This window comes from Cypionkella sp., from assembly GCF_030652235.1.
Lineage (GTDB): Bacteria > Pseudomonadota > Alphaproteobacteria > Rhodobacterales > Rhodobacteraceae > Cypionkella.
In genome coordinates this window covers 1-48,504 of the sequence record NZ_JAUSBA010000074.1, presented here as the reverse complement: position 1 = coordinate 48,504, position 48,504 = coordinate 1, and the positions used below count along the sequence as shown (strand labels likewise).

General features: G+C 59.5%; 45 protein-coding genes, 1 tRNA gene and 2 pseudogenes. 26 read left to right on the top strand and 22 right to left on the bottom strand.

The window, feature by feature from the left end; translation table 11 throughout:
* From Q7V03_RS23660 to Q7V03_RS23655, 3 genes and pseudogenes are all read right to left on the bottom strand, one after another.
* Positions 1-255: pseudogene (locus Q7V03_RS23660) on the bottom strand (transposase); the annotation flags it as partial.
* A 238-nt stretch (positions 256-493) separates the two neighbouring features.
* Positions 494-616 (bottom strand): annotated as a pseudogene (locus Q7V03_RS23985) (IS3 family transposase); the annotation flags it as partial.
* Positions 617-901: 285 nt separating this feature from the next.
* Positions 902-1,543 carry a pyrimidine 5'-nucleotidase gene (locus Q7V03_RS23655; protein ID WP_304928022.1) on the bottom strand — a complete coding sequence of 214 codons (642 nt, stop codon included), beginning with the start codon at positions 1,541-1,543 and terminating at the stop codon, positions 902-904.
* A gap of 92 nt (positions 1,544-1,635) precedes the next feature.
* Here Q7V03_RS23655 and Q7V03_RS23650 point away from each other — a divergent pair, with 92 nt between their 5' ends.
* On the top strand, positions 1,636-2,271 hold the full coding sequence (locus tag Q7V03_RS23650) for a GntR family transcriptional regulator (protein WP_304928021.1): 636 nt from the start codon (positions 1,636-1,638) through the stop codon (positions 2,269-2,271).
* 18 nt (positions 2,272-2,289) lie between these two features.
* On the opposite strand, the gene Q7V03_RS23645 is transcribed toward Q7V03_RS23650, so the two are convergent.
* The gene (locus tag Q7V03_RS23645; RefSeq protein ID WP_304928020.1) at positions 2,290-4,164 is read right to left on the bottom strand and encodes a glycosyltransferase family 2 protein; all 1,875 of its coding nucleotides are present in this window, start codon (positions 4,162-4,164) and stop codon (positions 2,290-2,292) included.
* Positions 4,165-4,240: 76 nt separating this feature from the next.
* Complete coding sequence (gene carA / locus Q7V03_RS23640; RefSeq protein WP_304928019.1) at positions 4,241-5,413, bottom strand: glutamine-hydrolyzing carbamoyl-phosphate synthase small subunit; 1,173 nt, start codon at positions 5,411-5,413, stop codon at positions 4,241-4,243.
* A gap of 173 nt (positions 5,414-5,586) precedes the next feature.
* Here carA and Q7V03_RS23635 point away from each other — a divergent pair, with 173 nt between their 5' ends.
* Entirely contained in the window at positions 5,587-6,039 is a 453-nt protein-coding gene (locus tag Q7V03_RS23635) for a GatB/YqeY domain-containing protein (protein ID WP_304928018.1), read from the top strand.
* A 7-nt stretch (positions 6,040-6,046) separates the two neighbouring features.
* On the opposite strand, the gene Q7V03_RS23630 is transcribed toward Q7V03_RS23635, so the two are convergent.
* From Q7V03_RS23630 to lipB, 5 genes are all read right to left on the bottom strand, one after another.
* The gene (locus Q7V03_RS23630; protein WP_304928017.1) at positions 6,047-6,427 is read right to left on the bottom strand and encodes a VOC family protein; all 381 of its coding nucleotides are present in this window, start codon (positions 6,425-6,427) and stop codon (positions 6,047-6,049) included.
* A 39-nt stretch (positions 6,428-6,466) separates the two neighbouring features.
* Complete coding sequence (locus Q7V03_RS23625; protein ID WP_304928016.1) at positions 6,467-6,955, bottom strand: DUF2244 domain-containing protein; 489 nt, start codon at positions 6,953-6,955, stop codon at positions 6,467-6,469.
* 18 nt (positions 6,956-6,973) lie between these two features.
* The gene (locus tag Q7V03_RS23620) at positions 6,974-7,417 is read right to left on the bottom strand and encodes a hypothetical protein (protein WP_304928015.1); all 444 of its coding nucleotides are present in this window, start codon (positions 7,415-7,417) and stop codon (positions 6,974-6,976) included.
* Between the two features lie 13 nt (positions 7,418-7,430).
* The gene (ctaD, locus tag Q7V03_RS23615; protein ID WP_304928014.1) at positions 7,431-9,101 is read right to left on the bottom strand and encodes a cytochrome c oxidase subunit I; all 1,671 of its coding nucleotides are present in this window, start codon (positions 9,099-9,101) and stop codon (positions 7,431-7,433) included.
* A 230-nt stretch (positions 9,102-9,331) separates the two neighbouring features.
* On the bottom strand, positions 9,332-10,033 hold the full coding sequence (lipB, locus tag Q7V03_RS23610; protein WP_304928023.1) for a lipoyl(octanoyl) transferase LipB: 702 nt from the start codon (positions 10,031-10,033) through the stop codon (positions 9,332-9,334).
* 99 nt (positions 10,034-10,132) lie between these two features.
* On the opposite strand from lipB, the gene Q7V03_RS23605 reads away from it, so the two are divergent.
* The 6 genes from Q7V03_RS23605 (at position 10,133) to speB (ending at position 16,801) form a co-directional block, all read left to right on the top strand.
* Positions 10,133-10,219 (top strand) — tRNA-Leu (locus tag Q7V03_RS23605).
* Between the two features lie 1,024 nt (positions 10,220-11,243).
* Positions 11,244-12,347, top strand: coding sequence for an ABC transporter ATP-binding protein (locus tag Q7V03_RS23600; protein ID WP_304928013.1), 1,104 nt, complete (start codon positions 11,244-11,246; stop codon positions 12,345-12,347).
* Positions 12,348-12,419: 72 nt separating this feature from the next.
* The gene (locus tag Q7V03_RS23595) at positions 12,420-13,490 is read left to right on the top strand and encodes an ABC transporter substrate-binding protein (RefSeq protein WP_304928012.1); all 1,071 of its coding nucleotides are present in this window, start codon (positions 12,420-12,422) and stop codon (positions 13,488-13,490) included.
* 104 nt (positions 13,491-13,594) lie between these two features.
* Entirely contained in the window at positions 13,595-14,851 is a 1,257-nt protein-coding gene (locus Q7V03_RS23590; RefSeq protein ID WP_304928011.1) for an ABC transporter permease, read from the top strand.
* Between the two features lie 10 nt (positions 14,852-14,861).
* Positions 14,862-15,836: an ABC transporter permease gene (locus Q7V03_RS23585; RefSeq protein WP_304928010.1), complete on the top strand. Its 975-nt coding sequence runs from the start codon at positions 14,862-14,864 to the stop codon at positions 15,834-15,836.
* 8 nt (positions 15,837-15,844) lie between these two features.
* Positions 15,845-16,801 (top strand): agmatinase, encoded by a 957-nt coding sequence (gene speB / locus Q7V03_RS23580; protein ID WP_304928009.1) that lies wholly within the window; start codon positions 15,845-15,847, stop codon positions 16,799-16,801.
* A gap of 26 nt (positions 16,802-16,827) precedes the next feature.
* On the opposite strand, the gene Q7V03_RS23575 is transcribed toward speB, so the two are convergent.
* The 8 genes from Q7V03_RS23575 to Q7V03_RS23540 form a co-directional block, all read right to left on the bottom strand.
* Complete coding sequence (locus Q7V03_RS23575) at positions 16,828-17,769, bottom strand: AEC family transporter (RefSeq protein ID WP_304928008.1); 942 nt, start codon at positions 17,767-17,769, stop codon at positions 16,828-16,830.
* Entirely contained in the window at positions 17,766-18,572 is an 807-nt protein-coding gene (locus Q7V03_RS23570) for an MBL fold metallo-hydrolase (protein ID WP_304928007.1), read from the bottom strand. Before Q7V03_RS23570 ends, Q7V03_RS23575 begins: the two co-directional genes overlap by 4 nt.
* Entirely contained in the window at positions 18,572-19,372 is an 801-nt protein-coding gene (locus Q7V03_RS23565; protein ID WP_304928006.1) for a TatD family hydrolase, read from the bottom strand. The genes Q7V03_RS23570 and Q7V03_RS23565 overlap by 1 nt, the downstream gene beginning before the upstream one ends.
* 9 nt (positions 19,373-19,381) lie before the next feature.
* Positions 19,382-20,500, bottom strand: coding sequence for a DNA polymerase III subunit delta' (locus tag Q7V03_RS23560; RefSeq protein ID WP_304928005.1), 1,119 nt, complete (start codon positions 20,498-20,500; stop codon positions 19,382-19,384).
* Positions 20,497-21,114 (bottom strand): dTMP kinase, encoded by a 618-nt coding sequence (gene tmk, locus Q7V03_RS23555; protein WP_304928004.1) that lies wholly within the window; start codon positions 21,112-21,114, stop codon positions 20,497-20,499. The genes Q7V03_RS23560 and tmk overlap by 4 nt, the downstream gene beginning before the upstream one ends.
* Entirely contained in the window at positions 21,115-22,272 is a 1,158-nt protein-coding gene (locus Q7V03_RS23550) for a D-alanyl-D-alanine carboxypeptidase family protein (protein WP_304928003.1), read from the bottom strand. It lies immediately after the preceding gene.
* Positions 22,273-22,276: 4 nt separating this feature from the next.
* Entirely contained in the window at positions 22,277-23,149 is an 873-nt protein-coding gene (locus Q7V03_RS23545) for an SPOR domain-containing protein (RefSeq protein WP_304928002.1), read from the bottom strand.
* 166 nt (positions 23,150-23,315) lie between these two features.
* The gene (locus tag Q7V03_RS23540) at positions 23,316-24,425 is read right to left on the bottom strand and encodes a class II histone deacetylase (RefSeq protein ID WP_304928001.1); all 1,110 of its coding nucleotides are present in this window, start codon (positions 24,423-24,425) and stop codon (positions 23,316-23,318) included.
* A 174-nt stretch (positions 24,426-24,599) separates the two neighbouring features.
* Here Q7V03_RS23540 and Q7V03_RS23535 point away from each other — a divergent pair, with 174 nt between their 5' ends.
* The 8 genes from Q7V03_RS23535 (at position 24,600) to Q7V03_RS23500 (ending at position 32,603) form a co-directional block, all read left to right on the top strand.
* A complete protein-coding gene (locus tag Q7V03_RS23535; protein ID WP_304928000.1) occupies positions 24,600-25,514 on the top strand; it encodes a lipid A-modifier LpxR family protein in 915 nt (304 codons plus the stop codon).
* Between the two features lie 224 nt (positions 25,515-25,738).
* Positions 25,739-26,737 (top strand): Hint domain-containing protein, encoded by a 999-nt coding sequence (locus Q7V03_RS23530; RefSeq protein WP_370651191.1) that lies wholly within the window; start codon positions 25,739-25,741, stop codon positions 26,735-26,737.
* A gap of 223 nt (positions 26,738-26,960) precedes the next feature.
* The gene (gene rpsD, locus Q7V03_RS23525; RefSeq protein ID WP_304927998.1) at positions 26,961-27,581 is read left to right on the top strand and encodes a 30S ribosomal protein S4; all 621 of its coding nucleotides are present in this window, start codon (positions 26,961-26,963) and stop codon (positions 27,579-27,581) included.
* A 67-nt stretch (positions 27,582-27,648) separates the two neighbouring features.
* The gene (locus Q7V03_RS23520; protein ID WP_304927997.1) at positions 27,649-28,182 is read left to right on the top strand and encodes a TIGR00645 family protein; all 534 of its coding nucleotides are present in this window, start codon (positions 27,649-27,651) and stop codon (positions 28,180-28,182) included.
* Between the two features lie 7 nt (positions 28,183-28,189).
* Complete coding sequence (locus Q7V03_RS23515; protein WP_304927996.1) at positions 28,190-29,605, top strand: homospermidine synthase; 1,416 nt, start codon at positions 28,190-28,192, stop codon at positions 29,603-29,605.
* A 120-nt stretch (positions 29,606-29,725) separates the two neighbouring features.
* The gene (gene hisC / locus Q7V03_RS23510; protein WP_304927995.1) at positions 29,726-30,811 is read left to right on the top strand and encodes a histidinol-phosphate transaminase; all 1,086 of its coding nucleotides are present in this window, start codon (positions 29,726-29,728) and stop codon (positions 30,809-30,811) included.
* Positions 30,808-31,746: a prephenate/arogenate dehydrogenase family protein gene (locus Q7V03_RS23505; RefSeq protein WP_304927994.1), complete on the top strand. Its 939-nt coding sequence runs from the start codon at positions 30,808-30,810 to the stop codon at positions 31,744-31,746. The genes hisC and Q7V03_RS23505 overlap by 4 nt, the downstream gene beginning before the upstream one ends.
* Before the next feature lie 2 nt (positions 31,747-31,748).
* The gene (locus Q7V03_RS23500) at positions 31,749-32,603 is read left to right on the top strand and encodes an extensin family protein (protein WP_304927993.1); all 855 of its coding nucleotides are present in this window, start codon (positions 31,749-31,751) and stop codon (positions 32,601-32,603) included.
* Position 32,604: 1 nt separating this feature from the next.
* On the opposite strand, the gene Q7V03_RS23495 is transcribed toward Q7V03_RS23500, so the two are convergent.
* The gene (locus Q7V03_RS23495; RefSeq protein WP_304927992.1) at positions 32,605-33,603 is read right to left on the bottom strand and encodes a DUF2125 domain-containing protein; all 999 of its coding nucleotides are present in this window, start codon (positions 33,601-33,603) and stop codon (positions 32,605-32,607) included.
* A 161-nt stretch (positions 33,604-33,764) separates the two neighbouring features.
* Here Q7V03_RS23495 and Q7V03_RS23490 point away from each other — a divergent pair, with 161 nt between their 5' ends.
* From Q7V03_RS23490 to Q7V03_RS23480, 3 genes are all read left to right on the top strand, one after another.
* Positions 33,765-34,313: a gamma-glutamylcyclotransferase gene (locus Q7V03_RS23490; RefSeq protein WP_304927991.1), complete on the top strand. Its 549-nt coding sequence runs from the start codon at positions 33,765-33,767 to the stop codon at positions 34,311-34,313.
* A gap of 72 nt (positions 34,314-34,385) precedes the next feature.
* Positions 34,386-35,600 carry a biopolymer transporter ExbB gene (locus Q7V03_RS23485; RefSeq protein WP_304927990.1) on the top strand — a complete coding sequence of 405 codons (1,215 nt, stop codon included), beginning with the start codon at positions 34,386-34,388 and terminating at the stop codon, positions 35,598-35,600.
* A 3-nt stretch (positions 35,601-35,603) separates the two neighbouring features.
* On the top strand, positions 35,604-37,217 hold the full coding sequence (locus Q7V03_RS23480; RefSeq protein ID WP_304927989.1) for a peptidoglycan -binding protein: 1,614 nt from the start codon (positions 35,604-35,606) through the stop codon (positions 37,215-37,217).
* A 73-nt stretch (positions 37,218-37,290) separates the two neighbouring features.
* Here the strand turns inward: Q7V03_RS23480 and Q7V03_RS23475 are convergent, their stop codons facing one another.
* The 3 genes from Q7V03_RS23475 to gloB form a co-directional block, all read right to left on the bottom strand.
* Positions 37,291-38,226: a M23 family metallopeptidase gene (locus tag Q7V03_RS23475; protein WP_304927988.1), complete on the bottom strand. Its 936-nt coding sequence runs from the start codon at positions 38,224-38,226 to the stop codon at positions 37,291-37,293.
* On the bottom strand, positions 38,223-40,544 hold the full coding sequence (clpA, locus tag Q7V03_RS23470; RefSeq protein ID WP_304927987.1) for an ATP-dependent Clp protease ATP-binding subunit ClpA: 2,322 nt from the start codon (positions 40,542-40,544) through the stop codon (positions 38,223-38,225). Before clpA ends, Q7V03_RS23475 begins: the two co-directional genes overlap by 4 nt.
* A 170-nt stretch (positions 40,545-40,714) precedes the next feature.
* Entirely contained in the window at positions 40,715-41,482 is a 768-nt protein-coding gene (gloB, locus tag Q7V03_RS23465) for a hydroxyacylglutathione hydrolase (protein ID WP_304927986.1), read from the bottom strand.
* A gap of 225 nt (positions 41,483-41,707) precedes the next feature.
* Here gloB and Q7V03_RS23460 point away from each other — a divergent pair, with 225 nt between their 5' ends.
* From Q7V03_RS23460 to Q7V03_RS23430, 7 genes are all read left to right on the top strand, one after another.
* Positions 41,708-42,454: a methyltransferase domain-containing protein gene (locus Q7V03_RS23460; protein ID WP_304927985.1), complete on the top strand. Its 747-nt coding sequence runs from the start codon at positions 41,708-41,710 to the stop codon at positions 42,452-42,454.
* A gap of 439 nt (positions 42,455-42,893) precedes the next feature.
* On the top strand, positions 42,894-43,454 hold the full coding sequence (locus tag Q7V03_RS23455) for a F0F1 ATP synthase subunit delta (protein WP_304927984.1): 561 nt from the start codon (positions 42,894-42,896) through the stop codon (positions 43,452-43,454).
* Complete coding sequence (gene atpA / locus Q7V03_RS23450) at positions 43,454-44,992, top strand: F0F1 ATP synthase subunit alpha (protein ID WP_304927983.1); 1,539 nt, start codon at positions 43,454-43,456, stop codon at positions 44,990-44,992. Before Q7V03_RS23455 ends, atpA begins: the two co-directional genes overlap by 1 nt.
* A gap of 17 nt (positions 44,993-45,009) precedes the next feature.
* Positions 45,010-45,876: a F0F1 ATP synthase subunit gamma gene (locus Q7V03_RS23445; protein WP_304927982.1), complete on the top strand. Its 867-nt coding sequence runs from the start codon at positions 45,010-45,012 to the stop codon at positions 45,874-45,876.
* Between the two features lie 17 nt (positions 45,877-45,893).
* Positions 45,894-47,336, top strand: coding sequence for a F0F1 ATP synthase subunit beta (gene atpD, locus Q7V03_RS23440; RefSeq protein WP_304927981.1), 1,443 nt, complete (start codon positions 45,894-45,896; stop codon positions 47,334-47,336).
* Positions 47,337-47,345: 9 nt separating this feature from the next.
* Positions 47,346-47,738: a F0F1 ATP synthase subunit epsilon gene (locus Q7V03_RS23435; protein WP_304927980.1), complete on the top strand. Its 393-nt coding sequence runs from the start codon at positions 47,346-47,348 to the stop codon at positions 47,736-47,738.
* A gap of 214 nt (positions 47,739-47,952) precedes the next feature.
* Entirely contained in the window at positions 47,953-48,303 is a 351-nt protein-coding gene (locus Q7V03_RS23430) for an H-type lectin domain-containing protein (protein ID WP_304927979.1), read from the top strand.
* Positions 48,304-48,504 lie beyond the last annotated feature (201 nt).

The following is a 48,504-nucleotide window of genomic DNA, read 5'->3' as shown; positions in this document are numbered from 1 at the left end:
TCAGCTTCGGTGTCAGGCCGCGCCTTGTGCCGCTGATCAGAACGCGGGTCCTGGTCTCGGCATGGCCGCGATAGCCGCGGTCGACGACGGCCAGATCGGGGCGCTGGTCGGTCAGGATTTCCACCTGTTCCAGGGCTTGCCGCAGGGTGTGGCCATCGTAGGGGTTGCCCGGAAAGCTGCGCATGCCGACCACGAAGCCCTCATCCAGCAGGTGTCGGCGCTGACCTTGCAGCCGAATTCATAGCGCGCCATTGCAAGGCACCGCACGCAAGCTTAGTATGCCAGACCATAGCGATCTCGCGGCTAACGGCAATAACGTGTAACTCACTTCATCCGATGCCGATCCCATAGGCGAGGGCTTCGGGCAGGGCTTTGGTTTGCATGCTTTCTCTCCTTCTATTTGACGATGCCACAAGAGCATACGCTGGGCTGCAGGGCGGACCATCCCATTAGTCGCAGCGCTTCTGGACGTGATCGACCGGGCCAGCCGCCGCCTTGCGGCGATTGCGCGCAATCGCCTACCGGCCGATGGATAGCCGAACCGCCTGCGTTCATTGGCAAGATCGCGTAGCCGCACTCGCAGCACTGTGTCGGGCAAGGCCGACGTCGTGATCCTGGACAACCTCGCCACCCATAATGGCCCGAAGACCGCCGCAATCCTCAAAGGCATCGGCGCATGGTTCCTGTTTCGGCCAACGGATTGAAGTGGCATTCTCCAAGCTCAAAGCCCTGATCCGAAAGGCCGCAGCCTGCACAGACAAGCAAATGTGGCAAGCCGTCAGACACGTCTGCGGCCACCTCAAGGACGAGAAATGTTACAACTTCTTCAAGGCCGCAGGCTATGAAACCGAATGAACGCTCCCCGCTAAACTCAATCCATCAAAGTCCGAGACTGACCACCTTAGACCAGAGTGCCGAGAAAACCTGCCAGATCATTGGTGTGGTGTTGAATATGTAGCGCTTTCAAGGCTTTGGGCGCGACATGCACGGTTTTCATTCCCATCTGATGCGGGGCCATCAGGTTGCGCGGATCATCTTCAAACATCACGGCTGTTGCGGGATCAAGGCCGTCTTGCATAAAGATCGATTCAAAAGCTGCGCGTTCAGGTTTGGGGCGAAAACCCGCGTGTTCGACACCGTAAACTGCGTCAAACAGGCCCGACAGCCCGCGCGCTTCCAGCACGCGATGGGCATAGGGCGCGCAGGCATTGGTGTAAACGATGCGACGGCCTGGCAGGGCGCGAATGCGGGCGGCAAGATCTGGATCGGCAGGAAGCACCGTGAAATCAATATCATGCACATCTTGCAGGTATGGCGCGGGGTCGATGTCATGCTCTCGCATCAACCCTGCAAGCGTCGTGCCGTAACTGTCCCAATAGTGCTGACGCAAGCGGTCCGCTTCGGTCTTGCCGACACCAAGCGCGTTCATCACCCAAACCGTCATCCGCCGCTCAATCTGATCGAACAGCCGGAACTGCGGCGGATACAGCGTGTTGTCCAGATCGAAGACCCAAGACGTGACATGTTGAAACTGTTTTTTCATCCAACAGGAATAGCCTGAAGCTTTCTGTGCAGCAATCACTTGATCCTGCGGCGTGGGCGTTTAGTGTCGCCCGACAAGGAGGAGCTCACGCCGTGCAGAAGGACGCTTACACATTAATTCTCGACTCGATTGAGGCCGGGATCCACAAACCGGGGGATCGGTTGGTCGAATCGGAACTGGCCGAGCGGCTGGGGGTGTCGCGCACCCCGGTGCGTGAGGCGCTGCAACGGCTGGAAACACAAGGTATGCTGACGCGGGACGGCCGCAGTTTGATCGTGGCCTCATTGGATCACAACCAACTGGCGGAATTGTACGTCGTGCGCACCGAGTTGGAGGGGCTGGCGGCGCGATTGGCAGCCCGTCATGCATCGGATGAGGAAATCCGGGTGCTGCGCGGCATGGTCGACGATGATCGCGCGCTGCTGGGCGGTGATCCCCGTGCGCTCAGCCGGGCCAACAAGCGGTTTCACCGGCTGATTCACCTCGCCAGCCACAATCGTTTTCTAGTGCAGCAGTTGGATTTGGTGCACCGCTCGATGGCGCTGATGGCGACGACAACTTTTGCGGCTGCCGGGCGTGATGAAGTGGCTTTGGCCGAGCATGATCAGATCGTGCGTGCCATCGAAGCCCATGATGGTGAGGCAGCCTATTTGGCGCTGAAATCGCATATATCAAAAGCATTTGAGACCCGATTGCGGGTCGATTCAGGCGAGTTGAAGACGCGGTAATCCTTCAAAACCATGTGGTTATAGATCAAAATGACCATGGCTGGTTTTATCCCAATAGAAGGGCTTCGTCATCAGTTCCCATAAAGCCTTATAGGCGGCAAGTGTTGCCAACGGGTGATACAACGTCAAGGTTAGCGCCCAAAGCGGGTTGAGCCGATGCTTGGTGCGACGCATCCCGGCAACGTCAAAAATGATGGTCAGTGCGATCGTCGCCATCATGGCAAAGTAGATCACCCCAAAAGCGGTGGCCCCGATTGCGGCAGGCAGTGGGTGCTGAAACCCGAGCGGGATCAGCCACAGCGACCACAGCAAAGGCGCCAGAAGGGTTTGCAGGATCGAGCCCAAGAATTGCACCTGAAAACCGATGAAGCAACGGGCCCCGAGTTGCTGCCACAACAGGTGCGGGTCGCGCATGTGGGTGATCCAAGTCATCATATAGCCCTTGATCCAGCGCGAGCGTTGCTTGATCCAAGGGAAAGAGCGGCAGTTGGCCTCTTCAAACGTCGTGGTGTCGATCAATTCGGTGCGGTAGCCGTGGCGGAACAGGCGCAAGCCCAAATCGGCGTCTTCGGTCACATTTTGCGCGTCCCAGCCGCCGAGGTCTTCTAAGGCGTTGCGGCGAAAGAACAATGTGGTGCCGCCTAAAGGAATCGCCAGCCCCATCCGCTCAATCCCCGGCAGGAACATGCGAAACCACGAGGCGTATTCGATGGTGAAACAGCGCGCCAGCCAGTTGCTGCGCGGATTGTAGTAGTCCAGCTGACCCTGCAGGCAGACCACTTCCGGCCCGCGTTGGTGAAACCTGTCAACGATTTTGCGGATTTGATCCGGTTCGGGCGCATCTTCGGCGTCATAAATCCCGACGATGGAGCCGCGACAATGATCCAGTGCGTAGTTCAGCGCCCTCGGCTTGGTTTTCACGCTGCCGTCTGGCACCACGATCACCCGCATCCAGGCCGGCAGATCGCCAGTGCTCAGTGCATTGCGGGTCATCTGGTCTTCTTGTTCGACCACCAGCAGGATATCCAGCAATTCGCGTGGATATTCCAGCCGATCCAGCCTTGCGGTCAGTTTTGCGGCGATGTTGCTTTCGCGGTAAAGCGCCACCATCACCGAAACCACGGGCAGATGCGCGATCACTGTGGTGTTGCCCGACTCTGATGCGGGCCGGTGCATCAGGATCAGAGCGATCAACTTCATAATATTGGCAGAAAACAGAGCAGTCAGCGCGATGCCAAACACCACGACCAGTGTCGCAGCAGGTTGAAATAGCGATAAAACTGCAATGATGCTGGCAAGCATGGCCGCAGGGCGCTGCAAAGTCGTGCTGTGATAGCCGCGGCAGCTTTCTAAAGCGGGCACGCGGGTTTCCGAGGCATGGGCAAGGCGTGCACCATGCGCCGCCAGTAGCGCGGATTCAATCTGCATCATGGGGGCGACGGCCATAGCCACAGGGCCAAAACTGTCTTCCAACCAAGCGCGGTGGTGGGCGAAAAGATCGGGATAGGCGGTGACGATCACCGTGGCCTGACCAACCTTGCGCCACGGTAGTAGGCCTGACCGCAGAGCGGTAACATGGTTAAGTTGCGCCGTCAGGCGCGGGTCGGGCGGCAGGGCCATCAAATCGACGTGGCCCACGCCCCAAAGCTGCGCAATGGCTTCATACAGCACCCCGGGCGGCATTGCGCGACGCGCCAGCAGCATGTCGGCCAGATGCCTGCGGCGGTGACTATGCTGGGCGAGCATTTGCAGCATGACATGCGGCTGCACCAGCCGGTCTTGCATCAACTTCGCCGCCAGCTTCTGCACCGTTGGCCGGGGCAAAACCACTGGGTTCGGCGCAGCGATGCCGGGCAGGAAACGATGGATCTGGCGCAGTGGGGTGACGGACATCATTCCTCCGGACAACCCGCAAAGATTGCACCGGAAGGATTAATGCTTGATTAACGGCGTCGGGAAACTTGCGACTTTAAGCCGTGCGACGGGCGCGGATCGCTTCGGCAAACCGCTCAAACAAATAATAGCTGTCTTGCGGGCCGGGTGAGGCCTCGGGATGGTATTGCACCGAAAAGATCGGCTTGCCATCCACCGCGATGCCGCAGTTCGAGCCATCAAACAACGACACATGGGTTTCCGACACGCCTTTCGGCAGGGTTTGGCTGTCCACCGTGAAGCCGTGATTCATCGAGGTGATCTCAACCTTGCCCGTGGTCAGGTCTTTCACCGGATGGTTGGCACCGTGATGACCGTGGTTCATCTTGACGGTGATAGCGCCCAAAGCAAGTGCAAGCATTTGATGGCCCAAGCAGATCCCGAACAGCGGCAGATCTTTTGCCAACACACCCTGGATCATCGGCACGGCATATTTGCCCGTCGCCGCCGGATCGCCAGGACCGTTGGACAGGAACACCCCTTCGGGGTTCAGCGCCAGCACGTCTTCAGCCGTTGCAGTCGCAGGCAACACGGTGACTTCGCAACCTGCCGAGGCGAGACAGCGCAGGATGTTGCGCTTGGCACCGTAGTCGATGGCAACCACGCGCAGGCCCGCGCCTTCCCGTTTGGTATAGCCCGCAGGCCAAGCCCACAACTGTTCGTCCCAGCGGTAAGATTGGGTGCAAGACACGTCTTTGGCCAGATCAAGCCCAACCAGACCTTTCCAAGCCCGGGCCTTCGCAACCAGCGCGCCAATGTCGAACTTACCGTCGGGGTCATGCGCTAAGGTCACATGCGGCGCGCCCTGTTGGCGGATCGCGCGGGTCAAGCGGCGGGTGTCGATGCCGCCGATGCCGATACGGCCCTTCTGCGCCAGCCATACTTGCAGATCGGCGGTGGAGCGCCAGTTTGACGGTTCGGTCGGATCCCACTTCACCACCATGCCAGCGGCAACCGGGGTGGCCGTCTCGTCATCCTCGACGTTCACGCCAGTGTTGCCGATATGCGGGAAGGTGAAGGTGACAACCTGACTGGCATAAGACGGGTCGGTCATGATTTCCTGATAGCCGGTCATCGCGGTGTTGAACACCAGCTCTGCCACCGTCTCGCCCACCGCGCCAAAGCCGTGGCCATAGAACACCGAGCCATCCGAAAGCGCGATACAGGCGGTCGGACGCGATGCTTGGTGAGATTCGGAGGCGGTGGACATGGGCAGGCTCCTGTCGGCAAAATCTGGCGGACACTAGTGGCAGGGGCAGGCAGCGTCAAGGGTTTGGCGTAAAAGGATTCTGCCGCCAGATCAATGGCTTGTGGTTTTGACCTGCGGTTGCGCCAGGTCAGGTGGGGGTGTATGGTCTGTCAAGGTTTTAAGGAGTGTGGAAGATGGAGTTGCGTGAGCGTCTGCAAGCGGCAGTCAAAGAGGCGATGAAGGCGAAAGCAGCCGAGCGGCTTTCGACGCTGCGCATGGTGTCTTCAGCCATCAAAGACCGCGAAATTGCCGCACGTGGTGAGGGTGCAGAGGTCGGCGAGAACGACATTCTGACCCTGCTGGGCAAGATGGTGAAGCAACGCCAAGAATCGGCCAAGGCCTATGCGGCTGGCGGACGCCCCGAGCTGGAAGCCAAAGAGCTGAACGAAATCAAAGTGCTGAATGAGTTCCTGCCGCAACAAGTGACGGGTGCTGATCTGGATGCCGCGATTGCGGCGGCTGTGGCAGAGGTGGGGGCCACCAGTATCAAGGATATGGGCCGGGTGATGGCCGTTCTGAAGGCCAAGTATACCGGCATGATGGATTTCGGCGCGGTCGGCGCGTTGATCAAGGCGCAACTGGGCTGAGGCAGACTCAGCCGACAGGGGTGCAAATCTCAATCAGCGTGCCTTCGGGCGCGCGGACATAGGCGATTGTTTGGCCCCAAGGCATCTCGGTGATCGGCTTGACCAGCACAGCCCCGGCAGCGGTCGCGTGGGCAAGGCCTGCGCTGACATCCTCGGTCTCGAACGCCAGTTCGTAAGACGGTGTGGCGGGCGGCTCGGTGGCCACGTCTTTGCCGATGCTGGCCATAAGCGCGTGCGACGAGAACGCAAGTTTGGTGGCACCAGTGATCAACTCACCATAATCGCTGCCTTCGTGCAGGAAGCCGATCTTGAATCCAAAGGCGGCATGGTAAAACTTCAGCGTCTCGGGCACCGAAGCGACGTAGAGAATGGTGTAACGGTAGATCATGGCCCGGCCTTTCTGTGCGTGGCCTTGAGTGTGGCGCGCTTAGCGTAAAGCGGCAAGGCGTTTGCGCAGATCGACTTCCAGCGCCACGCGGTCTTCGGGTGGCAGAAACGCCCCAACTTCCACCTCGCGCCCATTGCCTGTCAGGGTCAGATAATCCGGGACCGGACCTTTGGTTTTGTGCAAAGTGACACGGACCCAATGCGGGTTGGCTTGCCAATCTTGACGTTTCCCGCGCGGGCCGTGGCGGGAGAGGCTGATCTGGGTAGCAGTAAGGGTAAGGTATTCGAGGATCTCACCGTCTTTGTAGCTGCGATTGAGAGCCCACCAGATGCCTGCGATGGTGGCGATCAGGAAGGGCAGCAAGCCCCACAACACGGGTGAGCCGATCAGCACCACCAAAGGCAGGGCGATCAACGCTGCCGTCCCGCCAATAAACCATACCATACCGCGCCGGGGCAGCGAGCGGTAGGGCCACAGATGCAGGTGTTGTGTATCATCGCCGGAAGGGGGAAGCCATTCGTAGGGCATTTAAGTAGAAAGCCCGATCTATGAAAAAATGTGGAGTAACTTAAAGTCGAAGCCAAAAGACGATTGCAGCTCACAGAAGGCCGTCAGGCCTTTCACGGCAAAAAAGTTGCTGCACTTCGGGCCAGACAAGCAATGTTTCGAGTCCCTTGTCGGCGTTGCGTTGCTTGAAATGACGATCATGAAGCGCGCTCCTAACGCAGTATTTGTACTTGCTATAAAAATTAGGATTCCAAGACTGAATGGCAATAGAGAAATCACCTCAAATCCGGTGACACAAAACAGCGCCTTGGCGATAGGGAGGCCAACGAGCCCAACTGCCAAATGAGTTCGTACAAAAAACAACAAGATAAGCGATGCGCCATGCATCCGCATGGCTATTTGCCATCGTTTTTTGGTCATCGGATCGCTGTACCTGAGTTTACCTATGAAAAAAGCCCCGCATCGCTGCGGGGCTTTTTTCATTTCTAACCGAAGCTTAATGGCCGCGGTTGTGGTCCCAATCGCTCTGCTTGGGCAGCTGCTCGAAGGTGTGTTCGGGCGGCGGGCAGGGCAGGGTCCATTCCAGAGTGTCGGCGTATTCGTTCCAGTAGTTGTTCTGGGTGATCTTCTTGCCCCAGAGCAGCGAGTAAACCATCACGCCGATGAAGAATACGAAAGACGCGAAAGACAGGAACGCCCCCATCGACGAGATATAGTTCCAGAAGGCGTAAGCCTCGGGATAATCGATGTAGCGGCGCGGCATGCCTTGGCGTCCTAGGAAGTGCTGCGGGAAGAAGGTGACGTTTGAGCCGATGAACATCATCGCAAAGTGCAGCTTGCCTGCCCATTCTGGATATTCACGCCCCGACATCTTGCCGAACCAGAAGTAAATACCGGCGAAGATGCCGAACACGGCACCCAAAGACATCACATAATGGAAGTGCGCGATGACATAGTAGGTGTCGTGATAGGCACGGTCGACCGGGGCCTGTGACAGAACGATGCCGGTCACACCGCCAACGGTGAACAGAAACAAGAATCCAAATGCCCAGAGCATCGGGGTTTTCAGCTCGATCGAGCCGCCCCACATCGTGGCGATCCATGAGAAGATCTTGATGCCCGTCGGCACCGCGATCACCATCGTCGCCAGCATGAAGTAGCTTTGCTGGTTCAGCGACATACCCACGGTATACATGTGGTGCGCCCAAACCACGAAACCCAGCACGCCAATCGCAACCATGGCGTAAACCATCGGCAGATAGCCAAAGATCGGTTTGCGCGAGAAGGTCGAGATAACCTGACTGACGATGCCGAAGGCTGGGATCACGATGATATAGACTTCCGGGTGGCCAAAGAACCACAGGATGTGCTGATAGAGGATCGGATCGCCGCCACCCGCTGGATCAAAGAAGGTGGTGCCAAAGTTGCGGTCGGTTAGCAACATGGTGATCGCACCCGCCAGAACCGGCAGCGCCAACAGGATCAGCCATGCGGTCACGAAGATCGACCAGCCAAACAACGGCACTTTGTGCAGGGTCATCCCCGGCGTGCGCATGTTCAGGAAGGTAGTGATCATGTTGATCGCGCCCAAGATCGACGAGGCACCCGACAAGTGGACAGCGAAAATCGCAAGGTCCATCGAATAGCCGCTTTCCCGCGTTGAGAGCGGCGGATAAAGCACCCAGCCAACGCCAGCGCCCAACTGATCTTCGCCGCCCGGTGCGAACAATGACGCCACGGCCAGCGAAGTGCCCGCCACATACATCCAGTAAGACAGGTTGTTCATCCGCGGGAACGCCATGTCTGGCGCACCGATTTGCAGCGGCATGAAGTAGTTGCCAAAGCCGCCAAACAGCGCCGGGATCACCACAAAGAACATCATCAAGATGCCGTGCGCGGTGACGGTGGCGTTCCAGACATGGCCGTTTGGCGTACATTCACGGGCGGCATCCGCAACAAAGCGCATCCCCTCCATGCACATGTACTGCACACCCGGCTCCATCAGTTCTAGCCGCATATAGACCGTGAAGATCACCGAAATCAGGCCAACAAGGCCCGAGGTGAACAGATAGAGGATCCCGATATCCTTATGGTTCGTCGACATGAACCAGCGCGTGAAAAAGCTGCGTTGCTCATGGTCGTGGCCATGGATGGCTGCGTCGGCCATTGGCGTCTCCCGTTGTCAATGTGTTCTTGCCCGCGCGTGAGAAGCCCACACCGGATTACAAGATGTATCTAGATCGCAGGCCGGGGCAGGGCAATGTCAGAGTTTGATCTGCGTCAATTTTTCCTGTTCCCGCGCGGGGATGCGACAGGGTTTCCTTGAAAGACGCGCTGGGAATAATTGACTATTTTGGACGGGTATCGCAATTCTGTGAAGGTTATAATCCGTGCAGCCTAGGAGAAGAATCGTGGAAACGTCTTCAGCAGGGCCGCATCGAGATCGGCCATGGTGAGGGGCAGACCAAGATCCACCAAGCTGGTCACGCCATGTTCGCGGATGCCACAGGGTACGATGCCGGAGAAATGCGACAGATCTGGTTCGACATTGATTGAGATGCCATGAAACGACACCCACCGCCGCAGTTTTACGCCGATGGCCGCGATTTTATCCTCGCGAGGGCTGCCGTCAAGGTGGGCGGGCTGATCGGGTCGCACCACCCAGACCCCAACCCGGCCCGCGCGCCGCTCGCCCTTGACGTTGAACTCGGCCAGTGTCGCGATCACCCAACCTTCCAGCGCGCAGACGAATTTGCGCACATCGCGGCCACGCTGGTTCAGATCCAGCATGGTGTAGGCGACGCGCTGACCGGGGCCGTGATAGGTATATTGCCCACCACGCCCGGCCTGAAACACCGGAAAGCGGTCCGGGTCGGTCAGATCGGCAGGCTTGGCCGAGGTGCCCGCTGTATAAAGCGGCGGATGTTCCAGCAGCCAGACCGCCTCAGGGGCATCCCCTGCGGCAATCTCTGCGGCCTGTGCTTCCATCGCAGCCAAGGTCTCTAAATATGGCGCAAGCCCCGGAAGATGCTGCCATTGCACGGGATTCATCGGCGCGCTCCTTGTCGTTTGCGATACAGATGGCGCGGGCAGAGCCAAAATGCAACCGCGCTGGCCCGTCTGGATCAAGCCGTGCAGAATCCCCCTTTTCATCGCGCAATTGTGCGGCTACATAACCGCCATCTTGCCGGATCAAATGCGGATGTGGCGGAATTGGTAGACGCGCAGCGTTGAGGTCGCTGTTCTTTAATCGGAGTGAAAGTTCGAGTCTTTTCATCCGCACCAATCCGGCAAGTTAAGTTGTTGATTTCATTGCGGCCAATGTTCAACATAGCGTTTCAGCCGCTACAACAGCCCCGACATTACGCAGCGCAGAGTATCGTCTTTCACGCCGAACATCCTCGGCGCTTCGCACATGGGGTAAACTTCGGTTCAGGCGATGGCACCTTAACTGGTGGCAAAGGCCTTGATTATTTTCTCTTTAAAACAAGCGGCGGCTACGAGCTTGTTTGCGATTTCAATATGTCATTGGGCGGCCGCCACACCGCAGATCAACGCGATATGTCGGATCGGCACAACGTCGGTCGCAGCCCAGTCCAGCCTTGGGGCATCAGCGTCAGTGGCACTGGCCACGGTCAAGCGCTGTTAAGCTTTCCGGGTGGCGAAGGCGCGGTATCAGTCCTGCTCAAGTGGCTCAACACGGCATGCTGCACGCGATGGTGGTGCAGTGTTTTGCTGCGGGCACTTGGACTACACGACGCCAAAGGGCGCACGGGGTGTCGCAAATATAACGGGCGGCGATGTGGTGACGACCGCCTTTGTCCACGCGTTGCCAGTGCTCTGGCAGATCTAACGGAACTCTAAGGTTCTGGCTGCCCAACCGCAGAATCAGCCGATCCGACTTGCCTCTAGCGACTTCGGCGATCACCGCGATTTGCTGTTTGTCGCCGCAGCATGGGGTCTATGTGCCACTTTAGGGGCCGCCGCGCGGTACTGCGCACGCCCAACATCTGAGCATTTGGCGTTAAAGCCAGGTCCCATGGGCGAACTTGGGAATCAGTTAGCGCTAAGCCCTTCGGCTAATGCCTTACCTTCACCCGGCTTCCTTCACCGTCTTGCAGCCGATCCGACTGCCAGATGGTTCATCAACTGCCGTTCTAAGTGGCAAACAGGGCGCAAAATGCCCGATTGAACCAGTTTGACCGTGCAACCTTCCCACTGCGTAATCGGGAATTGCCATCCAGTGGGCCATTGCCGTAAGCGTATAGGACAAGCGCAGGAAAACTGCCGGACACATGGGGAGATTGGCGTGGTTGCAACCAGCCCGAACGACGCTTTCGTCGCTTTTGAGCACGTTCAGAAAAGCTATGACGGCGTGTCATTGGTCGTCAAAGACCTGAACCTTGCGATTGGCAAAGGTGAGTTTCTGACGATGTTGGGGCCATCAGGCTCGGGCAAGACCACTTGCTTGATGATGCTGGCGGGGTTTGAAACCGCGACGCATGGCCGGATCATGCTGGACGGCACCAATATCAACGAAGTGCCGCCGCACAAACGTGGCATCGGCATGGTGTTCCAGAACTACGCTTTGTTCCCGCATATGACGGTGGGGGAAAACCTGTCCTTCCCCCTGGAAGTGCGCGGCATGGGCAAATCTGACCGTGAGGCCAAGGTCAAACGCGCCCTCGACATGGTGCAAATGTACAGCTTCATCAACCGCCGCCCTGCGCAGCTTTCGGGCGGCCAGCAGCAGCGCATCGCCTTGGCGCGGGCCTTGGTGTTTGATCCCTCCTTGGTGCTGATGGACGAACCCTTGGGCGCTTTGGACAAGCAGCTGCGCGAGCATATGCAGTTTGAAATTAAGCACTTGCACGAAAGCCTTGGCATCACTGTGGTCTATGTCACCCATGATCAGGGTGAGGCTTTGACGATGTCAGACCGTGTCGCCGTGTTCAACGATGGCCGCATCCAACAGCTTGCCACCCCGTCCGATCTTTACGAACGCCCCGACAACAGCTTTGTGGCGCAGTTTATCGGTGAGAATAACAAGCTGCCCGGCACCATCGAATCTATCGGTGACGGCAAATGTACCGTGCGTCTGGAAACCGGCGAAGTGATTGATGCAACGCCGGTCAACGTCTCGACCAAAGGCGCGAAGACCCTCGTGTCGATCCGCCCAGAGCGGGTCGAATATAAGCCCGAGGCGATGCCGGCAGGCGCGCATACCATCGACGCCGAAGTGATGGAATTTATCTATATGGGCGACATGTTCCGCACGCGTTTGCGTGTTGCCGGATCGGATGAATTCGTGATCAAATCGCGCAATACCTTGGGCCAGCGTATGCTGGCGCCTGGCGAGAAGATCAAGATCGGTTGGGCGCCACAAGACGCCCGCGCGCTTGATCCAATGTGATCCCCCGCAAAGGGGGCGGCCGCAGGGACGCGGCCTCTTAACAAACGTCCTTATCCAACCTGGGAGTCGTCAATGAAAAAACTTCTCGTTCTGTCCACCGCCCTGACCACCATTGCATTTGCCGCGCAAGCCGATGTGACTGTGATGTCTTGGGGCGGGGCTTACGGTGCGGCGCAAACCGAAGCACATGTAAAGCCGTTCGCTGAAAAGACCGGCATCAAAACCACGATGACCGACAGCGATAACCCCGCCACCCCGATCAAAGCCATGGTCGAGGCTGGCAACGTCACCATTGACGTGGCTTCGGTGGAATATGCCGATGCAATCCGTCTGTGTGACGAAGGCTTGCTAGAGCCGATTGATCCGGCAAGCCTGCCTGCTGGCGCTGACGGCGTTGCCGCCGTTGACGACTTCCTGCCGGGCGCTATCACCGATTGCGGCGTGTCGACCGACATCTGGGCAACCGTTTTCGCCTATGACACCACCAAGTTCCCCGAAGGCCCGAAAACCGCCGCTGACTTCTTCGACCTGACGAAGTTCCCCGGCAAGCGTGGCCTGCACAAGGGCGCAAAAGCCGTTCTTGAATTCGCTTTGATGGCGGATGGCGTAGCACCTGCAGACGTTTATGCAGCCTTGGCGACCCCGGAAGGCGTTGATAAAGCGTTTGCCAAACTCGACACCATCAAAAAAGACGTGGTGTGGTGGGAAGCTGGCGCGCAGCCGCCGCAACTTTTGGCAGATGGCGAAGTCGCGATGACCTCGGCCTACAACGGCCGGATTTTCAACGCCGCCATAGGTGAAGGCAAGCCGTTTCAAATCGTTTGGGATGCGCAAACCTTTGAAAACGAAATGTATGTGATCCCGAAGGGCGCACCGAACAAGGACGAGGCCCTGCAGTTCATCGCATACGCCACCTCGACCGAAGGTATGCAGGCGCAAGCAACCCAGATTTCTTACGGTCCGGCGCGCAAATCTGCCAACGCCACCCCGATCATGTACAAAGACGGCAAGACCCTGATGGGCCCGAACGTCCCGACCGCGCCTGAAAATATGGCGAATGCGCTGGGTTCGTCGTTTGAATTCTGGGTCGACCATGACGCAGAACTGAACGACCGCTTCAACGCATGGCTTGCGGCAAACTGATCTGAATTCCGGGCGCGGTTTGAAGCCGCGCTCGGTTTTTCTACGATTTCCCACTTTGCGTTCGGTCTGGGCACCTGTTGGTTGCACGACCGTAAGGATGACACATGGTTGATCTGACCGCTGCCCCCGACATGTTGCGCACCGCAGACGGTCGCCCGCTGAAAGCGGCGCTGGCCCAAGCGCAGCGCAAAGCCAAATGGCGCGCCTTCTTTCTGGTGCTGCCCTTGCTTGCCTTCGTGGTGCTGACCTTCATCGTGCCGATCCTAAAAATGCTGGAACGTTCTGTCAATCACGACGGTTTTTCCTCAAACGCGCCCACGCTGGTGGCATGGTTCAACGACCATCCCGCAACCGCAGATATTCCCGAAGACGCCTATGCTGCTTTGGTCACAGACCTGCAGCAGATGCAAAAAGACAAAACCGCTGGCGCCGCGGGCACTCGGATCAACTACACGGTTCCCGGCACCATCTCGGTGTTCAAATCCGCCGCGCGTGAGGCTGAAAAGCTGCAACCGCCCTATAAAGACGCGTTGATCGCCAGCAACAAAATGTGGGGCGATCCGCTGGTCTGGGTGGCGATGCGCAACGCATCCTCGGCCTATACCTCGGATTTCTATATGGTTTCTGCGGATTTGAAGCGCGACGCTGCGGGCAATCTGGTGCGGGTCGAAGACAACCAACGCATCTATGTCTATCTGTTCGTGAAAACCTTCGTTCTGTCGATCGTGATCACCGTCGCCTGCCTGCTGCTGGCCTTTCCAATCGCACATCTGCTGGCGGTTTTGCCGATGGCAAAGTCGAACCTGCTGATGATTTTGGTGCTGCTGCCGTTCTGGACCTCGCTGCTGGTGCGCACCAGCTCTTGGATCGCCATTCTGCAAGAGCAAGGCATTATCAATGACTTAATGGTCTGGATCGGTGTGTTCAGTGAAGATGGTCGCGTCAGGATGATCTATAATCAGACCGGCACCATCATCGTGATGACGCATATCCTACTGCCGTTCATGGTGCTGCCTTTGTATTCGGTGATGCGGGTGATCCCGCCCAGCTATGCCCGCGCCGCCCGATCTTTGGGGGCGACCAGCTGGACCACCTTCCGCCGCATCTATCTGCCGCAAACCTTGCCGGGCATCGCCGCAGGCTCGCTGTTGGTGTTCATTCTGGCGGTTGGCTACTACATCACCCCGGCTTTGGTCGGTGGCGCCGATGGGCAGCTGATCTCGAACCTGATCAGCTTCCACATGAACAAAGCCAACTGGTCGATGGCCGCCGCGCTGGCCGCAATTCTGCTGGCCGCCGTGCTGCTGCTCTATTGGCTTTATGATCGCCTGATCGGCATCGACCGCTTGAAACTCGGCTGAGGAGAGAACCATGGCCCTTCCCGTCTATGCCTCGCCGCTAGAGCGCATCTGGTACTACACCTTCCGCACCCTGTGCGCGCTGATTTTCCTGTTTCTGGTCGCCCCGATCCTGATCGTGATCCCGCTGTCGTTCAACGTCGAGCCGTACTTCTCGTTCACCCATAAGATGTTGGCGCTGGACCCGTCGGGTTACTCCTTGCGCTGGTACGACACGCTGCTGACCTTGGGCGTCAACGCCTCCGATGACGCCGTGCGAGACAGCACATGGTGGGGCATGGTGTGGGAGCAGGCGACTTGGGTGAAAGCCGCGAAAAACTCGCTGTGGATCGGCATGTGGGCGACGATTTTGGCGACCGTTTTGGGCACCACCGCCGCCCTTGGCCTGTCGCGCCCCGAGATGCCGTATCGCCGCCTGATCATGGCGCTGCTGATCTCGCCAATGATCGTGCCGATCATCATCATCGGCACTGGATTGTTCTTCTTCTATTCCAGCGCCTGTATCTCGCCGGATAACTGGCTGGGCTGGCTGCTGTCGCCGTTTCTGTCGGTCAAAGGCTGCCTCGCCAACTCACATCTTGGCATCATTCTGGCCCATGCCACCCTCGGCATTCCCTTCGTGATTATAACTGTCACCGCCACCTTGTCAGGGTTTGATCAGTCGCTGATCCGCGCCAGTGCCAGCCTTGGCGCCAACCCGCGCACCACCTTCTTCAAGGTGATCATGCCGTTGATCCTGCCCGGCGTGATCTCTGGCGCGCTGTTCGCCTTCGTGACCTCCTTCGACGAAGTCGTAGCCGTGCTGTTCATCGCCGGACCCGAGCAGCAAACCATCCCGCGCCAGATGTGGAACGGCATCCGTGAGGCAATCAGCCCGGCGATCCTCGCCGTGGCCACCATCCTCGTGATCGTCTCTATTGCCATGCTCGCCACCGTCGAACTCCTGCGCCGTCGCTCGGAACGCCTGCGCGGCGTCACCCCCCAGTAGGAGCCATCATGGCCAATACCTATGACTCCGGGCGGCTAAACCTGCCGTTCGTCGGAATTTCGACCTTCGGCAAGCGGCCCTATGTCGAGGATTGGTCGAAGATCGACGCCGACGTGGCCGTGATGGGCGCGCCGTTCGATTTTGGCACCCAGTTCCGGGCAGGCGCGCGCTTTGGCCCGCGCTCGGTGCGTGAGGCATCCACGCTGTTCAGCTTTGGCCATGCCGGAGCCTATGACCACGAAGACGACCGCACCTATCTGCCCGCCGCCGTCCGCATCGTGGATATTGGCGACGCCGATATCATCCACACTGACACCACGCGCAGCCATGACAATATCCGTACGGGCGTGCAGGCGATGCTGGCGGCAGGCGCGCTTCCGGTGGTGATCGGGGGCGATCATTCAGTGAATATCCCGTGTATTCAGGCGTTTGAGGGCCACGGCGATATCCACATCTTCCAGATCGACGCGCATCTGGATTTTGTCGATGAACGCCATGGTGTCAAGGTCGGCCACGGCTCGCCAATGCGGCGCGCGGCGGAAAAGCCCTATGTCACCGGCCTCACCCAAGTCGGCATCCGCAACGTGTCCTCCACCTCGCGTGAAGGCTACGAGGCCGCGCGCGCGATGGGCACCGATATCCTCTCGGTCCGCCAAGCCCGCGCTTTGGGGGCCGAAGCTGTGGTCGCCCGCATCCCGAAAGGCGCGCGGGTGTATGTGACGCTGGATATCGACGGCTTTTGCCCCTCGATCGCGCCGGGAACAGGCACGCCCAGCCACGGCGGGTTTCTCTATTACGAAGTGCTGGAAATGCTGCAGGCGATTGCCAAAAACCACGAAGTGGTCGGTATGGATCTGGTCGAGGTCGCCCCCGATTATGACCCAACACAATCCACCAGCATCCTTGCCGCACAGATCCTGCTGAACTTCCTCGGCTTCATCTTTCACGCGCGCGGCGTGAAATAAACCGAATTCCGTATCGGAATTCGGCGTTACGGCAAAATATGCAGCCAGCCCCAAGAGGTGAAAATCGACAGCCCCGTTGCCACCAGCACCGCCGTGGCACTGATCCGTTTGCCCACGCCATACATACTGGCAAACATGTAGGCATTGACTCCCGGTGCCATAGCCGCAGTCACCGTAACCGACCGCAAGCCGTTGACATCCAAACCAAAGCCAAAGCGTCCCAAGCTATAGGCAATGCTTGGATGCAGCAGCAGCGAGGCAAAGCACACCGTCGCAATCAACCCCTTATCGCCCTCAGGATGATAGCGCAGCAGCACGCCGCCCAAGCCAAACAGCGCTGCTGGCAGGCCTGATTTCGCCATCATATCCACTGCCGCCATGACGAAGCCCGGCTGCGGCACCCCGCTCAGGTTCACCGCGAAACCGATCATCAGCCCCACCACCAGCGGCTGCGTGAACACCCCGCGCAGCACCTGCTGCACCAGATCGCGGTGGCTGCGGCCCCCCACCTCACGCGAGCGTGCCCATTCCATGAACACGATGCCAAAAGTGTAAATCAGCGGCGCGTGGATCGAGATGATCGCGAAATTCCCCGCCAAGCCCGCCGTGCCATAGGCCCGCTCGGTGATCGGCACGCCCAGCAGCAGCGAGTTGGAAAACGTGCAGGCGAACCCGATCGCCACCGCATCGGTCAAGGGGCGGCCAAAGCCAAATCGCGCCACACAAAAGCCGAACGCATAGCAAACTGCCGCCCCAGTGTAGAACGAGATCAGCAGCCCTGGCGCAAAGGCGGTTGCCAAATCCAGCGTCGCCACATTCTTGAACAACAGCACCGGCAGCGCGAAGCTTTGTGCATAGCGCATTACGCCATCAACAGCACTTTCGCTGAACAGCTTGGCCCTAGCCGCGGCATAGCCAAAGCCAATCAGCAGGAAGACCGGCAGAATAACGTCGAGCAACGCGCTCATACGACATTTTCAAACGTCAGCACCATGCCGTCAAACGCCGGGGTCACCCCCTGCGGCAGTTCCGCCACCAGCGTGTCGTAATCCATATCCAGATGCATATTGGTGATCACCGACAGGGCCGGGCGTGCGCGATTGATCCACTCCAATGTCAGCGCCAGATGCGCATGGGTCGGATGCGGTTTACGGCGCAACGCGTCGATGATCCAACACTCAAGCCCTTGAAGCTGCGGCCAAGCCGCCTCGGGAATGGTCACCACATCGGGGATATAGGCAATGCCCCCAATCCGAAACCCCAAAGCCTGCATCGAGCCATGATCGACTACCATCGGCGTGAAACTGATCGGCCCCGCTGGCCCCGGCACCTCAAAGACGCCATGTGCGATAGTGTGCAGATCAAGGATGGGCGGGTAGGGCGAGTCTTCGGGTTGCACGAACGCATAGGCAAACCGCGTCAACAGCGCCTCTTGCGTCGGATGATCGGCCCAGACCGCCAGCCGCTGCCGCATGTTGAACACGATCTGGCGCAAATCGTCAATGCCATGGGTGTGATCGGCATGCGAATGGGTGAACACCACGCCATCCAGCGTGCCAATTCCGGCATCCAGCAGTTGCTCGCGCATGTCGGGCGAGGTGTCGATCAGCACCCGGGTGATCGCATCGCCCGTCAGCCGCTCCACCAACACCGAGCAGCGACGGCGGCGGTTCTTGCGGTTCAACGGATCACAATCACCCCAATCGCCCCCAAGCCGAGGCACGCCGCCCGACGAGCCGCAGCCCAGAATGGTAAACCGCAGCGTCGCCATTATGCCGCCTGCGCTTTGTGGGCGGCGCGGGTGAACAGGCGGTCAAAGTTGGCTGTGGTGGCGGCGGCAAACTCTGCCTCGGTGACGCCAAACACGCCCGCGCCGACCCGTGCGGTGAAAGCGGTATAGGCAGGTTCATTGCGCCGCCCACGATAGGGCGGCGGAGCCAGATAAGGGCTGTCGGTCTCCAACAAAATTCGATCGAGCGGCGCGCGAGCAAAAATATCGCGCAATTCCTGCGATTTGGGGAAAGTCGCTACCCCCGACATCGACAGATAAAACCCCATCTCCAGCGCCGCTTTCCCCAAAGCCTCGCCCGAGGAAAAGCAGTGCATCACGCAAACATAGGGTTTGCGCGCCATGCCCTCGGCCAAAATTCGCGCCATATCGTCGTCCGCCGCACGCGAGTGGATGATCAAAGGCAGGCCGGTTTCTTGTGCTGCCTCAATATGGATGCGCAGGGATTTTTGCTGAATCTCTGCCGTCTCGGCGGTGTAGTGATAGTCTAACCCTGTCTCGCCAATGCCGACAAACTTCGGATCGTCAGCCAGCGCTACCAGATCACTCACTGAAACAGGGGGATGCTCGGCGGCACTCATCGGATGCACGCCGGCCGCGTAAAACACCGACGGATAGGCCGCGACAATCGCCCGCACATTCAGCAAATTGTGCAGCTTCGTGCAGATCGTCACCATCCGGCTGACCCCAGCCTCATGCGCGCGCGCGATGATCTGCGGCAACTCATCCTGAAAATCGGGAAAATCGAGATGGCAATGGCTGTCAACAATCTCAAAAGCCATGCTGCACCTCTAGGCGAGCTCTGCCGCCGTCTCATTGATATGCAGAACCATATCCATCAGAAGCGCGGCAGGGTCAAGGTTCACCGCCTTGCCGCGACGCGCGCGCAGGCCCAAATGTTGCGCCACATCGGCCCAAATGCGGGCATGTTCGGCCGAGGGCGACAGCCGCGCAATCAGCTCGCCTTCGCCACGCGCCGCCTCGGGCGGCAAAAGCTGCAACGTGCCCGCCCGGGCCAGACGTGCGAGAAACAAATCGAGCAGTGTCACGATCAACTCGAACTGCGCTTCCGCGCCCTTACCAGCCCCCGCCTCGGCAAGACTCTGCGCGCGGGGGCGGTCCAGCCGGGGCAGGGTGGCGAACAGCCGGATCAGGGTTTCATACAGCTTCAGCCCGTCAAGATTGGTCATCCGAAACGCTTCACCCACCGAGCCGCCCGCCAGTTCCGCCAAAGCCACCCGGTCCGCAGGCTCCACCTCGCCGCCCGCCTGCGTCAACGCATCCGACAGATCTTCCGCCGACAACGGCCCCAGCCGCAATTCGCGACAACGTGAGCGGATGGTCGGCAAAAGCTTGGCAGGCTGGTGCGAGATCATCAGGATCGTCACCCGCGCTGGCGGTTCTTCCAGCAGCTTCAGCAACGCATTGGCCGCCGAGACGTTCATTTCGTCAATAGAATCAATGATCGCCACCCGCCGCCCGCCATCCGCCGCAGAAAGCGCGAAGAACGACTTCATCTTGCGCACTTCATCGACCGAGATCACGGTCTGCAACTTATCGCGCTTTTCATTCGGCGCGCGTCGCAGCAAAAACATCCGTGACTCCGTCAGCGCCGCCATGCGATGCGACACCGGATGGCTTTCGGGAATGTCCAAATTGTATGGCGGTGGGGCTGCAAACATCCCAACATCCTCATCGGGCGTTGCCAGCAAAAACCGCGCTATCCGCCACGCCAAAGTTGCCTTACCAACTCCGCGCGGCCCAGTGATCAGCCAGCCGTGGTGCAGCCTTGTGCCGTTAAACGCCTGCAGAAACGTCGCTTCCGCCTGTGCCTGCCCAATCAACCGGGGGGTATGGCGCGGATGCGGTGCGCCCTCAATCCGATCGGGTTCTGGCAGATCGTCACTCATAGCTGCGCCAGAACGGTGGCGAGAACGTCGGAGGCGACGGCTTCGGGCGCGCGCGCGCCGTCGATGACGCGGAAGCGGGCAGGATGGGATTTGGCGAGTGCCAAAAAGCCATCGCGGGCTTTTTGTTGCACGATTAATCCCATGCCTTCGAAACGCATTTCTTTGCCTGCGCGGGCCACCGCCCGCGCCAAACCCTCACCCGCGTCGATGTCGATCAGCACGGTGAGGTCTGGTTCAACCCCGATCATCAGCGCGTGCAAACGGTCCACGGTCTCGCTTAGATCGCCGCGCGTTAACCCCTGATAAATCCGCGAACTATCGGCAAACCGATCCGAGATCACCACTTCACCACGCGCCAAAGCCGGGCGAATGGTCTTTTCAAGATGGTCACGCCGTGCAGCGGTGAACAGCAGCAATTCGGTTTCTGTAGACCAGCGATCCGCCGCGCCCTCCAGCACCAGACGCCTGATTTCCTCGGCTCCCGCACTGCCGCCGGGCTCGCGCGTCAGACACATCACCAGTCCGCGCGCGCGCAAAGCCTCGGCCAACAACCGCGCTTGGGTAGACTTACCCGAGCCGTCAATACCTTCAAACGAAATGAAAATGCCTGACATTCAGCTAGCGGGCGTGCCGATATATTCAGCCCGCAGCCTTAGGGCAGCGGTGGTCAACCGCTTGAGGAAACCACCCTGCGCCACATCCGTCACTGCCAGCAAACCAACGCGATGCTCCGGCAGACCCGGTACGGTGATCACCAGTTGCGCCACCTCGGCCCCCTTGACAATCGGCGCTTCCAGCGGCCCGTTATAAATCACCTGCGCCTGCAACCCATCCTGCGCCAGCGCCGGCATCAGCAGCTTGACATCCTCGGCAGGCACCAGTCCCACCGTGTCAGCCTCGCCCATGAACACCGCCGCTTGCGCCACCTGTGCGCCCGCCTTCACAACGGTTTTCAGCGCAAACTGCCGAAACGCCCAAGTCGCAATCCGCTCGGCTTCCTCGGCGCGTTCGGTGTCCGAGGTCATGCCCGAGATCGCAAACACAATCCGCCGCTCGCCCTGCTTGACCGATCCGACCATGCCAAAACCAGCCTCTTGCGTATGCCCGGTCTTCAGCCCATCGGCGCCAATGTTCAGCGCCAGCAAAGGGTTGCGATTGTGTGCATTGGCAGGCGCGCGGTTTTTATAGTTGAACTCGGTCTGGGCGAACACCTTGTAAAGTTCAGGGAACTCCTCGATCAGACGCACGGAAATCAGCCCCAGATCCTTCATGCTCATCCGCTGGCCGGGGTCGGGCCAGCCGCTTGCATTGGCAAATTTCGACTCTGTCAGCCCCAAGGCCTTAGCGCGTTCGGTCATCTGCGCGGAAAATGCGCCCTCGGTGCCCGCAAGCCCTTCGGCGACCACCACGCAGGCATCATTTCCCGAGTTGATGATAATGCCGTGGATCAGATCCTCCACCGTCGGGCGGTCGCCCTGCTGCAGATACATCGTCGAGCCGCCCGCTTCGGTAAAGCTCATCGCATGGGCCGAAACGCCAAAGGTGGTGTCCATCGCGACACGGCCATCTTTCAGTGCCTCAAACAGCATGTTCACGGTCATCAGCTTGGACATCGACGCGGGCGGCAACGAGGCTTCACCGTTCTTGTCCATCAGCACGGTATGGGTGGTGACATCGTAAACCCACGCCGCCGTCGCGCGGGTTTCAAACGCTTGCGCCGGAAGGCAGGCGATCAAAAACAGGGCAGCTGCGGAAAAGAAACGAAAGATCATTGACTTAGCCTTTCAGGAAATAGGCGTCCTTGAAACCCGCCTGCTTGATTTTGGCCATCAGGCCCTTGTCGCCGCGCGCCGTCACCGACCAAAAGCTTTTGCCTTGCGCGGTCTCGGTGCGAATATCCGCCACGATCCCTGCGGCGTTCAACTGCGCGGTGGCGCGCTTGGCATTGGCCTCCACCGAGAAAATGCCGATCTGGATCAACCCACCTTTGCCGCTGGCGACCGGGGCTTTCGGCGCTGCCGGGGCAGGGGCCGCAGCCGCAGGTTTGCCAGTGGCGGGCATTGTGGCAATCGGCGGCGCGGTTGGTTTGTCATTTTTCTGGGCCACGCGATCGATGGCTGCCGCCGCGCCGGGGATTGGGTCCAGCGTTTCGGTGGCCACGGTTTCTGCGGCGTCTAAAATAGGCTTATTAGCATCGGGTGCGGATTTCGCCGCTTCTTCGCGCCGCAGCGCAGTCACCGAAACCTTGCCCGGCTCGCCCGCCAGCAAGCCCAAAGCCGCCGCAGCATCTGACGAGATTTGCAGTTTTGGCCCCGGATTGTCCAACTCGCGCCGGAACAAAGCACCGATGACGAATTTGCCATTGGCTGTGTTGCGCAGGATCACCCGTTCGGGGTCTTTAGCATCAGGCGAGGCCACCCAAACGCCGCCCAACGAGGGGCGGCCATCCCACAATGCCTGATCGGTGGTCTGGAAAATCGACGGGTCTTCCACATCGCGGTCCACCAGCTTGACAGATTTCGACGCAGCCGGAGCCTCCCCGGTAGGGGGTGCTTTGGCCGCAAGCGGGCCTTTGCCCTCTTGGCACCCAGTCAAAATCGCAGCCATCGCCACCGCAATCATCAAACGTCGCATTGCCAAACTTGTCATGCCCTGCTCCCCTGCGCGTATTGTTGCTCGCGCTTTCCCACCTTTTGGTGGCTTTGCCTCTGCCTTTGGCCGTTTTCAGACCCATTCACGCGTTATGATACAGGCTGGCGCAGGCGCAGGGAAGGGTGTGCGTTTCCTTGCGCGGAAAACCTTCGTGATCAGGCAATCAGCCGAAAATCCGCAAAGCCTGCGCTTCCAGCCTCGCCCGCTGAAACGCGATCAGATCGGCGGGCGGCTGTTGCAGATCAGACATGTCCAGCAGCGGGTCAATCACCTTACTGCGCGTGCCGAGCAATTCTTCAACCACCGCCAGCCCGCAAAACGGCACATAGATGTCAGAATAGCCGCCTTCATGCACCACCACAATCTTGCCGCCACACATCTCGTTTGCCAACCCAAACACCTGTCGCGCCATCACCCGAAACGTCTCAGACGTCGCCATCATCCGCGCCAAGGGATCGACGCAAGACGCATCATAGCCCGAAGCCACCACGATCAGATCGGGTTTGAACGCCCGCAATGCGGGCGTAACCAACAGCTCAAAGGCATCAAGATAAGCCCGATGGCCGCAGCCCGCCAGCAGCGGAATGTTAAGGTTTGTACCGTACCCGTCACCTGCACCGCGATCTTGTGCCCCGCCATAACCCGGCGGAAAGCAGTTTTCCTGATGCAAGGATATCGTCAACGTATCGGCGCGCTCATAGAAAATCGTCTGGGTGCCATTGCCGTGATGCACATCCCAATCCACCACCGCCACCCGCAACGGCCCATGCTTGGCCCGCACTGCCTCTAATGCCACCGGGATATTCGCCAGCAGGCAAAACCCCATCGAGGCATCGGGAAGGCAATGGTGCCCCGGCGGGCGCGACAGCGCATAGGCATTCTGGGTCACCCCCGTCACCACATCCTCCACCGCCTGTTTGACCAGACCCGAGGACAGACAGGCGATCTCATAACTGCCCTGCCCAAACGGCGCAAAATGTGGCGGGATATTTCCCCCGCCCGCATCCGACATCGCCTGCAAGCGGTCCAGATAACCCGCCGTATGCACCCGCATCAGATCTTCTCGACCAGAGGGTGCAGCCGAGCGCACCATCAGGTGCGGCCAGACCCCAGCCACTTCCAGCAGGTTCTTAAACCGGCGCTTGGTCTCCGGGTTCTCTGCGAATCCGGTGGCAGATGGAGGCTGCACATAGCCGCCTGCGGGAATAAACAGCGCCTGTTCGCCGCCCGTATGCCACAAACACCGCTCGTCATGGTAAAATGCTGTGGCCATTGCACATCCTTTCGCGGCGAAATTTCTTTCGCATTAAGAAAGTGTTTTCCATCTTCTTGCCATAGTGCAAATGCAACAACAGCAGATGTGTTGTGGGACGACAGTTAAACTGTAACGATAAAAAGCGTGGTTTGTGGCAGAATAGGTCAGAAGGCCGCGAAGTTGGGGACAACTATGTTGAACTATGTAAAGACTCTGCTGGTTGCAGGTGCGATTTGTGCAGCATTGCCCGCGCAAGCGGAAGATCGGGTAACGCTCGGCTGGGGCCGCATGTTCAGCAATGACGCTTTGGGTGATCAGAAAGACCGCTGGCGCACTGGCGGCTATCAGGTCAGCCGCATTCGGGGCTATGCATGGGACGGCGCTTTGCCCACCACACCCGGCGAAATCCTCGAATTCCGCGCCTCAGCACAGATTGTCGCTCCCGAAGATCTGATCTCGCCGCCGCCCTCGGATCGCCGTTACGCCGCCACGCTGTCATTCGGCCTGCACACCCAATTCGATTGGCGCGGCAATGATGTCAGCGTCGGCACCGATCTGGTGTTTCTAGGGCCACAGACTGGGATCAGCAATTTCCAGAAATGGGTGCATCGGATCGTTGGTATGGACGAGCCGACGGTGATTGATGATCAGATCGGCAATGGCATTTACCCCACCGTTATTGGCGAGTTCGGCCGCAAGTTTGCCTTGGGGGACCGGGCCGAGTGGCGCCCCTTCGTGCAAGCTCAGGCCGGCGTCGAAAATTTTGTGCGCGTTGGCGGCGATCTGGTGATCGGCACTTTGGGCCGCGATGATCTGATGGTGCGCGAAGGCGTCACAGGTCAGCGCTACCGCGCCGTGGAAGGCACACGGGATCAAGGGGTTAGCTTTATTCTCGGCGGGGATATCGCGCGGGTGTTTGACTCGGCTCTTCTGCCGTCAGATGGCTTAGCCACCCTGACCGAAGACCGCTCACGCCTGCGCGCTGGTGTACAATGGCAGGGCGAGAGGGCCTCGGTGTTTTACGGCATCACCTATCTAAGCAAAGAATTCGATCAGCAGCCAGAAGGTCAGCTTGTCGGCGGGCTGAACCTGAACCTAAAGTTTTAAGCAAGCAAAATCGTCCTGAATAGCGCCATACAATCTTAAGATGCATAAGTGAATATTCACTTGCTATGTTGCTTTTTTACCATAGAAATTCTGCTAAGCCTCTGTTAACGTTTCCAGATAAGAAACAAAAAACGAGCGGGCAAACAGGCATGAAAACGGGCTCTTTGGGCACGTTCGTCATATCCTGGTCACAAACAGAAGTAGATGGCCTTAAGGCCGCATCAATGGATCTTCTCTCGGTCGGCGCTGCATGGCGCTGGACGGGAACGGCCGTCCGCGTGGACGGGCCGCAAGGGCTGTTGCTTCTGGAAAAGGCCGAGGGTGCGGCGGATTTACGCAAGCGGGCGGCGCGCATGGTGCGCCGACTGGTGGGGGTGGCGGTTGGGGGCGATGGTGCGCCCCAGTATGTTCCAGATGAACCTTTTACCGATCTGCCAGAGCAAGGCTTTATCGTCACCGATGGGCATCAGTCCTTCACCGTGACGATCATTTCGGTGCCCGACACCGGGGCGCAACTGTTGATGCTGGTCGGCGATCTGCCGCCCTGCGATCAGGATTTGTGGGTGGTGCGTACCGCAATTGACCGCACCCATTCCGGGGCAGGGGCGCGTGCAGCGGGCGGGGTGATTTGCTTCACGCCCGACACGCGGGTGGCCACGCCTGATGGCGTGCAGCAAATCCGTCATTTGCGCCCCGGCGATATGATCCTGACCCGTGACAATGGCCCGCAAGAGGTGCTGTGGAGCGGTCACAGGCGGATGTCCGGCGCGCGGCTTTACGCTATGCCGCATCTGCGCCCCATTCGGTTTCGGGCAAACTCGATGGGCCTTTACCGCCCGGATGAAGACCTGCTGGTCTCGCCGCAGCATCGGATGTTGGTCAAAGGTGCCGCAGCACAGGCTTTGTTCAACACCTCGGAGGTGCTGGTTGCCGCAGAAGATCTGGTCAACGACGCCACCATCGTTGTTGATCATATGCTGCGCGAGGTGACCTATGTGCATATCCTATTGGAAAAGCATAATATTGTGTGGGCGAATGGGCTGGAAACCGAAAGCTTCCACCCCTCCAACACCGCCTTGGACACGGTTGATCCGGTACAGCGCGAAGGCCTTTTGCACATCCTGCCCGAGATCGCAGACAACCCGCACGCTTACGGCGATTACGCCCGCCGCAATATCTCGGGCTCGGAAGCCGCCATCTTGCGGCATGAACTGGCCGCATAAAATCGCCCGCAGCGGTTGACTCTGCTTAAGCCGACTGTATAAGCCGCCTTACGTCCCGGATGAAAGTCCGGGGCTTTTCATTGGTGTTGGTGGACTTCGCAAGAAGAACCCTGTCGGGCTTCGGCCAAAGGACAACGCCCTTCACGACGCTCTGAGGCCCAAAAAGTGGGAACCGGTTTTTGGACCAGCCGAAAGAGCAGAACATAGAAGAAGGAGATCAGAGATGACAAAACGCACCTCTGCCAAGTACAAAATTGACCGCCGCATGGGCGAAAACATCTGGGGACGTCCTAAATCCCCGGTGAACAAGCGCGAATACGGTCCCGGCCAGCACGGCCAGCGCCGTAAGAACAAACTGTCCGACTTTGGTACTCAGTTGCGCGCAAAGCAAAAACTAAAGGGTTACTATGGTGACCTGACCGAAAAGCAGTTCCGCAAGATCTACACCGAAGCAGAACGCGTCAAAGGCGATACCGGCGAGATGCTGGTGGGTCTGTTGGAGCGGCGCCTCGATGCAGTCGTCTACCGTGCTAAACTGGTGCCGACCGTGTTCGCAGCGCGTCAGTTCGTGAACCACGGCCACGTCACCGTGAACGGCAGCCGCGTCAACATCGCGTCCTATCGCGTCAAAGAGGGCGACATCATTGCCGTCCGCGAAAAGTCGCGTCAACTCGCGATCATCGCCGAAGCTTTGGCTCTGACCGAGCGTGACACCCCGGATTATCTGGAAATCGACACCCACAAGCTGACGGTGAAGTTCATTCGCACCCCCGGCTTGGGCGATATCCCGTATCCGGTCGTGATGGAACCGAACCTTGTCGTCGAATACTACGCGAAAAACTAAGCTCTGCCCCACGGCAGATTGGGGCCCGCCTTCATGGCGGGCCTTTTCTTTTTCCACGGAGAGCAAAATGTCCGATAAACCCACGCTTGAATCAAAGTTCGAACAGGGCCTGTTCGCCAGCCGCTGGCTGATGGCGCCGATGTATCTGGGGCTGGTGATCAGTCTGGCGATGCTGGTGGTGATTTTCGTCAAGGAATTGGCCTATTACGCGCCGCAAGTGCTGGTGATGACCGCCGATCAGGGCATCTTGTCGATCCTGACGCTGATTGATCTCAGCTTGGCGGCCAACCTTTTGCTGATTGTGCTGTTCTCGGGCTATGAGAATTTCGTCTCGAAGCTGGATATCACCAGCAATGACCGCCCCGACTGGATGGGCAAGGTGGATTTCTCTGGCCTGAAGATGAAGCTGATCGCGTCAATCGTGGCGATCTCGGGTATTCATTTGCTGAAGGTTTTCATGGGCTTGGGAAAACCAGATTCGGCCTATGCCGTGACAACTGAAACGTTGCGCTGGATGGTGATCATTCATTTGACCTTCGTTATCTCGGGGGTTCTGCTGGCCCTGATGGATTGGCTTGCCGCCAAGACCGACAAACATTGAGAGTATAATGACTTACCAAACCCACGCCCGCATCGACGGCCCCTTGGTGATGATCGGCTTCGGCTCGATTGGCCGCGGCACCCTGCCGTTGATCCAGCGCCACATTGATTTCGACCGCGACCAGTTCACCGTGATCGAACCCTCGGGTGAATTCGCGCCGATGCTGGCTGAACATGGCATCAAGCATCTGCAACTGGCGTTGACCGAAGCCAATTTCGCCGAAACCCTGCGCGACCTGTTCCCGAATGGCAAAGGCTTCATTGTCAACCTTTCGGTCGACGTGGATTCCATCGAACTTATGAAGCTCTGCCAAGAGCTTGGCGTGCAGTATATCGACACGGTGGTGGAGCCTTGGCCGGGTTTCTACTTCAACTCGCCGCTGCCGAATGCCGACCGCACCAACTACCCTCTGCGTGAAAAGGTCCGGGCTTTGGGCAAAACCTATCCCGGTGGCCCGACGGCGGTATCCTGCTGCGGAGCCAATCCGGGCATGGTGTCTTGGCTGTTGAAAGAAGCGCTGCTGCGTCTTGCCAAAGATACCGATGTCAAAGCCGATCCCAAGACCCAACAAGACTGGGCCTTGCTGGCGATGAGCCTCGGCGTCAATGGCGTGCATATTGCCGAGCGTGACACGCAAGTGTCGGCCCGCCCGAAACCGCCGGGCACCTTTGTAAACTCTTGGTCGGTCGATGGCCTGCTGTCGGAAGGTTATCAGCCCGCCGAACTCGGTTGGGGCACGCATGAGAAAAAGCTGCCCCCCAACGGCCACAAATTCAAATCCGGCCCCGGCTACGCGATCTGGATCGACCGCCCCGGTGCCGACACCCGCGTACGCTCATGGTGTCCCGACATTGGCCCGCAATTCGGCCTCGTCGTCACCCACAATGAATCCCTGTCGATCCCCGATTACTACACCGTCTGGGACGGCCCGCGCGCCGTCTATCGCCCAACCTGCCACTACGCCTACCACCCATGCCCCGATGCGATTTTGTCCCTACACGAGACCAACGGCGCAGGCCAACTGCCTGAACACAAACATATCCTGACCGCCGATGAGATCACCGGCGGCGGCGATGACTTGGGCGTGTTCCTTTATGGGCACGCCAAGGGTGCGATGTGGTATGGCTCGCGCCTGACCATCGACGAGGCCCGCGCTTTGGCCCCTTACCAGAACGCCACAGGCATGCAGGTGACCTCCGCCGTTCTTGCCGCAATGGTCTGGACCGCCGAAAACCCCCGTATGGGTTTTGTCGAAGCCGATGAGATGGACCACGCCCGTTGCCTAGACGTCCAGCGGCCCTACCTTGGCCGAATAGAGTGTCACTACACCGACTGGACCCCGCTGCAAAACCGCATCAACCACTTCGCCGAGGATCGCGACGAAGACGACCCCTGGCAGTTCACCAACTTCCTTGCCGTCTGACACAGCCAGCGTTTGAGGCATTTGCGCAAGGGCTAGCCCCTTGCGCAGCCCCATAGGCCAAATGTTGCTGGTATTGCACCGCCCCCGTCGCTAAAACCCGCGCAACACTTAGGGAATCCGATGAACGACGCAATCCGCCCGCAGCCCGGCATCATGGACATCGCTCTGTACGAAGGTGGCAAAGCTGCCGTCTCTGGCGTGACCAATGTGCTGAAACTGTCGTCGAACGAGAACCCGTTCGGCCCGTCTGACCGCGCCAAAGACGCCTTCGCGCGTTCGGTGCACAATCTGCACCGCTACCCCAACACCGATCACGCCTCTCTGCGCCAAGCCATCGCCGACGTGCATGGGCTCGACGCCAACCGCGTGATCTGCGGCGTCGGTTCCGATGAAATCATCACCTTCCTGTGCCAAGCCTATGCCGGCCCGAAAGACGAAGTGGTGTTCACCGAACACGGCTTTCTGATGTATCGCATCTCGGCTCTGGCGGCGGGTGCTACCCCGGTCGAAGTCGCGGAACGGGAGCGCACCACCGATGTCGATGCTATCCTGCGCGCCTGTAACCGCCGGACAAAGCTGGTTTTTATCGCTAACCCGAACAACCCCACCGGCACGATGATTTCCGCCGCCGAGATCGAACGCCTCGCCGCTGGCCTGCCGGCGCAAGCCATTCTGGTGCTTGACGGCGCCTATGCCGAATTTGTCGAAGGCTTTGACGCCGGCCTCGCGCTGATCGAATCCCGCACCAACGTCGTGATGACCCGCACCTTCTCAAAAATCTACGGGCTGGGCGGTCTGCGCATTGGTTGGGGTTATGGCCCAAAGCAAATCATCGACGTGCTGAACCGCATCCGTGGCCCGTTCAACCTGTCCAACACCCAGCTTGATACCGCCGAAGCCGCCGTGCGCGACCAAGATTTTGTCAACCGTTGCCGCAGCGACAACGCCCGCATGCGCCACTGGCTTGCGCAGGCTTTGGCCGAGCTTGGCATCCCGTCTGACACCTCGCTTGCCAATTTCATCCTTGCCCGCTTTGCTAGTGCCGAAGAGGCCGAGGCCTGCGATCTGTTCCTGCAAAAACAGGGCCTGATCGTGCGCCGCGTCGCCAGCTACAAACTGCCGCACTGCCTGCGCATCACCGTGGGGGATGAGGCATCGTGCCGCCGCGTCGTCCATGCGATTGCGCAGTTCAAGGGTGTGAAATGACGCAAATCTACAGCCGTGTCGCGCTGATCGGGCTTGGCCTGATCGCCTCGTCGATGGCGCATGCGATGCGCGCGCATGGCTTGGCTGGAGAGATCGTCGGCCATGCCAAATCCGCCGAAACCCGCGCCACCGCCTTGGAACTTGGTTTTTGTGATCACGTCTACGCCACCGCAGCCGAGGCTGTGCAAGGCGCTGATCTGGTGGTGCTTGCGGTCCCGGTGGGCGCAATGGCCGCGATTGCAGAAGACATCGGCCCGCATCTCATGCCGGGTTGCACCGTCACCGATGTAGGCTCGGTCAAACAAGCGGTGATCGCCGCCGTCGCTCCCTATATCCCTGAAGGTGTTCAGTTTATTCCCGGTCACCCGATGGCCGGCACCGAATATTCCGGCCCGCGCTCGGGCTTTGCCACGCTGTTTCAAAACCGCTGGTGGTTGTTGACCCCGGCACCCGAGGTAGACCCAGCGGCCCTCGCACGCCTGCAATCTTTGCTGATCGGTATGGGGGCCAAGGTCAATCTGATGGACCCGCCGCACCACGATCAGGTCTTGGCCGTGGTCAGCCACACCCCGCACCTGATTGCCTACACCATGGTGGGCGTTGCGGATCATCTTGCACAAGTGTCAAATTCGGAAGTCATCGAATACTCTGCTTCCGGTTTCCGCGATTTCACCCGCATCGCGGCTTCTGACCCGACGATGTGGCGCGACGTGTTTCTGACCAACAAAGACGCTGTCCTCGATATTCTGGGCCGCTTTGCCGAGGAATTGTTCGTGCTGCAACGCGCCATCCGCATGGGTGACGGTGATCATCTGCACGACTACTTCACCCGCACCCGTGCCATCCGTCGCGGCATCATCGAGGCCGGGCAAGACACATCGGCCCCTGATTTCGGTCGCGCCCCTGCCATGGCAAAACCTGCGGGCGATGCGTAAACATGCGGGCCACTGGCCCCTTGACGCTGCTCTGCATGGCGCTGGCCGGGATGGCACGGGCCGAGGCCCCGATAACCTCACCGCATCCCATGCCGCGCCCAACCATCGCCCAAGCTGAAACACCTGCGGTGGCCGCAATCCTGCGCCCCCGACATCGCCCAACCACGCGCGCCGTCACGCCGCCAATCGCGTTAGAGACAGCGCCGCAACAAGCCGCCCCAGAAGTCGCTGCGGTTGCACCGACTCTAAGACCCCAGCGCCGCCCCAAGGGATTGCGGATTGAAGCCGAGCAAGTGGCGATGGCCCAGCCCAAGCCAGCGCTCACTGAAAAATCGGACAAAAAAGTCAGCGGCAAAGGCTCTGTCTGCGGTGACCCCTCGATCCGCGGCCAAGAACTCCCCGCCATCACCTCTCCAACAAATGGCTGCGGCGTGGCCGAACCCGTCCGCGTCACTGCCATTGACGGCATCCCGTTCAGCCAGCCCGCCACCATCGACTGCGGCACCGCAATCGCCCTCAAACGCTGGATGCGCGAAGGTATGGCACCCGCCTTTGGCAACCGCGAGGTGGTGCAACTGCACATCTTCGGCAGCTACATGTGCCGCAGCCGCAACAATGTCCGAGGCGCGAAAATCTCGGAACACGGGCGCGGGAAAGCCGTTGATATCGCTGGGTTTATCTTTTCTGACGGCAAAGAATGGACCGTGGCGCGCGACTATAACAAGCAGATCCGCCGCGCCCAGAAAGCCGCCTGTGGCATGTTCGGCACCACGCTTGGCCCCGGTTCCGACGGCTACCACGAAGACCATCTGCACTTTGACACCGCCCAGCGGCGCGGTTCGGCTTACTGCCGTTAACTCAAGCCCCGCCCATATTCCGCATCCTGGGCGCAGGCCCCAACGGCAGCGGCCCCAGCACCATGCCACCATTCTTGCAAATCAGCTTGATCTGCAAAACCGCCAGATCACCGCCCTGCTGCGCCACAATCGCCAGCATCCGCTCCACCGTCGGCGCCACGTCTGGCTTCACCAGCCCCAACGCCACCAGGATCGGCGGCAACCGCTTCCAGCCTTCCACCCGCAAAGCAATCTCGCCCTCGGCCAGCCCATCCGGCCCCGCCGTCAGCGCACCCTTGGCAGAAAACTTCAACGCCCCCCAACTCACCCGCGTCTCCGCAATCTCCAGCGCCATCAGCCCCGGCTTGGCTTGTGCCGCATTGCGGTCCAGCGGCGCGGTCAGCACCGCATGGCCATCCAGAAACACCTCATCCACCAGATCGGGCAAATCCGTCGCCGCCAAAGCGTGTAAAAACGCAGCATCCGGCGCAATCTCGGCCACCCGCAGCCCCAACCGATAGCTGTTGGTGCGGGTCACATCCTCGGCCATCGAGATCGTGGCGGTCTTGATCCCCAGCGACCAGCCCGCATCCGAGGTTAGCTTCACCTCGGCGGCCTCACCCACCAACTCATTCAGTGCAAGCGCGGTTGAGGGATGCACCTGCACGCTTGCCCGCAGATTGTCAGACCCAACCGTAACCTGCTGATCCGGCAGCGTAATCACCTGACGCGACGGCAAAGCCGCAATCACATGCCAGGGCTTCCACGTCATCGCGTAAACCTGCAAAAATGGGCTGGTAACCTGCACCCCCTGCGCCGGATCCGCCAGCACCAGATCGGAAACCGTCAGATCAAAGCGGTTCGGGATGCCATGCACCTCAACGGCCGAGGCGCTGACCACCCCGGGCGGTTGCTGTGCCATCCACGCCTTGACCCCGCTTTCAATCTGCGACGCCCCCACCCACCAATAGCCAGTCCACGCCGCCGCAGCCGCCAGCACGATCCAAACAAGCGCGCGCATCCTCGCCCCTTTTCTTTGCTTTGCCCAATGCCTACACCTATAGCGCGTCAGGTTTTGATGTAACGTATTTATCGAAAAACGTGTTCGAGCGTAAGCTACAGGCAGCGATTTTCGATCCAATCTAAACCAGACGCGCTTATAGCCGAACGGAGGGCCAGACTATGCTAAAAACCCCAGAAATACCGGAATCTCTGTGGGTCTTCGGCTATGGCTCGTTGATCTGGAACCCGGATTTCCCTGTCGCTGAACGCCAAATCGCCCGCGCCACCGATTGGCACCGCAGCTTTTGCATGCGTTCGATCCACCATCGCGGCAGTGTCGAAGCCCCCGGCCTCGTCCTCGCCCTTGATCATGCTCCGGGCATAATCTGCGATGGCGTCGCCTTGCGTGTCACACCGGGGGCCGAGGAGGAAACCCTGCAAACCCTGCGTGACCGTGAGCTGATTTCCTCGGCTTACTTAGAAGCCACTCTGCCGCTCACCCTGACAGATGGCCGTAAGATCAACGCCCTCGCCTATGTGATCGACCCCGATCACAATCAATATTGCGGCAACATCCCCCTCGCGGAACAGGCCCAGATCATCGCCCATGCCACAGGCGGGCGCGGCCGCAACCGCGACTATCTGTTCGCAACCGCCGATCATCTCGCCGACCTCGGCATTGCCGACCCCGATTTGGCATGGCTTTCCACACAAGTTCGCAAACTCTAAGGGTTTTACTTGGCACGGGCCTGCCGCCTGCTATGCTTAAGCTCAGCAGAACAGCCGGGCGGAACCGACGAAATGGACATCTCCAAGGCCGAGCAGTCGACCTTCTTCAGCCAACCTATTCGCCAGATCGTCACCATGTTTCTGGCCGTCGCACTTGTCTGCGCGGGGGCGTGGCTGATCCACGGCACAGTGCTTGGCATCATCGACACCAACCCGCTGCTGAACGGCTTCATCATTCTGGTCTTCGCTTTGGGTGTCGTTACCTGCTTCTGGCAGGTGTTCACCCTCGTGCAATCGGTGTCGTGGATCGAACGCTTCGTGCGCCACGAACCCGGCTATGAAGACGCCGCCGCGCCGCGGCTTCTCGCTCCGTTGGCGCAACTCCTGCGCACCCGCGGCGCGCGGATGCAAATCTCGTCCTCTGCCTCACGTTCGATCTTGGAGTCGGTGGAAACCCGGATCGAGGAAGCCCGTGACATCACGCGCTACCTGATCAACCTGTTGGTTTTCCTCGGCCTTCTTGGCACCTTCTACGGTCTTGCCACCACGGTGCCCGCCATTGTCGAAACGATTCGCTCGCTTGCCCCGCAAGCGGGCGAATCCGGCATGGACGTGTTCGGCAAGCTGATGAAAGGGCTGGAAAGCCAACTCGGCGGCATGGGCACCGCGTTTTCCTCGTCGCTTCTTGGCCTCGCCGGATCGCTGGTTGTTGGCCTGCTTGAACTGTTTGCCAACCACGGCCAGAACCGTTTCGCGCGCGAATTGGAAGAATGGCTGTCCTCGATCACCCGCGTCGGTTTCTCCAGTGGTGACGGCGAAAGCGGTGAGGCCGGCGTCACCTCTGCCGTGCTGGATCATCTGGCTGAACAGATCGAAGTGATGCAAAGCCTGTTCGCGCAAGTAGAGGCCAACCGCTCTGGCGTGGAACAAGGCCTCGCCGGGCTCGAGGCTGGGCTTGGCGATCTCAGGCAAGGGCTTGGCGATCTGACCGGAGCAGTCGCCCAACTGACCGCGCAAATCAGCGCTGAAAGCGGCCAAACCGCAGCCCTCAACCGCATCGCTGAAGGCCAAGAACGCCTTATCGCGGCCCTCACCGGCGCAGAGGGTGGCGCGCATTCCGACGCCGAAAGCCGGATGCGCCTGCGCTCGATCGACGTGCAACTGCTGCGTATCCTTGAAGAAATCTCAGCCGGTCGGCAAGAAAGCCTCGCCGATCTGCGTGGCGACATCTCGGCGCTGACCGCCTCCGTCCGCCAGTTGGCGCGCGGCATCCCCGCGCGGGGCTAAGCCATGGCTTTGCGCCGCAAACGCGATTCCGCGATGATCTGGCCGGGCTTTGTCGATGCCGTCACCACCTTGTTGATGGTGCTGATGTTCGTCCTTACCATCTTCACCGTGATGCAATCGGTGCTGCGCGACACCATCACCACGCAATCGACCGAACTCGACAGCCTCACCGCGCAAATCGCAGGCCTCGCCGATGCCTTGGGGCTGGAACGGCAAAAGGTCAGCGATCTGCAAGGCCAAGTCGGCACACTCAACGCGGATCTGACCGAGGCCCAGACGAAGGGCGAGCGACAATCCGCCCTCATCGCCACCCTCACCGGGCAAATCGCCACGAAAGAAGGTGAAATCGCCGCCGCTCAAACCCGCATCACCAGCTTTGAAGCCCAAGTCGCCTCCCTGTTGTCCGAACGCGACGCAGCGCGCGGGCAGGCCACTGCCTTGACCGCGCAAGTCAGCGCTCTTGAAGCCAAAGGCGCGAAACTTCTAACCGAGAAACAGGCCCTCGACCTCGCCCTCGCCAAAGCCCGCACCGAGATTGACGCCAGCGCCGAGGCCGCCCGCCTTGCCGCCGCCCGTCGTGAGGCGCTGGAAACCTTGGTGGCCGATCTGAAAGCAAAGGGCGAGACCCGCGCCGCCGACCTCAAAGCTGCCCAGACCAGAATCACCGAGGCCGAGGCCACGCGGCTGGTTGATGCCGCAGCGCTCGCCGCGCTGCGCGACAAGTTGAAAAATGCGGATGCCGAACTGACCGCGATGACCTTGGCGCTGGAAGATCAACGCAAAAAGGCCGAAGACACTCTGACTTTGCTCGCCGCGGCAAATACCAAAGCCGCGCAAGCCGCAACCTCAGGCGATAAAAACGCCACCCTGCTTGCCGTGGCGCAGCAAGCCCTGACGGCCGAGCAAGCCAAATCCCTTGAGTCCGCCCGCAAGACCGAGGTGCTCAACCAGCAGATCGCCGCCCTGCGGGTGCAGTTGGGCGAATTGCAGGGCCTGCTCGATGCCTCAGCTGCGAAAGATTCCACCAACAAAGTGCAGATTGAGGCTTTGGGCAGCCAGTTGAACGCCGCCCTCGCGCAGATCGCTTCGGAGCAGAAAAAGCGCGCCGAAATGGAAGCGGCAGAGCGGGTGCGGCTGGAAGCCGAGAATGCCGATCTGGCCAAGTTCCGCAGCGAATTCTTTGGCCAACTGTCGCAGCTTCTGGTGGGGCGCGAGGGTGTACGGGTGGTGGGCGATAGGTTCGTGTTCTCGTCCGAGGTTTTGTTCAACCCCGGCTCGGCCGATCTGGCACCCGAAGGACAGGCTCAGATTGCCGATGTGGTGAAGATCCTGGATGAGGTGGCGGGGAAGATTCCACCCGGCATTGATTGGATCATCCGGGTCGATGGCCACACCGATGATGTGCAATTGTCGGGCGCGGGCGAGTTCAAGGATAACTGGCAGCTTTCCCAAGCCCGGGCTTTGTCGGTGGTGCGGTTCATGCAAGACAATCTGGGCTTCCCGCCGCAGAGATTGGCCGCGACCGGGTTTGGCGAGTATCAGCCGGTGGCTGCGGGGGAGTCTGCGCAGGCCCGCGCGCAGAACCGGCGCATTGAGTTGAAGCTGACCGAAAGGTAGTGCCCACGCGTGGACATAGGCCGAGGTTACGTAAAATCAGGGGGTTAAGCTGTGGCCGTTCATCCTTGATTAACTACTGGCCGACCGTAATTTCAACCTGCTCACGCCCCAATTCCACTCCGCGGCGCTGCAAAATAGCCTCGCCCTGATAGCGCCCCGCAGGCCATTCGGCGGTTTTCAACTTCCGCCCAACCGCGCGAAATGCCTGCGCTTGGGTTTTTTCAAGCACCGTACGCTCGGTCAGAACATCGTCATCAGGCCCGGTCAGCCTGAACAAAATCGCATCACCCGCCTGTGCGCCAAACAGAAACGCCCAGACCACCAAAGCGGGCGCGTCTTTTGGCAGATCGGGGCTGGCGAGGCCCGCTTTAACCGCCGGATAGTCGGGAATGGCCGCGCTGATGCCAAGGCTAAGCAAGCCGCCGGGTTGATAGGCCAAGGGCTCGCCCCACAGACCGGGGCCGGGTGCGCCGCAACTGGTCAGGCTGTCCGGTGCAAATGGGTCAAGCTCGGCGCCATTGTGGCGCACCGACAGGTGCAGATGCGGAAATTCGGCCATACCGGATTGACCGATCTGGCCCAGCACCGAACCGGGCACAACTGCATCGCCCACCTGCACCCGCACAGAGCCTTGTTTCATATGGCAATATTGAGTTTCCCAGCCACCACCATGATCAACCAGAACGCCGTTGCCACATTCTTTATCGGCCACCACTGGCGCGAAATCGGCGATACCGTCGCGCAGACCTTTCACCGTGCCAGCACCCGCTGCCAGCACATTCACGCCCGCAAACATCGCCGCACGCGAGGGCAGGGCGATGTCGGTGCCGTCATGGCCTTCATACGACAGCGGCCCACAGGTGAAATCTTGTGCGCTTGGGCCGGGGTCGTGATCGACATATTGTTGGATGTAACAGGTATCCCCCAGGCGACAATCCGCAGGGAACGCCAGTTCAAAGGCCCCCGCCGGGAAGGCGAGGGCCATTGAAAGGGTTAAAGCCTTGATCATTCCGCCGTAAGCAGCGGCGGCTTTTGGCCGGTCAGCCGCGCCTTTTGCGGTTCTTCAAAGGTCAAAGCCAGTTCGCCGTCTTTGACACCAACATGCACCAGACCGCCTTTGGTCAGCTTGCCGAACAACAACTCCTCGGCCAACGGCTTTTTGATGTATTCTTGGATCACCCGACCAAGCGGCCTTGCACCCATTTTGTCATCATAGCCCTTGTCACCCAGCCAAGCGGCGGCTTCGGGTGTAAGGTCAATATGAACGTTGCGGTCCAGCAGTTGCGCTTCAAGTTGCAGCACAAATTTGGTCACCACTTCCATGATCACCTCTTTGCCCAAACGAGCAAAGCTGATCACCGCATCCAGACGGTTGCGGAATTCAGGGGTGAACATCCGCTCGATCGCGGCGGTGTCCTCACCCGTGCGGGCAGCCCGGCCAAAGCCGATCGCCTCTTTCGACTGCTCCATAGCACCCGCGTTCGAGGTCATGATCAGGATCACGTTGCGGAAATCCACTGTCCGGCCGTTATGGTCGGTCAGCTTGCCGTGATCCATCACCTGCAACAGGATGTTGTAGACATCCGGGTGCGCTTTTTCCATCTCGTCGAGCAACAGCACGCAATGCGGGTCTTGATCGACGCCATCGGTCAGCATCCCGCCCTGATCAAAGCCGACATAGCCCGGAGGCGCGCCGATCAGACGGCTCACCGCATGTTTCTCCATGTATTCTGACATGTCGAACCGCAGCAGTTTGACGCCCAGGGACGAGGCCAATTGTTTGGCGACCTCGGTTTTACCCACGCCCGTCGGCCCTGCGAACAGGTAGTTGCCGATGGGTTTTTCCGGCTCGCGCAGGCCCGCACGGGCAAGTTTGATCGCCGAGCACAGTGATTCCACCGCTTTATCCTGCCCGAACACCACCCGTTTCAGGGTTTTCTCCAGATCGCGCAGGGTTTCGGCATCGTCCTTTGAGACGGTTTTCGCCGGGATGCGGGCGATTTTGGCAACCACAGCCTCAATCTCTTTCACGCCCAGGCTTTTGCGCTTCTTCGAATCCGCCAGCAGATGCTGGGCAGCGCCTGCTTCGTCGATCACGTCAATCGCAGAATCCGGCAGTTTACGGTCGTGGATGTAGCGCGCCGCGAGTTCCACCGCCGATTTGATCGCGTCATTGGTGTAGCGCAGGTCGTGATGCTGTTCAAAATGCGGCTTTAGACCCATCAGGATCTTGATGGTATCGGGCACAGAAGGCTCATTCACGTCGATCTTCTGAAAGCGCCGGGCAAGCGCACGGTCTTTCTCAAAATGTTGACGGAATTCTTTGTAAGTGGTCGAGCCCATACAGCGCAATTTGCCGCCCGCAAGCGCGGGTTTCAGCAGGTTAGAGGCATCCATCGCGCCGCCCGACGTCGCCCCCGCGCCGATCACGGTATGGATTTCGTCGATGAACAGAATTGCGTCGGGGTGATCTTCCATCTCTTTGACGACCGCTTTCAGGCGTTCTTCAAAGTCACCGCGATAGCGGGTGCCTGCCAGCAGCGCGCCCATGTCCAGTGAGTAGATTGTGGCATGCGCCAAAATCTCAGGCGTCTGTTTATCCACGATTTTCTTCGCCAAACCTTCAGCAATCGCGGTTTTGCCGACGCCCGGATCACCGACCAGCAGCGGGTTGTTCTTGCGGCGGCGGCACAAAACTTGGATGGCGCGTTCCACCTCGGCTTCGCGGCCGATCAGCGGATCGACATCGCCCTTCATCGCCTTGACGTTCAGATCAACGCAGTATTTCGACAGCGCAGATTCCTTGGCCTCACCCGCCTCGGCTTTCGGGGTTTCATGGTGGTGTTCTTCCGCCCCCGTGACTGGGCGCGCCTCGCCATAAGACGGGTCTTTGGCGACGCCATGGGCGATGAAATTCACCGCATCATAGCGAGTCATATCCTGTTCTTGCAGGAAATAGGCGGCGTTGGATTCGCGTTCGGCAAAGATTGCGACCAGAACATTGGCGCCGGTGACTTCGGTGCGGCCTGACGATTGCACATGGATTGCTGCGCGCTGAATGACACGCTGGAACGCGGCGGTCGGCACGGCTTCAGACCCTTCAACGTCGGTGACCAAAGTCGACAGATCGTCGTCGATGAAGTCGTTCAGGGTCTTGCGCAGATCAACGAGGTTGACCGAACAAGCCTTCATGACGCGCGCAGCGTCAGGCTCATCGATCAAGGAGAGCAAAAGATGCTCCAAGGTGGCAAGTTCATGGCGGCGGGCATTGGCAAGCGCCAAAGCGCCATGGATGGCTTGTTCGAGGGTCGTCGAAAATGATGGCACTTGGTCGTGCTCCTGTCCTGCGGGTCGGACGGGCGGGTGGCCCTAATCCAACCATGGCCTCATAAGGTAAAGGATCGGTTTTATTCTGCGATCTTCAAGCCCTATTTCAGCAAGATTTCGTAAATTGTCGGCAGTGATGCAATTTGTGATGGGCGCGGTGCAGAATGGACTCAGAATTTGTCCTTTAGGGCGCGGATTGCGGTGAAGACTTGGGCATCGGTTGCATCGGCCATACCCAGATGTTGTCTGATATAGGGGTCTTGGGCGCGCAGAAAAGGGTTGGTCGCCAATTCTTCTGACAAGGTCACTGGCACCGTGGGATGGCCGCCGCTACGCGCGCGCGTCACCGCACGGATGCGGGCTTTCAGAGCGGAGTTTTCGGGGTCGATCGTCGCGGCAAAGGCCAGATTGGCGGCGGTGTATTCGTGGCCCGAGCAGATCAGCGTGCTGGGCGGCAGTTGTTGCAGCTTGGCAAGGCTTTCGAACATCTGCTGCGGCGTGCCTTCAAGCAAGCGGCCACAGCCTGCGGCCATCAGGCTGTCGGCGGTGAAGCAAAGCCCGGAAACCGGGAAGTAAAACGCGATATGGCCGATGGTATGGCCCGGCACATCAATGACATAGCCGATCTCGGTGCCGATTTTCACCTGATCGGCTTCGACCAATGCGCGGCTTAAAGGCGGCAGGCGGTGGGCGTCGGCGGCAGAGCCTAAGATGGTGGCCGAGGTGGCTTCGACAATCGCCCCCACGCCGTCGATATGGTCCCAGTGGTGATGCGTCAGCAGGATTTGATCGAGATGCCAGCCACGCGCTTTTAACGCGGCGAAGATCGGGCCTGACTCGGGGGCGTCGATCAGCGTCGTCTCCCCCGAAGCCGCATCATGCAGCAGATAGGCGTAATTGTCTTTCAGGCAGGGAATGGTGACAAGCTCTAGGGGCATGCGGAGGTGGCCTTTCAAGGTTTGCAGCCAGAATGCCGTGCGCGCCGAGCAGGTGCAATTCGTTTTGCCGCAAAATCGGGCCGAAACCCAATCGGAATTTGAGAAATTCCGTGGCCTTGCCGCAAGCGGTCTGCTTAATCGGCGGGGGATGGGTTTCGGCCATAGCCATACGGGCGCATCCGGCTATGATTGTCGCGATTGTACTGCCAAGGAAGCCCCGACGCCATGCATCTTGATGTGCTCGATCTGCGCAATTTCTACTATCGCACTCAGTTGGGCCGGGTGGCGCAGCGGGCGATCCGTGATCAGGTGGTCAGCCTGTGGCCGCCGCTTGGCGGGCAGACCGTGGCGGGGTTCGGTTTTGCCGTGCCCTTGCTGCGGCCCTATCTGGCCGATGCGCGCCGGGTGATTGGCTTGATGCCCGGCCCGCAAGGCGTGATGCCTTGGCCCGCGGGGATGGCGAATGTCTCGGTGTTGTGTGAAGAAACCCTGTGGCCGCTGCCGACCGGGCATGTCGACCGTTTGGTGCTGATGCACGGGCTGGAGACCTCGGACAATCCCACCGCCGTGTTGGAGCAAGCCCACCGCGTGCTTGGCCCCGGTGGCCGGGCTTTGTTCGTGGTGCCAAACCGCGCGGGCCTGTGGGCGCGCCGCGACGGCACGCCGTTCGGCTTTGGCCGCCCCTATTCCGGACGCCAGCTAGAGGCGCAACTGAAAGCTCATGGCTTCACCCCAGAACGCAGCATGACCTCATTGTTCGCGCCGCCGTCAGAAAGTCGTTTCTGGCTGGGCACCTCAAATTTCTGGGAGGGTTTTGGCCGTAGGCTACCGTGGCTGGCGGGTGGGGTGTTGATGGTGGAAGCATCGAAACAAGTCTACGCCCCGACGCGCGGCGGCTTGGGGGCTGCGGTGCGCAAGCCGCTGCGGGTGCTGGAAGGGGTCGGGGCCGCGGTGCCGACGCTGCGCGGCTGACAGGCTGGGCGCGCTTCTGGCGCAATCGCTGACTCTGAGAATCACTGATTTACGACCAAGGTCTTACAGCGCTTTGAAGACCTCACGGCTGCGCCCCTTTGTGCAACTGCGCCTGTTACGAATATATGACGTCTTTGCAGCAGCTTGCGTTCCAACCCCGCACAAACGCATTGTTTCGCCTTGATTAACAAAGCAATGCCGCAAAGTTGAAGCCTGTGAGAACGCGGCAAGCCCAACACCCCAGCCTGCGACGAAAAACCATCGGCGTTTATGTCGCACGCGCGCACGCGGATATTGAGTGTCCTTCCCCGTTGCGGGACGGCCAATCGTCTGCTAGAGACGCCCGAAATCGAGAAGACGCATGCCCCAAGTATGCGCCGGAAATGGGTTGTAACCCGGATGCGGTCATCGCAAGGGGCCTAACAGCGGAAGGGTTGACGTGTCCGAACCAGCTTCAATCTCCTTGAGCATTGCATCGCGCTACGCGCAGGCTTTGTTTGAGATTGCGAAAGAAGAAAACGGTCTTAAAACGCTTGAGGCCGATACAGATGCTTTGGGAGCGGCCTTGGCTGCCAGCCCCGAGCTTGCCAGCATGATCGCCTCGCCGGTTGTGGCACGCGAAGATCAAGCCAATGCTATGGCGGCGATTGCAGCCAAAATGGGGCTTTCCACGGTGATGGCCAACACCATCGCTTTGATGGCATCGAACCGCCGCTTGTTCGTGCTGCCGCAACTGGTCAGCGATTTGACCGCCCGCATCGCCGCTGAAAAAGGCGAAGTGACCGCGGAAGTCACCTCGGCGACAGCGCTTTCGGCAGATCAGGCCGCGAAGTTGGCGGCCAGCCTGAAAGCCAAAATCGGCAAAGATGTCAAACTTAAAACCACCGTTGATGAAAGCCTCATCGGCGGACTAATCGTCAAGCTCGGCTCGACCATGATCGACACCTCGGTCAAGGCAAAGCTCGCGGCGCTTCAGAATGTAATGAAAGAGGTTGGGTGATGGGAATTCAGGCTGCTGAGATCTCTGCGATCCTTAAGGACCAGATCAAGAACTTTGGCAAAGATGCAGAGGTGGCCGAAGTTGGCCGCGTTCTCAGCGTTGGCGACGGCATTGCCCGTGTGCACGGGCTGGACAATGTCCAAGCCGGTGAGATGGTGGAATTCCCCGGCGGCATCCGCGGCATGGCGCTGAACCTTGAAGTCGACAACGTCGGTATCGTTATCTTCGGGTCCGACCAAGACATCAAAGAAGGCGACACCGTCAAGCGCACCAAGTCCATCGTGGACGTGCCGGTTGGCAATGGCCTGCTGGGCCGCGTCGTTGACGGCCTTGGCAACCCGATCGACGGCAAAGGCCCGATCGCCTCGACCGAGCGTCGTCAGGCCGACGTGAAGGCCCCCGGCATCATCCCGCGCAAATCGGTGCACGAGCCGATGGCAACCGGCCTGAAGGCCGTGGACGCGATGATCCCGGTTGGCCGTGGCCAGCGCGAACTGATCATCGGTGACCGTCAGACCGGCAAAACCGCCGTGGCTTTGGACACCATTCTGAACCAGAAGTCCTATAACGAGGCTGCTGGCGACGACGAATATAAAAAGCTCTACTGCATCTATGTCGCTATCGGTCAAAAGCGTTCGACCGTGGCACAGTTGGTGAAGAAGCTGGAAGAAACCGGCGCGATCAAATACACCATCGTGGTGGCTGCGACCGCGTCCGACCCGGCACCGATGCAGTTCTTGGCCCCCTATGCCGCGACCTCGATGGCAGAATTCTTCCGCGACAATGGCCGTCATGCTTTGATCATCTATGATGACCTTTCCAAGCAAGCCGTGGCTTACCGTCAAATGTCGCTGCTGCTGCGCCGCCCGCCGGGCCGCGAAGCCTATCCGGGCGACGTGTTCTACCTGCACAGCCGTTTGCTGGAGCGTTCGTCGAAGCTGAACGAAGATTTTGGTTCGGGCTCCTTGACCGCTCTGCCGATCATTGAAACCCAAGGCGGCGACGTCTCAGCCTTTATTCCGACCAACGTGATCTCGATCACCGATGGCCAGATCTTCCTTGAGACCGAACTGTTCTACCAAGGCATCCGCCCGGCTGTGAACACCGGTCTGTCGGTGTCGCGTGTGGGCTCGTCTGCCCAAACCAACGCGATGAAATCGGTGGCTGGTAAGGTCAAACTGGAACTGGCGCAGTACCGCGAAATGGCTGCCTTCGCGCAGTTCGGCTCCGACCTTGACGCCTCGACCCAGCAACTGCTGAACCGCGGCGCGCGTCTGACCGAGCTGATGAAGCAAGCGCAGTACGCGCCAATGACCAACGCCGAGATTGTCTGCGTGATCTATGCAGGTACTTCGGGCGCTTTGGACAAAGTGGCTGTGAAAGACATCGGCCGTTTTGAAGCGGGCCTTCTGAAGCATCTGCGCGGCGCTGGCAAAGCTTTGCTGGATGATATCACCGTGAACGACCGCAAAGTTGCGGGCGATCTGGAGAAAGCCATCAAAGCTGAGATCGCGGCATTCGCCAAAGACTTCGCCTAAGCGCCGGGGGATAGACAATGCCCAGCCTTAAGGACTTAAAAAACAAGATTGCGAGTGTGAAAAACACCCGCAAAATCACCAAGGCAATGCAGATGGTCTCTGCGGCAAAACTGCGCCGCGCCCAAGATGCCGCTGAAGCTGCACGGCCCTATGCCGAGCGGATGAATGCGGTGATCGGCGGGCTTGCAGCCTCGGTTGGAACATCGGCCAGCGCGCCCCGGCTTATCGCCGGGACGGGCAGCGACCAAGTGCAACTGCTGGTCGTGATGACCTCAGAGCGTGGACTTTGCGGCGGCTTTAACTCGACCATCGTGCGGCTGGCCCGTGCCAAGGCGCATGAGCTGATCGCCGCGGGCAAGACGGTGAAGATCCTCACCGTTGGCAAAAAAGGCCGCGAGCAACTGCGTCGTGACTTTGCCGCGCATATGGTCGGTCATGTCGATATGTCGGAGGTCAAACGGGTCGGCTATGTCAACGCGCTGTCGATCGCACGCGACGTTCTGGCGCGCTTTGAAGCGGGCGAATGTGATGTGGTCACCATCTTCTACAACCGCTTCCAGTCGGTGATCGCCCAGATCCCGACCGCGTTGCAGGTGATCCCGGCGAAGTTTGAGGCAGCCGCCCCGAACACGCTGTATGACTACGAGCCCAGCGAAGAGGCCATCTTGGCCGACCTTCTGCCACGCGGTATCGCCACGCAAATCTTCACGGCTTTGCTGGAAAATGGCGCCTCTGAACAGGGTGCCCGGATGAGCGCGATGGACAACGCAACGCGCAACGCAGGCGATATGATCACCAAATACACCACGATCTACAACCGCTCGCGTCAGGCTGCGATCACCAAAGAGCTTATCGAAATCATTTCCGGCGCGGAAGCGCTGTAAGGAACCGGAGAAACAACATGGCAAAAGCACCGAAAGCAGCTGCCGCGGCAGGTAAGGTGACGCAAATCATCGGCGCCGTGGTTGACGTGCAGTTCACGGGCGATCTTCCCGCAATTCTGAACGCGCTGATCACCGACAACAATGGCAAGAAACTGGTCCTTGAAGTGGCCCAGCACCTTGGCGAAAACACCGTTCGCACCATCGCTATGGACGCAACCGAAGGCCTCGTCCGTGGCGCGCCTGTGTCTGACACCGGCGCTCCGATCCAGGTTCCGGTCGGCGACGCAACCTTGGGCCGCATCCTGAACGTCATCGGCGAGCCGGTTGACGAAAAAGGTCCGGTCAATGCGACCGAATACCGTTCGATCCACCGCCCGGCCCCGACTTTTGCCGAGCAAGCCACCGAATCCAAAGTGCTGGTCACCGGCATCAAGGTCATCGACCTGCTGGCGCCTTATGCTAAGGGCGGCAAAATCGGTCTGTTCGGCGGCGCGGGCGTGGGCAAAACCGTTCTGATCATGGAATTGATCAACAACATCGCCAAAGTCCACTCGGGCTTCTCGGTGTTTGCTGGCGTGGGCGAGCGTACCCGTGAAGGCAACGACCTTTACCACGAGATGATCGAATCCGGGGTTATCAACCTGGAAGACATGACCAAATCGAAAGTGGCGCTGGTTTACGGCCAAATGAACGAACCACCGGGCGCACGTCTGCGTGTGGCTCTGTCGGGTCTGACCTTGGCTGAACAGTTCCGCGACCAGTCCGGCACCGACGTTCTGTTCTTCGTCGACAACATCTTCCGCTTCACCCAAGCCGGTTCGGAAGTGTCGGCTCTCTTGGGTCGCATCCCCTCCGCCGTGGGCTATCAGCCGACACTGGCAACCGACATGGGCGCGCTGCAAGAACGCATCACCTCGACCAAAGCCGGTTCGATCACGTCCGTGCAGGCGATCTATGTGCCTGCCGATGACTTGACCGACCCTGCACCGGCCACCTCGTTTGCCCACCTCGACGCAACCACGGTTCTGTCGCGGGCTATTTCGGAACTGGGCATCTACCCGGCGGTTGACCCGCTGGACAGCACCTCGCGCCTGCTCGACCCGGCTGTCATTGGCGAAGAGCATTATCTGGTCGCCCGTTCGGTTCAGGGTATCTTGCAACGCTACAAATCGCTGCAAGACATCATCGCCATCCTTGGCATGGACGAACTTTCCGAAGAAGACAAACTGACCGTGTCGCGCGCCCGCAAGATCCAACGCTTCCTGTCGCAGCCGTTCGACGTGGCGAAAGTCTTCACCGGTTCTGACGGTGTGCAGGTTCCGCTGGAAGAAACCATCCGCTCGTTCAAAGCGGTTGTGGCGGGCGAATACGATCATCTGCCGGAAGCAGCCTTCTACATGGTGGGCGGCATCGAAGACGTGAAGGCCAAAGCACAGCGGCTTGCTGCGGCTGCGGCCTAAGGGGGCATCATGGCTGGAACGCTGCAATTTGATCTCGTGTCGCCCGAACGCCGCTTGGCGTCCGTGGTGGCCACCGAGGTGCAAATCCCGGGCGCCGATGGCGACCTGACGGCGATGGAGGGGCATGCCCCCACCATCACCACCCTGCGCCCCGGCGTGTTGAAAGTCGTGTCGGCCGAAGGTTCTAAATCCTTCGTCGTCACCGGCGGTTTCGCCGAAATCAGCGCCACCAGCGTTTCGGTTCTGGCCGAACGTGCGGTGCCGCTGGAAGAGTTGAACGCCGTTCTGATGGATCAACTGATCGCTGATGCCTCTGAGGCCACCGCGGTTGCGGTTGACAAAGACGCCGCCGACAAGGCGATGGCCGATCTGGTCGCGATGCGCGCTGCCGCTGGCTTCTAAGCCCGCGCACAGCTGTATTGCCACATCTTTCGATAGGGCCCCGCTTTGTCGGGGCCTTTTCTTTGGGGCTGCTTTACGGTCTCATCTGCGCAACGCCTTGCCGCACACACGCAAAACCCGGATGGTTTTTTTGATGCGACTCTCGCCCTGATGGCCCCTTGACCTTTTTTCGCCAGAAATGATTGATACTACACAGTGACAGGCAACGATTGACATGAAACGCATCACCTCCAACACCATTGGCATTCAGCAGGGCAATCGCGTGCTGTTCTCAGACTTTGCCGATGGCGGTGTGATGTGGACAGGGCAGGGCGCGCGCGAAAGCCGCCATGTGGTGACGTTTAAGGAAGCTTTCACCGAGGTCCCCACCGTGATGGCCTCGATCTCGATGTGGGACATTGACCACAAACACACCTCGCGCGCCGATATCACCGCCGAGAATATCACCGAGACCGGCTTTCATCTGGTGTTCCGCACCTGGGGCGACACCCGCATCGCCCGTGTCCGCGCCGACTGGATCGCGATGGGGTCGGCGGCGAGTGAAGATGACTGGCAGTTGTATTAACGTTTGCACCGTTGAAGCCTCCGGCGGGCGTATTTGAAAAAGAGCAACTTGGGGGCCTATTACCAATGGCCCTTTCAACTGACTTGTGCCCAAGTACGTGAGGTTATGGAAGCGATGGCCACTGGGTCGTTTGCGAAGAAGTTCCAAGCCTTGCAGCAGGCGTCGACGATTTCTTCGTAGGTGTTGAATACGCTGATGGCG

Bases quoted from the DNA above. Each gene is read 5' to 3' on its own strand.
- Q7V03_RS23655 (WP_304928022.1), bottom strand. From the start codon at position 1,543: ATGAAAAAACAGTTTCAACATGTCACGTCTTGGGTCTTCGATCTGGAC.
- Q7V03_RS23645 (WP_304928020.1), bottom strand. From the start codon at position 4,164: ATGTCCGTCACCCCACTGCGCCAGATCCATCGTTTCCTGCCCGGCATC.
- carA (WP_304928019.1), bottom strand. From the start codon at position 5,413: ATGTCCACCGCCTCCGAATCTCACCAAGCATCGCGTCCGACCGCCTGT.
- Q7V03_RS23635 (WP_304928018.1), top strand. From the start codon at position 5,587: ATGGAGTTGCGTGAGCGTCTGCAAGCGGCAGTCAAAGAGGCGATGAAG.
- Q7V03_RS23630 (WP_304928017.1), bottom strand. From the start codon at position 6,427: ATGATCTACCGTTACACCATTCTCTACGTCGCTTCGGTGCCCGAGACG.
- Q7V03_RS23625 (WP_304928016.1), bottom strand. From the start codon at position 6,955: ATGCCCTACGAATGGCTTCCCCCTTCCGGCGATGATACACAACACCTG.
- Q7V03_RS23620 (WP_304928015.1), bottom strand. From the start codon at position 7,417: ATGAAAAAAGCCCCGCAGCGATGCGGGGCTTTTTTCATAGGTAAACTC.
- ctaD (WP_304928014.1), bottom strand. From the start codon at position 9,101: ATGGCCGACGCAGCCATCCATGGCCACGACCATGAGCAACGCAGCTTT.
- Q7V03_RS23595 (WP_304928012.1), top strand. From the start codon at position 12,420: ATGAAAAAACTTCTCGTTCTGTCCACCGCCCTGACCACCATTGCATTT.
- Q7V03_RS23590 (WP_304928011.1), top strand. From the start codon at position 13,595: ATGGTTGATCTGACCGCTGCCCCCGACATGTTGCGCACCGCAGACGGT.
- Q7V03_RS23585 (WP_304928010.1), top strand. From the start codon at position 14,862: ATGGCCCTTCCCGTCTATGCCTCGCCGCTAGAGCGCATCTGGTACTAC.
- speB (WP_304928009.1), top strand. From the start codon at position 15,845: ATGGCCAATACCTATGACTCCGGGCGGCTAAACCTGCCGTTCGTCGGA.
- Q7V03_RS23575 (WP_304928008.1), bottom strand. From the start codon at position 17,769: ATGAGCGCGTTGCTCGACGTTATTCTGCCGGTCTTCCTGCTGATTGGC.
- Q7V03_RS23570 (WP_304928007.1), bottom strand. From the start codon at position 18,572: ATGGCGACGCTGCGGTTTACCATTCTGGGCTGCGGCTCGTCGGGCGGC.
- Q7V03_RS23565 (WP_304928006.1), bottom strand. From the start codon at position 19,372: ATGGCTTTTGAGATTGTTGACAGCCATTGCCATCTCGATTTTCCCGAT.
- Q7V03_RS23560 (WP_304928005.1), bottom strand. From the start codon at position 20,500: ATGAGTGACGATCTGCCAGAACCCGATCGGATTGAGGGCGCACCGCAT.
- tmk (WP_304928004.1), bottom strand. From the start codon at position 21,114: ATGTCAGGCATTTTCATTTCGTTTGAAGGTATTGACGGCTCGGGTAAG.
- Q7V03_RS23550 (WP_304928003.1), bottom strand. From the start codon at position 22,272: ATGATCTTTCGTTTCTTTTCCGCAGCTGCCCTGTTTTTGATCGCCTGC.
- Q7V03_RS23545 (WP_304928002.1), bottom strand. From the start codon at position 23,149: ATGACAAGTTTGGCAATGCGACGTTTGATGATTGCGGTGGCGATGGCT.
- Q7V03_RS23540 (WP_304928001.1), bottom strand. From the start codon at position 24,425: ATGGCCACAGCATTTTACCATGACGAGCGGTGTTTGTGGCATACGGGC.
- Q7V03_RS23535 (WP_304928000.1), top strand. From the start codon at position 24,600: ATGTTGAACTATGTAAAGACTCTGCTGGTTGCAGGTGCGATTTGTGCA.
- Q7V03_RS23530 (WP_370651191.1), top strand. From the start codon at position 25,739: ATGGATCTTCTCTCGGTCGGCGCTGCATGGCGCTGGACGGGAACGGCC.
- rpsD (WP_304927998.1), top strand. From the start codon at position 26,961: ATGACAAAACGCACCTCTGCCAAGTACAAAATTGACCGCCGCATGGGC.
- Q7V03_RS23520 (WP_304927997.1), top strand. From the start codon at position 27,649: ATGTCCGATAAACCCACGCTTGAATCAAAGTTCGAACAGGGCCTGTTC.
- Q7V03_RS23515 (WP_304927996.1), top strand. From the start codon at position 28,190: ATGACTTACCAAACCCACGCCCGCATCGACGGCCCCTTGGTGATGATC.
- hisC (WP_304927995.1), top strand. From the start codon at position 29,726: ATGAACGACGCAATCCGCCCGCAGCCCGGCATCATGGACATCGCTCTG.
- Q7V03_RS23505 (WP_304927994.1), top strand. From the start codon at position 30,808: ATGACGCAAATCTACAGCCGTGTCGCGCTGATCGGGCTTGGCCTGATC.
- Q7V03_RS23500 (WP_304927993.1), top strand. From the start codon at position 31,749: ATGCGGGCCACTGGCCCCTTGACGCTGCTCTGCATGGCGCTGGCCGGG.
- Q7V03_RS23495 (WP_304927992.1), bottom strand. From the start codon at position 33,603: ATGCGCGCGCTTGTTTGGATCGTGCTGGCGGCTGCGGCGGCGTGGACT.
- Q7V03_RS23490 (WP_304927991.1), top strand. From the start codon at position 33,765: ATGCTAAAAACCCCAGAAATACCGGAATCTCTGTGGGTCTTCGGCTAT.
- Q7V03_RS23485 (WP_304927990.1), top strand. From the start codon at position 34,386: ATGGACATCTCCAAGGCCGAGCAGTCGACCTTCTTCAGCCAACCTATT.
- Q7V03_RS23480 (WP_304927989.1), top strand. From the start codon at position 35,604: ATGGCTTTGCGCCGCAAACGCGATTCCGCGATGATCTGGCCGGGCTTT.
- Q7V03_RS23475 (WP_304927988.1), bottom strand. From the start codon at position 38,226: ATGATCAAGGCTTTAACCCTTTCAATGGCCCTCGCCTTCCCGGCGGGG.
- gloB (WP_304927986.1), bottom strand. From the start codon at position 41,482: ATGCCCCTAGAGCTTGTCACCATTCCCTGCCTGAAAGACAATTACGCC.
- Q7V03_RS23460 (WP_304927985.1), top strand. From the start codon at position 41,708: ATGCATCTTGATGTGCTCGATCTGCGCAATTTCTACTATCGCACTCAG.
- atpA (WP_304927983.1), top strand. From the start codon at position 43,454: ATGGGAATTCAGGCTGCTGAGATCTCTGCGATCCTTAAGGACCAGATC.
- Q7V03_RS23445 (WP_304927982.1), top strand. From the start codon at position 45,010: ATGCCCAGCCTTAAGGACTTAAAAAACAAGATTGCGAGTGTGAAAAAC.
- atpD (WP_304927981.1), top strand. From the start codon at position 45,894: ATGGCAAAAGCACCGAAAGCAGCTGCCGCGGCAGGTAAGGTGACGCAA.
- Q7V03_RS23435 (WP_304927980.1), top strand. From the start codon at position 47,346: ATGGCTGGAACGCTGCAATTTGATCTCGTGTCGCCCGAACGCCGCTTG.
- Q7V03_RS23430 (WP_304927979.1), top strand. From the start codon at position 47,953: ATGAAACGCATCACCTCCAACACCATTGGCATTCAGCAGGGCAATCGC.